Origin of the sequence: Glaciecola sp. XM2, from assembly GCF_018595715.1 — a bacterium.
GTDB lineage: Bacteria > Pseudomonadota > Gammaproteobacteria > Enterobacterales > Alteromonadaceae > Glaciecola.
Genome location: NZ_JAHEOJ010000020.1, coordinates 865,072 through 922,742, shown reverse-complemented (window position 1 = coordinate 922,742; position 57,671 = coordinate 865,072). Strand labels below are relative to the sequence as shown.

Genomic DNA, 57,671 nt, shown 5'->3' with positions numbered 1-57,671 from the left:
TGCGCGCAAAGCGCATCTGCTGTTGTTGGCGACAGTAATAACTTAGCTATTGCTTGCACAAGCATCGAAATTATTTTGCTTTCGCCTCTTATTTGTTTTTGCGCCTTAGGTCTTCAAGCTCGGCTTCAATCACCTCATCGCGTAAGTGAATGGGAAGCATTTGCTGGCGATACTCGCCATGAGGCGCACTTGTGCCTGCTTGGCGTGCTTCAATGTCGCAATGACGGGAATCTTCTATGGTTTCGATACAAATGGGTTGCGTTGTTTTAACTATCGCTCCATCTTCATAAATAGAAGCACAACCGCTGAGCGAAGCAACCATCACTACCAAAAGTAATCTCAATTTGTGTTTACTATGCATTTTTAACCACCGTTTATGTCACTAGCACACTTACATACTAGCTATGCACCATCTATCGCTAATAGCTTAACAATACTGTGTTGCAGTTCTGACGTAAAGCATCAGTTGCGACAAAATGCACACAATGAGAAAAGTGCAATTTTCTAGATTGAGCTATACCCAAACCAAATTGCGCATAGCGAGCTGGGAATCATTTTGAACAACCACCCATAAAGCTTTGAAATGAATATGCCACGCCTGTTGATTTTTAAAATAGATTCGCTACATTAGCCACACGATTTTAAGGCAGTTAGAGAGTGAAGATGCAGTGGTTAGCAAATTGGAGTCAAACGCGACAACCTTGGGCTATTGTGTGCTTGAGTGCCTTTGCACTTTTACTGGCAGCGCTGTATTTTCAGCATATTCAAGGTCATGCCCCTTGTGTAAAGTGTATCTATCAGCGTAGCGCTGTAATAGGCATTATGTTTGGTGCGCTTATTCCCTTGCTTTATCCGCACATATTGCTCAGAGGGCTTGGATTAATTATTTGGGGAACATCGGCAGTGTGGGGCCTACATACCGCACGTGAGCATTTATTGGTGATTTTTCCAGAAGGCTTTTTTGTACCGCCATGCCCATTTGTGCCAGAATTCCCAGCTTTTATGCCACTACACGAATGGCTCCCAGCGATTTTTGACGCCCCTGGTAGCTGTAACGATAATACTTGGCAGTTTTTAGGTATGGGCATGCCAGAATGGATGCAGGTAGTGTTTGCACTTTATTTGGTCGGTTGGCTAGTCGCCTTAGTTGCAAACCTAGCGTCTATCAGTCTATCTCTGAAAGCGGCCAAGTAACGATATAATCTTCAAACTCGTTGATATCAACGTTAGCCTCGCTAACCACTTTATTCCGCACGCTTATTCCTAACTCGTGCATCTTGGTTTTCTTACCTTTGTTTAGCAGCGGATGCCAAGATGCCAGCCCTTTCCCCTCATGCAAACGACGGTAGCTGCACGACGGTGGCATAAAAAAGATATGTTCTAAGTTCTCTTTTGTCAGGGTCACGCATTGAGGCACTAACTCGCTGCGCTTTTCATAAGATGTGCACGCACAGGTCTTTTGATTCAGTAAATGACAAGCAATATTGGTGTAGTGAATAGCGCCATCTTCACTGGGAACATCGGTAGACTCCATGCCCTCTTCAATGCTGTCATCTTCAATAAACTTATGTAAACAACAGCGCGCACAACCGTCACATATCGCTTCCCACTGCGCCTTATTCAATTCTTCCAAAGACGTTGTAAGCCAATACTGTGAGGACATAAGCGCGGCGGTGTAGGGTGATTTTTTCATACTCTAGGCCGCAACACGGGTTTTGATATTAAAATGTCCATGCAAATCTATGTCAATCATGTCATTTGCCTTTAGCGGGCCAACGCCTTTTGGTGTGCCTGTCAGGACAACATCACCTGGCATTAAGGTAAAACACTGACTGATATGAGAAAGGAGTTCTAATACGGGGGTAAGCATATGTTTTGAATCACCCTGCTGACGCAATTGTCCGTTCACCTTTAAACTGAACGAAAACGTCTGATTTTGGTAATCCAGCGGCATAAATGAGCTGATTGGGCAGCTACCATCAAATGCCTTGGCACGCTCCCACGGATGTCCTTGGGTCTTCAACTGGTTTTGTAACTCTCGCAGCGTCAAATCTAACGCCAAACCTAAACCACTAATGGCTGGTGCGCACTGCTCTGGCCGCGACTTATATAGAGGCTTACCTATCAAAAACGCTAGCTCAAGTTCGTTGTGACACTCGCCCCACTCAGTGGGAATAGTGATGGGTTGATGTAAATGAGCAAACGCCGTAGAGGGCTTCATAAACAATAATGGATTATCGTTTACTTGATTACCAAGTTCATGTACATGGTCGAGATAATTGCGGCCCACGCACACGGCTTTGCCAACGGGGTAACCTTGGGCATCCACTGTTTGGAGAGGCTGACCTTGCATATTGAGGTGCTGATAAGTATTGATCATGATATGTACGACTTCATTTTAATAGTTTAACGTCATTGAGCTTGGGCATTAAACGCTTTATCTATACGCTGTGCTAAATAGGCAACGGAGATGCCAAAATAATAACTGCGATTCCAACGCATTAAGGTATCAAAATTGTCATAAACAAGATAGACACGCCCCGCTTCACCGTCAGGTAAAATTAATGACGCTTTAATATCCACATTAGGTAAAGCTGTTTGGTCAAACTTCGTTACGCCTAAAGCCTGCCAATCTCGCAAGGTCTTTTTACGGTCACGGCTTAGACCCTCTAGCTGCGAAATGCGCTCCATGTTAAATGACTCGCTCAGCTTCACTTGACGCCCCCACGTGAAGTTGCCGTTCCATCCTTCTTGGCTAAGGTAATTGGCGATAGAGGCAAACACGTCCTCTTCAGTTTGCCATATATCTTTTTTACCATCACCGTTTGCGTCTACCGCATAGGTCAAAAACGACGTAGGCATGAATTGGCTTTGCCCCATTGCTCCAGCCCAACTGCCATTGAAGTTTTCTAAGGTCACGTGCCCTTGCTGGAGGATTTTTAGTGCGGCGAAAAACTGATTTTTAAACAAGGTCTCTCTTCGCCCTTCGTGGGCCAACGAAACGAGGGAGGACATGACCGGGTGGTTGCCTTGAATACGACCAAAATTACTTTCATTTCCCCAAAGAGCAACAATAAAGCGCGCTTGCACGTTGTATTGTTCACTTATCTTTTTTAACACGTCGTAATGTTCACGGTAGGCTTGAACGGCTTGCTCAACTTTCCAATCGGGCACGCGAGTCTCTAGGTAAGTGTCGAGGGTGAGTCTGCGTTCTGGTTGATTCCGATCCGCTTTCACAACGGCCTTACGCTCTACAATACTATCAAAGATAGGTGTTAAAAAGGCTTCACTGTAGCCTTTGCTTAGCGCTTCTTGTTTGAGGGCATCGCGATACTCATCAAAACTAAGTGCATCAGCCGCACCCGCTTGATACGCTGCAGCTAATGCAAACACAAATGCGACAGACTGAATGAATTTACGCATAGCTTACCTTTTCTGAGTCGTTGGGCTATCGCACCAGAGAAACGCACGCAGCTAAAAAGCGCACGTTCTTAGGGCTGGTTATTGTTGTTGAGATTGTTGCTGAAGGTGCATTTTAAGCAAACTGGCGGACGTAGGCGGCATCTGTAAATAAAACCCTTGCTCTTGAAGTTTGGCGACAAATTCTGACTTTGGAATTTGTGCAATATGTTCTCTTTTATCTACCGGCACCGACATCACGAACTGCGGGGTGCCAAACGCTTTTAACAATGCCTCCGGCACCTTAGAAAAATCGTCTTTGTTCGAAACATACAAGTAAGTATCGACTTTTTTTATAGACTTATATGCGGCGCAAAGCATGGTAAGTTCCTCCTTCACCAAATAACACACGTAATTTATCAATGAACACATCTTTGCGCCAGCCCGTTATTAGATCTGGCTGTAACCCTTGTAAGGTGGTTTCATCCTCTTCTACCCAAGCCCATTTCAAAAACTGTCCAATTTGCTTTTTTGACGCTATGGCAGCAATAGGAATATCCAGTGATTGACTGGCTTGCTCTGCGATGTCGCGAATATCAGCGCCCGCCTTTTTATACGCCTTGAATTCGATTAACCGCTTGGGTTTGCGCACATAAAGTGACTCATCGGCTTCTACTGCTTGCGTCACCAACTGGATAATTTCTTGGGCATACAGTCTCACCTGCTTAGGGTAAAGGCTGTTGAGCTTAAACAATGCGTTGTTGCTCTGCGGCAGCTTCATAGCAATTTCTAGCATTGCCGCTTCTTTTAATACAAAGTTTATGGCTATGTCTTTTTCGCGCGCCGTTTCAAGTCGCCATTTTGCAAGCAACTTAAGCGCGTACAAACTGCAAGGACCAAGCTTCCAATTGTTGGAAATGGTCAAATAGGCATATTCTGCAGGAAAAGGATGTGTCTTCTTCGCAATAAGGCACTCAGACTCTTTAGTCACGTACTCGGTCATACGCCGTTCATTGAGCTCTGAAGCGAGCTCATCGTAAATAGCCATTAGGTAGGTTACGTCGGCAGCAGCGTAGTCTAATTGCTTATGCGATAACGGGCGCGCTATCCAATCGGTTCTTGATTCACCTTTGTCTAAGGTAACGTCAAACAAGCTCTCGACCAAGTTAGCGTAGCCAATACTAGCGCCTTTATTAAGCAAACTTGCGGCAAATTGGGTATCAAATAAGGGCTGAGGCACCACGCCCAAATTGCTCCACAGTGCGTCAATGTCTTCTGAACAAGAATGCAATACTTTTGTGATACTTTGATTGGTCAAAATATCACAAAAACAGCTCAAATCATCTATCAATACAGGGTCAATTAGCGCTAGGGTTTCACCATCAAATACTTGCAATAAGCCAAGCTGAGGGTTGAGAGTGCGTGTGCGCACAAACTCGGTATCTAAGGTGATGATCGTAGCTTTTGAGAGTGTCTGGCAAAGCGCTTGCAAACCCTCAAGCGTCGTCACATATTCATATGACATTTCATGAAGGTTTTTAAGCGATTGTAGATTCAAAAATTAGTCCCGTAGCTCTCTGCGCAAGATTTTGCCAACGTTTGTCTTTGGCAACTCGTCGGTGAATGCGATAATTTTAGGTACTTTATAACCTGTTAGTAAGGTTTTGCAATGCTCCATTACCATTTCTTCGGTAAGAGAATCATCTTGCTTGACCACGAAAAGCTTCACCACCTCACCTGAGACCTCATGGGGAATGCCGATAGCAGCGGCTTCTAAGACGCCCTCGTGCATCGCAGCGACCTCTTCAATCTCATTAGGAAAAACGTTAAAGCCTGAGACTAAAATCATATCTTTTTTACGGTCAACAATATACAAATAACCTTGATGGTCTATTTTTGCGATGTCGCCTGTGGCCAACCATCCATCTTGTAATACTTCAGCGGTCGCTTCTTCTCGCCCTAAATATCCCAGCATAACTTGTGGGCCCTTAACAAATAGCTCTCCAGCTTCGTCGAACCCGAGTTCTTTGCCATCGTCATCGCAAATTTTAATATCGGTAGAGGGTAAAGGTAAGCCGATTGATCCTTTATATTCAGTAGCATTAAATGGGTTAACTGACACAACCGGTGAGCACTCGGTAAGGCCATAACCTTCAATGAGCACCTGACCTGTCACCTTTTGCCATTTTTCGGCAACAGGACGTTGTACCGCCATACCGCCACCTAAACCAAACTTAAAGTGAGAGAAATCTAGCGTGTCGAACCCTGGTGTATTTAATAATCCATTAAACAAGGTATTTACCCCTGTTAAAACGGCAAACGGATATTTACTGAGTTCTTTGACAAACGCAGGCATATCTCGCGGGTTGGTGATTAATAAATTCGGGCAGCCGTATTTCAAAAAGGTTAAACAGTTACTCGTTAGTGCAAAGATGTGATAAAGCGGTAACGCAGTAACCACCATATCTTTACCAGGCTCCACCGAGACCTCAAGAATACCGCTAACCTGCTCTAGGTTTGCAACCATGTTTCGATGGCTCAGCATAGCGCCTTTAGAAACCCCTGTAGTACCACCGGTATATTGTAAGAATGCAATATCACTGCCGTCCATTTCTGGTCGCACATATGCCGACTTTCTCTCACCAATAGAGAGGGCCTGCGCAAAGCTTACCGTATTTGTAAGCCCGTGCTCTGGCACCATTTTCTTGACGTACTTTACGACAAAGTTAACCAACCACTTTTTGGGAGATGGCAACATATCACCCAAGCCAGTGAGGATAACATTCTCAACAGGCGTGTCTTTAATGATGGCATCTAAGGTCGATGCAAAGTTCTCTACTATAACAATGGTTTTGACTTTCGCATCTGAAAGTTGGTGCTGTAATTCGCGGGGCGTATACAGTGGATTGACATTCACCACTGTCATGCCCGCTCTTAGCACGCCAAATAAAGCGATAGGGTACTGCAAAAGGTTTGGCATCATAATGGCGACAGCATCGCCCTTTTTCAGTCCTTTGTGTTGCAGGTAACTGGCAAATTGCAGAGACAACACATCAAGATCTTCGAAGGTGATTTTGTGCCCCATATTGATAAAGGCAGTCTTGTTGGCGTATTGACTCACTGCGCTTTCGAAAATATCAATTAAGGATGGGACTCTATCTGGATTAATTTCAGCGCTAATAGAAGGATCGTACTGATTCAACCAAACTTTTTCCACAACTACTGTCCTACTGACTAGTTGGCTAATTACCGCAACAAACCTGAGATTTGAATGGTAATACCAATATTAAAAATTAAGGTGCGTAATACTAAAGGACTATGCGATAAATTGGAATGAAAGAATCCCGAAAAGTGCGACAAATAAGGCTTTAATGGGTATTCATTACATTAATGATAAACTCAGCGACCTTATCGGGCGCTTGCATATGCACGTGATGGCCTCCCTTAAACTCAACCATATTGAAGTGTTTGAATATATTGCGTCTATGTTTGAGCATTCGCTTTATTTTGGTAAATCCACGATCACCTAACACCAGATTAAAAGTACATTGAATATTCTCGATAATATTCATCGCTTGATTAGGGGTCATCCTAATGGCCGATTGCGTGCGCAAGCGTTTGTCTGTGCGCCACTTCAATGCCCCGTCGTATTCCACAATGTTTCGAGACAAAATACGCAGTGCTTCACTGGCAGATAAATCACTCACTCGCATGCGTGCAGCCACCACATCCTCCATCGATTTTGGATGTTTAATCGGACCATTTGCTTTGTCGCGAGACGCCATACTCCCGCGCAATTGAGCAACGGTCGTAAACTCGGGCTCGGTTAGTGGCCCTAAACTCTCTATCACCACTAAATTTGCAACTTTGTTTGGATAAAGCGCACAGTAGATGCTAGATATAATTCCACCCAGTGAATGCCCTACTAAGGTCACGTTAGTGAAGTCATTACTTTCAATGAGACGATGTAGGTCGTAGACATAGTCGGTAAGATGATAATGCGCATCTTTACTGCGATGCGCCGATTTGCCATGCCCAGGTAAGTCTATGGCGATGCAATAATGATTTGCTAGGTGAGAAACCACATCATCAAAGCTGGCCGCATTATCTAAAAAGCCATGCACAAATAATATCGGAGAGGAATTTTGCTGCCCTGAGACCAGAGCAGCTATTTGACCGTCGAGGAAGTGAACCTCTTGTTGCGTCACCAAAACTGGCTATTGGTTGCTAATTTTGCGATCGCTAATCACCGGCGACGTTCTCCCACCAGCAGGCTCTGAGATATTAGGCCTGACCGCAGGTGAAGTTCTGCTTGAGCTAGGCTTAACCGTCGCTCCTTGTGAATGCCCTTCGTTGTGAGTAACGCGCACTCTTGAGCGAAATCCAGGTCCCCATGGATCAAACCATGGACTCCATGCATTGCGATAGAAAGGACTAATTAAGTATGGATTGCCATAAAACACATTGCCACGAAAGCCGCGAGCATAAAATGGCACGAACCCAATTTGGTCAACGTCTACTTCTGTGGTTTGTTTCCACATGTAATAACCTTGGGCATTTAATGTTGGATACGTATACTCTTGCTCGCCAATAATACCGGTTAGCGGCGCGGTTACCTCACCAACTACCGTAATGAGGCGGCCTTGAACAAACACAAGCGGGTCCACAAACCCCTCTACAACGGCTTTAAACCTGCCGGTACTCTCTTGTCCAATGCGAGGCTTACCAGTAGACGAGTCAGGGAAAAATACGACTTCAATCTCAGACACTTCTTTTTTATTCTCAACACCCACAATACGACCACCCCAACGCGCACTTTGGCCGGCAACGTTGCTCGCTTGTGGATCGTTCATAACAGTGTCAAATGGCACCAACACGTTCTCGTCAGTGACTTGAATCGGGTCAGGTACGACCGAGCATGCGCTTAGCGCTAGCAACATGAAACTAAGAGGAAGGAGTTTTTTCACAATATCACCTTTATATAACTTACTACTTATTAAGACTTACTATCAGGCGTTAAGTTCCTTGCCCTGTCTTGGCTAGGCGTAAATGTCCACGCCCATCAATTTGCTTACCGCCTCTCGTTTCATAGAAACTTCGATGGCTTCATATGCTTGCAGGCTTTTTTGGGCCTTGCCTGAAATATCAGCATAACTATTTGCGCGCGCAAAAATAGCCTCAGCATCTGACATGGCCTGCTTAGAGCCACTGCGCACCACGTAATTTGTATTTTCAGGCTTGTCTTGCTCGGTATTGTTCACCGGATGAGTTTGTGCCACACGCGCTTTAGGCGTGCCCGACTCAGGATTGACAAAAAGACCTTGATTAATCGTTGAAACGCTATCCATCGTTATTCTCGGTTAGGTAGTTTTTTCCAAGTCACAGTGTCGCGTACATAAACCGGTGCGATTGCTTCACAAGTAACTTGTTCGCCTTGTTCGTACTGCCATTTCGCCAACGCAAGCATGTATAAAGCATTAGGATAGTTTACCGCTAATGCAGATGATTGCAATTGCAGCCCTAATTCTTGCTGATATGCATGGAAACCTGTGCCTACATAGCTTTGCTCATCATAGCTTGAAAGCACATCTGACGTCAGGCTAGCCGGCGCTAAAACAGCCTCTTGTTTCGTTTGCATGGCAATACCGCTTTCATTAGCTTGATACTCACCAAAGTAGACCTCTTGCATGCGTGCGTCAATCAGCGCGAGGCTGCGAGTGATGCCAAACCGCTCTAGGTTTTCTTGTGCCATTGCCTGAAGTGTCGATACTTCTACCACTTCCAAGTCTGCACCAAGTGCCAGACCTTGTACTGTGCTGGCTGCAATTCTAACACCGGTAAAGCTGCCTGGACCTCGCCCATAAGCAAGTAAATCAATATCACTGAGGGTAAGGTTATTGCGGCTGAGCACCTCATCAATCATTGGTAAAATGCGTTGGCTATGTTGTTGAGGGCATAATTCAAAAATGCCGTCAGCACCTGCCTCAGTCAATAAACCGACGCTACATGCTTCGGTAGCGGTGTCGATTGCTAATATCTTCATATTGCTATTCTATTGCCTCTAAAAATTCACATACCTTATCTAGGGAGCGTGTTCTGCGCATAGGCGGCAGGCTTGCTATAAAGGTTTGGCCGTATTGTTTGGTTAATAATCGGTTGTCGCATATCACGAGCACGCCAGTATCACTTGAGTCGCGAATAAGACGTCCTGCGCCTTGTTTTAGCGCAATCACCGCTTGCGGTATTTGTATGCTTGCAAAAGCATTGCCACCTTTTGCTTTACAGTCTTTTATGCGTGCTTGCAGTAAAGGATCATCAGGTGAAGCAAAGGGAAGCTTATCTATCATAACGCACAGCAATGCGTCGCCTTTTACGTCGACGCCCTCCCAGAAAGAACCTGTCGCAAACAATGCACTTGATGGGATGTTTTTAAAATCCTCCAAAAGGCTACTTTTGGTGCTTTCGCCCTGCACGAGTATTTCGGTATCAATCATCTCTCTGACTTGTCTTGCAACTTCACGCATCATATGGTGACTGGTAAACAGTAAAAACGCCCTGCCTTTGGCGGCATCAATCAGGCGTATTGCGATTTTCACTAAATGCGTGGAGATGCTCCTTTCATGAGGCTCTGGTAGGTATCGTGGTACGCATAGCATAGCTTGATTTTGGTAGTCGAATGGCGAGTCCATTTCAATCACGTCAGCGTCGTTAAGCCCCATCTGATTTTGATAATGCTCAAACGAATTATCTACCGTCAATGTCGCTGAAGTAAACACCCACGCGGCGTTGCTCTTATATACAATTTTAGAAAATTTGTCGGCAATGCTTAAAGGTGTCATATGCAAGACAATATGACGGCGAGTCGTCTCATACCAAAAACTTACATCGGGCTTTTTGGTATCCATTAAGCGCGTAAAGGTTTGACACGATTCATGCAGCTTTTCTGCATATTGATCAATATCTTTATCGCGACCGCTGTGCACAGCTAACACGTCGAGTAATCGCTTTAGCTGCGTGTTGATCTGATCGAGCAAGCCGGTCAGGTTTTTCTGATCAATAGCCTCATCCCAATCGCCTCGTTTTGGCTCAATATCGAACTGCATTCTAAGGTCTGCAATAAATTGGCGTGCTTTCTCGCATAGGAGTTGAATTTGGTCTGCATCTTTTAAACTCACTCTTTGTTGCTTGCTAAGATCAGATAAAATATCGTCAAGCTGGCGACTCGAAATAGCTTCTCCAAAATATTCACTGGCAATATCAGGAATAAGATGAGCTTCATCAAACACAATTAAATCAACGTCGGGGATAAGTTCGCCAAAACCGCCTTCTTTTAATGATAAATCTGCAAAAAATAAGTGATGGTTGACCACAATCACATCGGCTTCCATAGCCTTTTTGCGCGCTTTCATTAAATAGCAGTCTTGATATTCTGAGCAGTCTTTGCCAAGACAGTTATCAACAGTAGAGGTAACTAAGGGAATCACTTTGGCGTTGTCTGGAAGAGAGGATAACTCGCCGATGTCACCCGTCGTGGTGTTAAGGCTCCACTTCTTAATGATACTGTATTCATTAAGGGTTTCTTTTTCCAAACGCATATGTTCGCCACCGTTTAGCTTTAAACGTTGCAAACATAAATAATTCGAGCGCCCTTTTAACAGCGCAGAATCTTGAGTTTTGTCGATAGCATTTTTAATAAGAGGCAAATCGCGGTTATATAATTGCTCTTGTAAGTTTTTCGTACCCGTTGAAATAATGACTTTTTTCTTTGAAAGTAGCGCGGGCACGAGATATGCGAATGTTTTGCCTGTGCCGGTACCTGCTTCAGCAATCAATGTTGTTTTATCGCCAATCGCTTGCTCAACGGCTTCTGATAATGCAACTTGTGCGTCCCTTACTTTGTAACCCGCTATGATTTCACTAAGTGGACCGTTATCTTGAAAAAAGTCCGTAACCGCTGTCATACGTCTATCCAATTAATATCGCTACTTAGCATAGCCAATACTGACGAAAAAACGCTCCAAGCACTTGTCATACTTAGAGCGTTTTACACATTTTATGTCTTTATCTAAAGAGCACTTTCTCTTTGTTAAACCAATGCACACAAAACGCAATAAGCGCACCGGCAATAATGACAGACGAACCAAAAATCGCAAACAGCTGCACATAGTCCATCGTGCCTTTGATAAGCTCTTTAATGGCCAAGGCAACGTTAGTCAGAGGCACCCACGCCCACACACCTTTGAGTTCAATACCAGGTATCACAGCCACAAGCACGGGCACGATAACCAAGAACACCAGTGGTGTCATATAACCCTGAGCTTCTTTGTAAGACCGTGCATAAATAGACAATGCCAATAAAATTGCCGCAAACATCGCCACAATAGGCACCAACATTAAGAACACGAGTAAGAAATCTAACAAGCCTATGGATGCCATAAAGTCAGATACCACTTTGATGGCCATCCCCTGCGAAAGCACAATACCCCAAATTGCCATACTGAGCACCGTCACCAAGGCTGATATCACGCCAGCAAAGGCAATCGTGAGGAACTTACCTAACACAATGTTTTGGCGACTAATCGGAGAAAGCAATAAGGTTTCTAGCGTTCCGCGCTCTTTTTCACCCGCGCCAATGTCGGCCGCTGGCAGCATCGCGCCTTGTAAACAAAGTAGGAATAAAAAGTAAGGGATCAGGCCGCCCACTTGCGCGCCGATACTCTCTCGCTCATCGGCAACGTTAACCTTTTCAATGACCATTGGATTAAGTAAGCCCGTTTGCTGATCTTCGTTCAAGCCTAAGCTCGCAAACGCAACTCTTTGATAAGTCGCCTCTAGTTCATCAATCACATCGCTAAGGCGCGACTGAACACTATTAAATTGCGCGTCGTTCAAGAATACTTTTATGGTAATTTGCCCAGTATTGATAATGTCACTACCAAAATTGCTTGGGATCTCAACAATAAAATCAACTTCACCGTCGCGAACCAGCGTCTTTTTTTGCTCATCATCAATCGGCTGTGTTTCTAAGCTTTGCAACGATAGGCTCTCTACCCCCGCTAACTTATCGACTAATTCTAAACCATAGTCTTGGCCAATAATCGCATAGTTTAGGGTTTTAGTTTGCGCCTCAGAGACTGCTTGCGACATGAAATAAGTCACACCGCCAAACAACAGCGGAAACACGACAATGGGCAGTGCCACCATAAAAAATAGCGTCTTTCGATCACGCAATAACTCGAGCAATTCTTTTTTAAATACTAACCACATTACGCAACTCCTTGCTTTAAACTAGCCATAAACGATGCATGTAGACCATCTGGCGATAATGCCTTAAAGCCTTCGAGGGTATCGTCAAATGTCGTTTCACCATAATCAATTACAGTAACCTTATCGCACAGTTCAGTGACTTCTTCTAAATGGTGAGTCGAAAAAATAACCGGAACTTGTTGCGACTTAAGATCTTTAATAAAATCGATAACCGTTTTTGCCGCCATGATGTCTAGACCAGTGGTAGGTTCGTCTAATACCACTACTTCAGGGCTGTGAATCACCGCTCGGGCGATGGAAGTTTTCTGCTTCATCCCTGTTGAATAGGTCTCGCTGCGTCTGTCTAAAAACGAGAGCATATCGAGTTTTTCACCAAGTGATTCAATGCGCTGATTAATATCTTTATCGTTCATACCGTTTAAGCGGCCAAAATAAGCAATGTTTTCGCGCCCAGTTAAGCGACCATAAAGACCGGTAGAGCCAGAGAGAAAACCTATCTTTTTGCGCGCACCCACGGGATCTTTTATTACGTCCGTATCGCCAATATACATGGTGCCAGCATCAGGCTGCAAAGCGGTAGATAGCAAGCGCAAGGTCGTGGTTTTACCTGCACCATTTGGACCAAGTAATCCAAGCACTTCGCCTTTTTCGCAGCGCAAGCTCACTTCTTTTACCGAATGGAAAAAGCGGCCTTCCAAGCGAGGATCCTTTTTATCTTGTTCGCTGAGTTTCTTGGGGTTTTCAACTCTAAATTTCTTTGCTAATCCTGAGATTGCAATCATATTTTGTTCCCTTTTATGATGTTGAGCTCGTAGTGTAAAAGATTACGCTGCAGTACGCACCCTCACAAACGGCCTGAATGTTAATTTAATTGTGACAATTAGTGACAAGCAGCGTCTAAGGGCGACAGGTAAGCAAAAGGAACGATTGTTTCATATTTAAAAAATGTTCATAATGACCGCTTACATTAAAAGAGTAGTAATTCATGCAAGAAACATCACAAGTAAGTGCATCTGTCACCAACCCATTTCAAGCCGTTACCGAAATTTTTTATCGCCCAAGAGCGGTTTTCGATACCATCGCGGTCAAAGATAATTGGTCATGGATACCTTTTTTCTTGGTTATCGCCATATCTATTGCGCCAGGTTACTTGTACTTTAGTACGGTTGATTTTGCGTGGTATGCCAATACAACCGCCATGATAGCACTTCCAGATGGCAGTCCAGCAGAACTTGAGGCTATCAGCAACACCATGGAACAAGGCTTTATGTCCATGACGACCATGATTTCCATTCCAATTGCGTTTGTCATCGTAACTGCCATTCTTGGCGGCTATTACACTTTATGCACTCGCAATGACGATAAAAGCGTACATGGTTATACCGATTGGTACGGCGCTATGTGGTGGATGTTAATGCCCACTCTCATCAGTTCTTTACTGGCATGCGTGTATTTGTCGCTACAAACCGCTGGGACGCCCATATCGCAAGCGGCAATGGCCCCGCTTTCACTGGCGTTTATTTTCGGCATCGAAATGACTGATCAGTGGTATGGATTGTTAGAGGCGATTCGCTTCGATTCATTATGGACCATTGCTCTTGGCGCAATTTGCTTAAACTCATGGACGAATTTCACCATGCGTAAATCGATCATTATTGCGGCCTTGCCAAGTGTTCTGATCTGGTCAATCACTTTGTTATTCGTGGTTTTATAAGCGCGGTTTCAAGGGCATAAAATAGTCGGCGTTGGCATAAAACGTAGCATCTTGCGCTTCGTTATGCCAGCCCGGAATACCCAGTAAAGGTAGGGGGCGCAATTGCCCCTTTTTTTCAAAGACACCCTCTTTAATTAACGCCTCAGATAGCGCTATGTCTATGCTAGGCAATGCCCCATTTATATCTTCAGCACACATTTTTGTAAGCGTTGGCATGTTCAATACGTAAGCCTTTGCCGTTAAACCAATAAAGGGTTGGCATAACATTTCTAGATTTGCATGACCAAAGTGCAATGGGATTATACGATTAAACCAGTCATCTCGCCGCGCTATAAATAAATTCGACCAATCATGAGCGCTCAGTGCTGCGTGAAGGTTGGGTGAATCGGTCAACAGTATCATTCCGCATTCATCGAAATGCGTCATTCTATCTCGTCTGGGCGTGCGACGTTGATGCCCTTTAGGCTCGATGTCTTGCCAATGCAACTGATTTAAAAGCCCTTTCGTACTTGGGTAAAGTATCCATATCAATCCATTAAAGTAGTCATGCCAACTGTTGTTACGAGTGGGTATCACTTTATCTTGATAAATGATCTGCTCGTAGTAGCGACTATCTTCCATGCTGTCTTGGTCGACAAAGCGATACGCGAGTGGCTGTTGCTGTTCGCAGGCAATGAAGTTAAGTAAATCTGCTGTTGTACCATGCTTATTCTCGACTATTTTAAACAAGTTCATCACTTGCTTAAAAGCATGCGAATTCGCGGTAAATGGTAGTGTTGTATGAATAACAAAATCCCTTATAATAGTGCGGTTAATAAGACCAACTATCGTGTTTTTTAAAAAATCACGCTGCACAGGTAAGACGTTCAAAGAGTCATGCGTAGCGAACACCTACATAATGCACTCATAACAATAATAACATCACAACGGAAATTTTATGACAATACGAAACACACTTAGCATGTTTGCCGCTTTAGCATGCGCAAGCACCTTAATGGCAGGATGCACCCCTGCCACACAAGAACAAACAACAGCAGAAGCACAACAAGCTCAAACGCCCACAGAGCAAAGTGCGGACAACTTCAAAGCCGTTTACGATGGTATTTCTACTGAACGCATCAAACAAGACATTATTACCCTAGCCTCTGACGAATTCGAGGGGCGCGCTCCAACAACCATTGGTGAAGTACTAACGCTTGCCATGCTCACCGACGAACTGCAAAAAGCAGGCTTACAGCCAGGGAACGGTGATAGTTTTCTTCAGCAAGTAGATTTAATGCAAATCACTGCATCTGATGATATGACGCTTAACATGGGAACCAGTAGTTTTGCCTATAAAGAAAATATGGTTGCCGGCTCAAAACGTGAGACTGATACCATCAGTGTCAATGATTCACCGATTGTATTTTTAGGTTATGGCGTCAATGCGCCTGAATATGATTGGAATGACTATGGCCAGATAGATGTGAAAGGTAAAACCGTTATTGTGTTAGTTAACGACCCAGGGTTTGCAGCACCTGATTCAGGGCTCTTCGATGGCTCTACCATGACTTACTACGGTCGCTGGTCTTATAAATATGAAGAGGCTAGTCGTCAGGGAGCTGAAGCGGTGTTCATCGTGCATGAAACGGCGCCAGCGTCTTATGGATGGTCGGTCGTTGCTAACAGCTGGAGCGGTCCTCAATATTCTCTGGTTAGCCCCGACCAAGGAGCAAGTCGCGTTGCCGTAGAAGGTTGGATATCCCGTGAAGCGGCTATTGAAGTGTTCGCCCAAGCGGGTCTGGATTTCGATGAAGAAAAACAAAAAGCACTCGAGGGGCCCTATGCTAAAGCGCTAGACATTAATGCGTCGGTAACCGTAAAAAACGAGTTTGAACAATCACACAGTTACAACGTCTTTGCCACCTTACCGGGCAGTGAAAAACCACAAGAGCACATTATTTATACCGCGCATTGGGACCACCTAGGAAAAGATGAGAGCAAAGATGGCGACCAAATCTATAATGGTGCACATGATAATGCCACCGGAACTGCTGCGATCCTCGAGATAGGAAGAGCCTTTGCTTCGCTAGATACAGCACCAAAACGTTCTATTAGCTTATTAATTGTCACGGCTGAAGAACAAGGCCTGCTAGGTTCAAAGTACTATGCAGAGAACCCTATCATCCCCCTAGATAAAACCGTTGCAAACATCAATATGGATGCGATGAATATTCTTGGAAAGACTAAAGATGTCGCTGTAGTAGGCATGGGCAAATCTACAATGGAAGATTTCTTGCTTGAAGCGGCTACTAATCAAGGCCGTGTGTTAAGCCAAGAAGAACGCCCTGAGGCAGGTATCTATTATCGCTCTGATCACTTTAGTTTCGCTAAATTTGGTGTACCCGCTTTATACGCCAAAGGCGGCAGCCAACCGATTGATGAAGAAACGGCTAATTACCGTAAGCGTATGAATGTTATTGTGACGGGCTGTTATCATCAGGTGTGTGACCAATACCGTGAAACGTGGAACTTAGAAGGCATTACCGAAGATACGCAGTTACTTTTCGAAGTAGGTTATGACGTTGCAAATGCTGAGGGCATGCCGCAGTGGAATCCTTCAAGTGAATTTCAGCGTCCATAGGTAATAAAGCCCTATTAAACGTTAAAAATGTTAGCAAAAGGTGAATATCGAAAGGTATTCACCTTTTTTATGAAAAAGATGCCGTCAAATAGCAATAATTACTTGCATTTCATGCTCATCATGGCACATTCAAAATGCAGATCACATAATAATAATAAAGGATTCACAAAACGTCCTGGGCTGCGAAACTTCCGACAGAAAATCCGACACAAATCACTAGCTGAACAGAGGCACCCCTATTTATGTGTGGTATATTCGGTATCCTTGATATCAAAACAGATGCAACAGAACTAAGGACAAAAGCCTTAGAACTCTCCAAATTATTGCGCCATCGCGGACCAGATTGGTCTGGCATTTGGCAAGACGAGCGCGCTATTCTTTGCCACGAGCGCTTAGCCATTGTAGACGTAGACACCGGCGCACAGCCGTTAGTAAGCGACACGGGCGAGCAAATCTTAGCGGTCAATGGCGAAATATATAATCACAAAGAACTTGCCCAAGCTAGCGTACCAAATTACGCATTTTCGACCCGTTCTGATTGCGAAGTCATTTTGCCGCTTTATCAACAAAAAGGCGTTGAGTTCATAGATGAACTCCAAGGTATGTTTGCCTTTGTTTTATACGATAAAAAAACCGGTAATTACCTGATTGCCCGCGATCACATCGGTATCATCCCTCTGTATACCGGTTTTGATGAGTTCGGCAACTTTTACGTCGCGTCAGAAATGAAAGCATTGGTTCCCATTTGCAAAACTGTACAAGAGTTTCCGCCGGGACACTATATGCTCAATGGTAAACTACAAAAGTATTACAAACGCGATTGGATGGATTACAACAACGTTAAAAATAACGAGACCAATCTTGAAGACCTAAAACATGCTTTTGAGAAGTCAGTTAAGTCGCATCTAATGTCAGATGTACCCTACGCAGTATTATTATCTGGTGGTTTAGATTCATCACTTGTATCAGCGGTTGCCGCTCGATATGTCGCCAAACGCGTTGAAGACGGTGACCAAAGCGATGCTTGGTGGCCTCGATTGCACAGCTTCGCAGTTGGGCTTGCAGGCGCGCCTGACCTGCTTGCAGCGCGCAAAGTAGCCGATATGATTGGTACCGTGCACCACGAAATTCACTTTACTATTCAAGAAGGCTTAGATGCCATTAGAGATGTGATTTACCATCTAGAAACCTTCGATACCACTACCATTCGTGCGGCAACACCTATGTACTTGATGACGCGGAAAATAAAAGCGATGGGCATTAAGATGGTACTATCGGGTGAAGGTGCCGATGAAATATTTGGTGGGTATTTGTACTTCCACAAAGCTCCTAATGACAAAGAGTTTCATGAGGAAACGGTGCGCAAGCTCGACCGCTTACATATGTTTGACTGCGCCAGAGCCAACAAAGCCACGTCTGCTTGGGGCGTTGAAGCCCGTGTTCCATTCCTTGATAAAGAATTTATGGATGTTGCTATGCGCCTCAATCCGAAAGATAAAATGTGTTTAGACGGACGCATGGAAAAATGGATTTTGCGCAAAGCCTTTGATGACGACTCGTACTTACCCGCAGAAGTATTATGGCGTCAAAAAGAACAGTTTGGCGATGGCGTAGGCTACTCATGGATTGACTCAATCCGTGAATTTGTTAACGAGCAAGTCACTGATCAACAATTAGAAACGGCACAATACCGCTTCCCAATTAATACGCCTGATACAAAAGAAGGGTACTTTTATCGCACCGTATTTGAGGACTTCTTCCCACAAGAAAGTGCCGCCAGATGCGTTCCTGGAGGCAAATCAATTGCTTGCAGTACGGTAGAAGCTCTAGAATGGGATGCGTCATTTAAAGAAATGGCAGACCCATCTGGTCGCTCGATGAAATCTATTCACAGCGGTGAATTTAAGGGCGAGTGATCGCCCTTTTTATTGAGGATTTCTCGCGCCAACTGGGTAATACCACAAACGCTCATCTGCGGTAGGTGTAAGTGGCGGTAGCAATGGATTGGCAAGCTGGAAGTATGATAGGCCGTTTAAGTCAAGACGCTCAATCGTGCCACCAAAATGTTCCATAAACAATGCATCGAAACTGCCGTCTTCAATCGCTCTGTGTAGCCCCGTCTCGACGAGTTTTGCTAAGGTTATATTGCGCTTGTTGAAGAAAAAGTACATCGCGCTTGGGTAGCGTACGGCGATACCTGGACGAAATGTTAAGGTGGTACTTGCTTGGCTTTCTGTTTCTCTTTCCACTTCAATCACCGAACGCGGGAAAAAATCCGCTTGTCGTGTTTTGATCATGTTCAAAGCCTCAGCATAATCGCGAGAGGTAACCACGTTAAAGCCGTTTGCCTGCAATATTTTTGTATCTGGCCACGCAATCCCCTGCACTGGCTCATATTCAAGTAAATCACTTAGTGAGTTGATATCAGCATTCACAAATCGGCTGTTTTTGGGGGCCACAAACATACGCCACCCTATTAAGCCCTTGGCAATGGGGATACGAACAGGAAGAAGATGCTCTTCGCGAGTGGTGTCGGTCATTGCCCATACCACATTAATTTCAAGGTTTTCTTCCAAGCGTTTAAGCGCTCGGGCTTGACGCATTGGTTTAGTAGAAGCTTTGAGTTCGTAGCGTACGCTTGTTTTATCTAGCGCCAATGCCAGTAATGCGAGCGGATAGTCATAGCGGATATCGTCCTCCAAGGCCTCTTGTGGATAGGTGATTACCCACACAGCAGAGTAAACTGGTCTGGCGAACATTAGCGAAAAAGCGATAAAAACAACACCGAAGGTTTTCACTTACTCCACTCCAATAAACTTATGTGTTTGTAACGATAAACGCCAGTTACGTTCAATACAAGTGGCAACTGCAAGTTGTGTGGCTCGCTTTTGCATACTAATCGGTTGTAGGTAGATAACCGGTAAGGTATCGAGATTAGCACTTGCCAATAAACTATCGAGTTCATCGATATGTTTCTGCATTGCAATGGGATGCTTTATTTCGTTTGCCCGCACTAGAGCGTCTTTTCGTACCTCAAAGCCACCTTTCATGTTGATTTTAGGCGATAGCGTCACCCATACATCTGGATGGCAGATAATTTCAAAGGTACCACTGGTCTCAATTTGCACGCTGTAGCCCTTTGCAATGGCAGCTGTGCTAAATTCGGTGAGGTCAAACATGCAGGGCTCACCGCCGGTCAAAACAATGTTTTTAGCGCGATAGCCCTGTTTTTCAAATAAGCGAAATATATCGTGTGTGTCACCGCTGAAATAATGCTCAGTATCGACGGTTTCTTGCATGATCACATCTTGCTCACGAACATTCTCAGGCTTGGTCTCCCAAGTATGTTTAGTATCGCACCATGGGCAGCCAACTGGACAGCCTTGCAGGCGTACAAAAATTGAGGGGACACCGGTAAATGCGCCTTCACCTTGTATCGATTCAAACACTTCATTGACCAATAAACGTGTCATATGCCTCTCTTTTATTATTTTACATTGGGATTTGCGAGCAGATAGCTTAAGATCTGCAAGTATACCCTAACTTTTATCAAGGTGATCATGACAGGCTCGCAAAATTCCAACACCAAAGGCAAAATTGTTGTTATCTACTCTGGCGGCATGGATTCTTATACCGTACTTAGACAAGCTGCGCTTGACGGCTACGAGGTGTATCCCGTTGCATTTAACTATGGTCAACGCCATAAGAAAGAATTAGATGTCGCACAAGCGGTGTGCGACAAATACGGCTATCCATTTCAACTTGTCGATGTGTCGAGCATTCTGCCCTTATTAAAAGGCTCAGCCCTTACCGATGATATCGACGTGCCAGAAGGCCATTACGCTGAGGCATCAATGCAACAGACCGTGGTGCCTAATCGCAATATGATTATGTTATCTATGGCGGTGGGTTATGCGGTGTCTATTGGCGCTGAGGCGGTTTATTTTGGTGCCCACTCTGGGGATCATGCCATCTACCCCGATTGTCGAACAGAATTTTTAGACGCCATGAATTCGGTGTGTCAAATCGCAAACTACGAAGCGGTGGATATTCGCGCACCGTTTATTGCACAAAACAAAATAGACATATTGCGCACTGGTCTTGCCTTAGGTTTAGACTACGGCGAGACATGGACGTGTTACAAAGGTTTGGAAAAAGCGTGCGGAAAGTGCGGGTCTTGCCAAGAGCGCTTGGAAGCGTTCGAACTCAACGGAGTGAAAGATCCAGTGGCGTATTTTTAACGCCACTGAATATCGTTATTTCTATTTTTGGCTCTCAGACACAAAGTATTCAATTTCTTTGATGCAGTAACGTAAAACAGGGTTTAAACGCGTATTTTTACCGTTCATGACAAACAAGTCGTGCTTAAACTCAAACATGCTTCCTCTGGCGATGGGCACAAGCCCGGTCGCAGCCCCCTGCTCTTTGGCAATATAGTCAGGCAATAAACCTACGTATTCGCCGGTCATGATCGCCGCCATACATACTTCAAACGAATCTGAAAAGGTTTGAATACTCAAGCGCTTGTCGTTAGAAATATAGTTAGAGGAAGATAGCCCCGAAATACCAATGGCGGGATAGTCTTCGATGTTCACATTGTCAGGCAGTGCATCCACATCTCTGAACTTAGCCAAAGGGTGCGTTGGCGCGCAATACAAGCGCCCTACCGACTGGATACCCACTGGGTGAAAGGTGACCGATTCGGGCTTGACCATGTCGTAGGTAGATAGCACCAAGTGGCACTCGCCAGACAACGCCACATGCTCCACTTCGTTATATAGGCGAGTTTGAATATTCACATGAATATCATCAAACTTCTTCATGGTACTTTTTACCGCTTTTGCTACGGCCAGTTGCATAGACGTGGCTAATCCAGACATTAATACAATGGTGATATGGCCCGAATAATCGTCGTGTAAGCTTTTTAAGTTGAAAACAAAGTTATCGAAGGCGTTAAAAATGCGCTTGGTCTCTTGGAAGACAACCTCACCTTCTTTGGTCATTTGAAACCCGCCTCTCCCGCGATGACACAGCACTAAATCTAGGCGTTCTTCGAGTTTCTTAATAGCGGCACTAATATTGGGGCGCTGCATACGTAATACCGGCTCAGCGGCTGTAAAGCCATTGCATGAGGCAACCGCGTAAAACACGCGCAATAATTTAATATCCGATTCCTGCAGACGATTAAGCATAGTCGTTCCTGTGTAACAAAATGGTGTATACCAAAGTGAAACGTGCATACGGTACATTAACCCGACACGTTAAACCTCTAAACATGTATTAGTTATCGTTTTGTATAACTAAAACTTTACACCTTTTGACATAATTGTACAAAATTAAGACAGTTTTACGACTTCAGCTCTCAGCGTTTCTACTTCATCACGTAATGATGCTGCTTTTTCAAATTCTAAATCTCGCGCATATTCAAACATGCTTTTCTCTAACTCTGATATCCTCGCCATCATGTCTGTGACCGAAAGGGCTTTTTGCGCTTTTTGCTTATCGGCAACCTTCTTGAGCCTCACTTTGCCCGATGCTGGGTGAGCCGAGCTATCACCAAGGTCCATAATGTCGGTAATGGGCTTGTTAAGCTGCTGCGGCACGATGTTGTTTGCTAAATTATGTTCACGCTGCTTGTTTCGGCGGCGGTCGGTTTCATCCATCGCCTTTTTCATGGAGTTGGTGATTCTGTCAGCATACAAGATAGCTCGGCCGTTAAGGTGTCGAGCCGCCCTACCAATGGTTTGGATCAAGGATTTTTCAGCGCGCAAGAAGCCTTCTTTATCGGCGTCAAGAATGGCAACGAGAGAGACCTCTGGCATATCCAAACCTTCTCTAAGAAGATTGATGCCCACTAGTACATCGAACTTACCAATGCGCAGATCGCGGATAATTTCAATACGCTCAACGGTATCGATGTCAGAATGTAGATAACGCACTTTGACACCATGTTCATTGAGGTATTCAGATAAATCCTCGGCCATTCGCTTTGTTAAGGTGGTTATCAAGACGCGCTCGTTCACCGCGACGCGCTTATGAATTTCAGACAGCACATCGTCTACCTGCGTCGCCACAGGCCTCACTTCAATTTCTGGGTCTAATAAGCCTGTTGGACGCACCACTTGCTCAATGATATCGCCGTCAGACTTTTCAAGCTCGTAATTACCGGGCGTTGCTGAGACGTATATGGTTTGTGGTGATATGTGCTCAAATTCCTCAAACTTAAGAGGTCGGTTATCGAGGGCAGATGGCAATCTAAAGCCATATTCGACTAAAGTTTCTTTGCGCGAACGGTCACCTTTATACATCGCTCCAATTTGCGATACGGTCACATGCGACTCATCAATAAACAGCAAACCATCTGCAGGGAAATAATCAATTAATGTTGGGGGCGGCTCGCCAGGCGCTCGCCCAGATAGATAACGCGAGTAATTTTCAATCCCCGAACAATATCCAAGCTCCAGCATCATCTCAATATCAAACTGCGTGCGCTGCGAAATACGCTGTTCTTCCAAAAGTTTATGATTATCTTTAAGATATTTTTGACGATCTTTTAGCTCAGCCTTGATGTGCTCAATCGCATCTACAATTTTTTCTCTAGGCGTCACGTAGTGCGTTTTAGGAAATACGGTGGTGCGAACCACATTCTTATCGACCACGCCGGTAAGTGGGTCGAATAGGCTGATTTGTTCTATTTCTTCGTCAAACAGCTGCACGCGTACCGCTTGCTTTTCAGAATCTGCCGGGAAAATATCAATAACATCCCCGCGCACTCTAAACGTGCCTCGTTCAAAAGCGATGTCGTTGCGTTTGTATTGAAGTTCTGCAAGGCGACGTAAAATGTCGCGTTGGTCCATCAAATCGCCCTTTCGCAAATGTAAGAGCATTTTCATGTAGCTTTTAGGGTCGCCCAATCCGTATATGGCCGATACAGATGCAATGATCACTACATCTCTTCGCTCCATTAACGCCTTGGTGGCAGACAAACGCATCTGCTCTATGTGGTCATTGATAGAGGCGTCTTTTTCAATAAAGGTATCGGTGCTTGGCACATAAGCTTCTGGTTGGTAATAATCGTAATATGAAACAAAGTACTCCACCGCGTTATTCGGGAAGAAGTCTTTCATCTCTCCATAAAGCTGGGCGGCGAGGGTTTTGTTATGTGCCAAAATAAGTGTTGGTCGCTGCACCCTTGATATGACATTGGCCATACTGAATGTTTTACCAGAACCCGTAACGCCTAATAGGGTTTGGCGCGCCAACCCACTATCAAGACCGTCAACTAATGCTTCAATTGCGGTTGGCTGGTCACCCGCTGGTGAATAAGATGAAACAAGGTCAAAACCTTTACTCATTAAGCAAGATATCCTTTTTGATAGTCTGTTCTTTTCGCTGAATTTGCGCGTTTACTTCTTTGGTGAACCAATAATAGGAGGCACCTGCGGTAAAGAAATTTGCCACAACGCATCCCCAGAACAAGCCCGTTAAACCGAAAAAATGGCTGCCTAAGTAGGCAATGGGCACATAGCACACAAACAAACGAATGACCGAAAGTACAAGCGCGGACATAGGTTTGTGCAAGGCATTTAACGACGAGTTCGTCAATATGATAATACCTTGTAGTCCATATCCTAATGGAACGATCAACAAAAACAATTGTATATATTGTGCAACACTTTCTTCTTTAGCAAAGACATTCGCAATTAGCCCCGAGCTTAGCGCGAGGATGACAAACATAAACAGCTGCCATCCCATGACAAATCGCAAACTGATTAAATATGCCTGTTTGATACGTTCAAATTGATTGGCACCAAAGTTCTGGCTAATAAACGGCGGTAACGACATCGATAACGCCAACACAATAATGCTTGCTAACGATTCAAGCCGGCTACCCACCCCCCAAGCGGCAACTGCTTCGGCACCATAGGTGGCTACCACAGCGGTGAGCACGCCGCCAGCTATAGGCGTTAACATATTTGCACCTGCTGCCGGAATCCCAATGCTAAGCACCCCTCTGGCAGCTTGCCTAAAGTCTTGCAGGTTGAGTAGGCGAGGCTCGATGAGCTGGCGTTTTACTGCCAACAAATACAAAATCCAAACAACACAAACGGCCCATGCGATGCATGTTGCTATGGCGGCGCCTTTGATACCAAACCCTTCGAAAGAGCCAAATCCAAAAATAAGAATGGGATCTAAAACGGCATTAATTGCTCCCCCGACCGCCATAATAATACTGGGCGTTTTAGTGTCTCCTGCAGCTCGCAATACACTGTTGCCGACCATGGGAATGGCCAGCAACACCCCTGATATTAGCCAGACCGACATGTAGTCACGAATAAATGGTAGCAACTCCTGTGTTGCGCCCATCGCGCTAAAAATAGGCGTGATAAACAAATACGCAATAATACAAAGGGCCCCCACCAAGATAACGCTGAGCATTAACGCACCGCTAGCAATGGCTTTTGCGTGCGTACTTTCACCGCTTCCCAGAAACTTACCGATAATAGCGGACGTACCGATGCCTAAACCAATATTCAAACTAATGATGGTAAACGTGACAGGAAAGGTAAAACTTATGGCGGCAAGCTCTTGCGTACCCAACAAGCTAACAAAAAATGTATCCACAAGGCTGAAGGTCATCAACATAACCATGCCAAGGATCATCGGGATCGTCATGTTTCGTAAAGTAGGCGCTATTTCGTCTTTTAATAAATTGCGCGGCACTGAGGGGGTTTGAACAGAAATGCTGTGTACCTCTAAAATAATCGATATTAAGAATGAGTTTATACACCCATCTGCTAACTATAGTGCAATGCATACTAATAAAGTATCAAATTTAATAAATAACCCATGAAAAAGGATTCTCCACAGCCCCCTTTTTTACAAGGCAACGATGTCATTAATATGACACATCGTGTTTGACATCCCACAGCACCATTGACGCTCAGGTATTGCTCGCAAAAGTAACGCACAGGGCAAAATTAGCAAAACAGAAATGTCGTGTTTGCAAGGCGCATTTTATGTAATAACAGTAACTCATTGTTTTTAATAGCTTTAAAAAAAATCGTCGGAAATATACATTTCTTTGTTGACATTTTATTGAAAACAGAACTTTTTATTCACAATTAATATCCACATAGTTATCCACAGAAATAGGGGATAAGTCGACGCGCCTTAATAATGACGCTTGCTTGCAGGCCCTTGTGATTTTTTTATGTAAGTTGTTACTAACCATGTAAAACCGATGGCAATATTACAGTTTTATGAATAGCTGTACATGGGTACAGTGATCAACTGGTATTTTAGTCTTTTTTTTTCTTTATAGTTATAAAAGCTAGACCTTTAGTTATAAATAGCAAAATCAAGGCTTAAGCCGTTTTGTCAAAATATCTGACTTTTACATTGACAATTTTGCATCTTTATAAACGTCTACCCGCGCTAATTAATATTAAAAAAGCGCAATTGTTTATTGACACGAAAGGTGATGCTCATTAATATGCGCATCCGTTAAAAGGCAGGTCCCCCTTAGCTCAGTTGGTTAGAGCGACGGACTGTTAATCCGCAGGTCCCCCGTTCGAGTCGGGGAGGGGGAGCCACTTTTAACAAGCAAAACAATCTAAAATTCCCCCTTAGCTCAGTTGGTTAGAGCGACGGACTGTTAATCCGCAGGTCCCCCGTTCGAGTCGGGGAGGGGGAGCCATTCTTCTTTTCTATAAAACTTCTTGTGCAATTACTTTGATTTGACCATCGTGTCGTGAACAATTTTTATACATACTAGATCCCAATCAATAACCACATAGATAACGTGTTGTTTAATGCCTCTGAAAAGGCGATAATTCAGCTAATACAATTTTCATATTATGCGCCACGTATCAAAGCTCTATCAAACTAGCTAGATATTAGTGTGTGCGACTTCATTAATCGCGAGCTTATAGCAATAATGACAGAAATATTTCTGCTGCTGTTGGGCACTGTATTGGTCAACAACTTCGTATTGGTCCAGTTTTTAGGATTGTGCCCTTTTATGGGTGTGTCTGGAAAGCTAGAGACCGCTATGGGGATGTCGATGGCAACCACCTTTGTTTTGACCGTAGCTTCAATGAGTAGCTACTTAGTTGAAACATACGTGCTAGTGCCCTTGGGTATCGAATATCTGCGAACCTTAAGTTTCATACTCGTGATTGCTGTAGTGGTGCAATTTACCGAAATGGTGGTGCGTAAGACAAGCCCTAGCTTATATCGCTTACTCGGCATATTCCTACCGCTCATTACCACTAACTGCGCAGTATTAGGTGTGGCGCTGTTAAATACCACTAAGCAGCATAATTTTGTTGAATCGATTATTTATGGTTTTGGCGCGGCGGTTGGCTTTTCTTTCGTGCTGATATTATTTTCGGCCATGCGCGAGCGCCTAGCCGCTGCCGATGTGCCCGCTCCGTTTAAAGGCGCGTCTATTGCCATGATCACAGCCGGCTTGATGTCATTAGCTTTTATGGGCTTCACAGGCTTAATCAAATGACGTTGACGCTCATCGCAATTTTAGTCGTGGTGTTAATCGCCCTAGTCTTTGGAGCCTTGCTAGGCTTTGCCTCTATCCGTTTTAAGGTAGAGAGTGACCCGTTAGTGGAACAAATTGATAACCTGCTACCGCAAACGCAATGTGGCCAATGCGGTTACCCTGGATGCCGTCCTTATGCAGAAGCCATTGCAAATGGTGATGAAATCAACAAATGCCCTCCTGGCGGCGAAGCAACGATTAAAGACCTATCCGAACTCATGGGCGTGGAAGCTAAGCCCCTAGACGCGGCCCACGGGGTGGAAGACGTTAAAAAAGTGGCGTTTATTCGAGAGGCCGAATGTATAGGCTGTACCAAATGCATCCAAGCGTGCCCAGTTGACGCCATTTTAGGGGCCGCTAAACAGATGCACACCGTCATTATTGACGAGTGCACAGGCTGTGACTTATGCGTAGACCCCTGCCCTGTAGATTGCATTGATATGGTCCCACTTCATGATAGTAGCGAAAATTGGCAGTGGAACTTCAAGCAAGTCTCCGTTGGCGATATTCCTTTAAGGCAGCTTTAAGCATGAAGATGTTTGCTGATTACGATCAAATTATGGAACGCATTTCGCTGCAAAACTTGTGGGATTTCCCTGGTGGCGTGCATCCGACACAAAAAAAGAGCCTATCGAATCAAACCGATATCCAGCGTATCGACTTACCTTCTGTTGTGCATATCCCCGTTAAACAACACATTGGTGTCAACGGCGAGCTAATTGTCAAAGAAGGCGATACGGTTAAAAAAGGACAGCCTTTAACCACCAGTGAAAACAGTTTTGCTGTCCCGGTTCATGCCTCCACCTCTGGCACGGTAGTGGCCATATCAGATCATGTTGCTGCCCATCCATCAGGGCTGTCTGAGTTAACGGTGACCATCGAATGCGATGGAAAAGACAGCGAGTATGAATATACTCCGATGTCTGATTATGCACAGCGCTCAAAGGGCGAGATTATTCAAGCAATTTGCGCTGCAGGCATAAGCGGCATGGGTGGTGCTGGTTTCCCAACTCATCTTAAAGCAAACAACGTTAAACCCATTGAGTTTCTGATCATCAATGGTATTGAATGTGAGCCATATATTACCTCTGACGACAGGTTAATGCGTGAACATGCGTGGCAAATTCGTCAGGGCATCGATATTTTATGTCATTTACTGCAGCCTAAGCAGGTACTTATTGCCATTGAAGACAACAAGCCAGAAGCCTTCGAGACAATGTCGATAGCCTGCCAGCAGGAAGATAACTATCACGTCGTGAAGGTTCCAACGAAGTACCCAGCAGGAGGTGAAAAGCAGCTTATTCAAGTGCTGACTTCAAGAGAAGTCCCCTCTGATGGCTTGCCTGTTGATATTGGTTGTTTGATGTATAACGTTGGTACCTGTTACGCCATTGCCGATGCGGTTATTGAAGGTAAGCCTTTGATTGAAAGGGTTGTGACGATAACCGGAGAAGCAGTAGATGCCCCTCAAAATGTGTGGGCACGCATTGGTACGCCCATAAAACATTTACTCGCACAGGCGCAGTATCACAGCGAAAAACAAAGCTATCCGCGCATCATCATGGGCGGTCCTATGATGGGCTTCACGCTTAGCTCGGTGCAAATCCCGGTAGTAAAAATCACTAATTGTATATTAGTGCCTGCTGCTAAGGAGCTTCCCTTAGTAGAAGATGAAAGAGCCTGCATTCGTTGCTCAGCCTGCGCTGACGCTTGCCCCGCCTCGTTGTTGCCCCAACAGATGTTTTGGCATAGCAAAGCGAAAGAGTATGAAAAGGCGCAAGAATATAACCTGTTTGACTGCATAGAATGCGGCGCATGTGCTTATGTTTGCCCCAGTGAAATTCCACTGGTGCACTACTATCGCAAAGCAAAGGCCGACATTCGCCAACAACAGCTTGAAAAAGAAAAGTCTGAAAAAGCACGCGTGCGATTTGAGGCGCGCAAAGACAGACTGCAGCGAGAAAAAGAAGCGCGAGAAGAAAAACACCGTCTTGCCGCAGAAGCAAGAAAGCAATCGTTAAACAAAGATGGCGGTGCAGCTAAAGATAAAATCGCGGCGGCACTAGCAAGAGCGAAAGCAAAAAAAGCAAAACAACAAGCACAATTAAAGGACAAGCCAAGCAGCGATGAGTAAACTCAGCGTAGGTAGTTCACCTCACCATCATAATCAACGCGACACAGGCGCGGTGATGCGTTTGGTCATGTATGCCTGCATCCCAGGTATTTTGATGCAAACCTGGTTCTTTGGCGTAGGAGTGTTGATACAAATTGCGCTGTGCATGGTTACAGCAGTAGTCACAGAAGCGCTGATAGTAGAGCTACGCAAAAAGAATACTGAACGCGTTATCAAAGACTCTAGCGCAGCCTTGGCTGGTCTGTTGCTAGGTATTAGTATTCCCCCCCTTGCCCCTTGGTGGATAGCAGTAATTGGCAGCTTTTTTGCCATCGCCTTGGTCAAACAAGTTTATGGTGGCTTGGGCTTTAATATGTTCAACCCGGCTATGGCGGCCTACATAATGTTACTGATCTCCTTTCCAGTGCAAATGACTGCATGGTTGCCGCCAGTAAGCTTAACCGAACAAAGCTTTACCTTCATCGATGCGCTCAATACTGTTTTTACTGGCTTTACGACCGATGGTTACAGCATAGAACAGCTTCGAGTAGGCTATGATGGGTTAAGCATGGCTACCCCCCTCGACCACCTCAAAACGCAACTGATTGAAGGTTATACGGTAGGTGAAGCACTCAGCTCGCCCATCATGTCAGGAAACTGGGGCTTAGGATGGACACCTGTAGCGTTAGCCTACCTAGCCGGCGGTTTGCTGTTATTAAAACTACGCGTGATTAATTGGCATATACCGGTAAGCATGATTGGTGCGGCAATGGCGACGTCTTTTGTTTTATTTGCCGCCGACAGCTCCGTATACGGCTCTCCTGCTTTCCATTTAATTAACGGGTCGTTAATTGTGGGGGCATTTTTTATCGCTACCGACCCGGTCTCAGCCGCAACCACTAATCGAGGGCGCTTAATATTCGGCGCTGCCATTGGTTTTTGGATAATTGTTATTCGCACTTGGGGTAATTACCCAGACGCAGTGGCCTTTGCTGTGGTACTGATGAATATGGCAGTTCCGCTTATTGATTACTATACCCGTCCTCGCACCTATGGGCACAAAGCAAAAACGTCCTCCATTCATAACAATGAGGAGCCATAATATGATGCAGTATGCGGGTAAAAACGGCCTTATTTTGGCGGGTTTTGCGCTAGTCACAACGGTGCTGATTGCCATCACCTTTTATGCAACTAAAGACAAAATTGAAGCCGCTAAAGAAAAGCAGCTTCTGTCAGTCCTCAATGAGCTTGTGCCTGAACAGCAGCATGACAACGAGCTACATACCGACTGCATTGTTGTGCCCGCAGACCCGCTACTTGGCAACAAAACGCAGCGTATTTTTAGAGTCAGGCAGGCAGGTGAAAATACCGGTGTCATCATCGAAACCACCGCGCCAGATGGCTACAGCGGCAACATCGATTTAGTGGTCGCCGTGGATAGACAACAAACCGTGTTAGGCGCTAGGGTTATTGCTCACAAAGAAACCCCTGGACTAGGTGACAAAATCGATTTGCGCGTGAGTGACTGGATATTATCGTTTGCAGGGGTGAAATACTCCCCAGAAACCGAAGAGCGCTGGCAGGTTAAAAAAGACGGCGGGCAGTTTGATCAGTTCACCGGCGCCACCATTACGCCGCGAGCGGTTGTAGCTGCGGTAAAAAATGCGGTCATTTACGCCCAGCAACAAAACCAAACACTGTTTGAACAAGCCAGTAACTGCGGCGCACCTAGCGACTTTGTAGAGGACAATGATGAATCACTATAAAGAACTTACCGTACAAGGCTTTTGGAAAAACAATCCTGCAGTTGTTCAGCTTCTAGGGTTATGTCCACTGCTTGCGGTCACCGGCACCGTTGTTAACGGTCTTGGCCTTGGCTTGGCAACGACGCTGGTGTTATTGGGGTCCAATATTACGGTGTCGTTAGTACGTAATTTTGTGCCAAATGAAATCCGTATTCCGATTTTTGTCATGGTGATTGCGACTTTTGTGACCATGGTAGAGCTGATTATGCACGCCTTTACCTTTGAGCTGTATTTAGCGTTAGGTATTTTTATCCCGTTAATTGTAACGAACTGCGCAATCATCGGTCGAGCAGAAGCATACGCCTCAAAAAACCCTGTGCACTTTGCTGCATTTGATGGCTTAGCGATGGGACTAGGCTTTACCATGATTTTAGTGGTGCTAGGCGGTATGCGCGAATTACTCGGTTTTGGTACCTTGTTTGACGGCGCAGAATTGTTATTAGGCGAATGGGCGACGTCACTTCGCATTGAGGTGTATACGACCGATGCGAACTTCTTGTTAGCGATACTGCCGCCTGGCGCATTTTTAGGCATGGGGCTGCTCATCGCCGCTAAAAATATTATTGACGATGTGATTGAAAAGCGCGCGCAGCAAAGCCAGCAAAAAGTCGTGCAGCGCGCTCGCGTGACAGGAACCGACCTATGAATAAACAAAAGCGTTACGAAATCCTGTCCCGCCTTCGTGAAAATAATCCCCACCCTACTACAGAATTAAACTATTCCAGTCCATTTGAGCTGCTAATTGCAGTCATACTATCGGCGCAAGCAACCGACGTAGGCGTAAACAAAGCAACCGATAAACTCTACCCTGTCGCCAATACCCCTGAGGCCATCTATGCATTAGGTCTAGATGGCATAAAAGACTATATCAAGACCATTGGCCTATTTAACTCTAAAGCCAAAAACGTCCTTGAAACATGTCGTATTCTCATCGAAAAACACAATAGTGAAGTGCCAGAAAACAGAGAAGCGCTAGAAGCGTTGCCAGGCGTTGGTCGCAAAACCGCTAACGTGGTATTAAACACTGCATTTGGCTGGCCCACCATTGCGGTAGACACGCACATATTCAGAGTTTCTAACCGCACTAAGTTAGCAATGGGCAAAAACGTCGACAAAGTTGAAGAAAAGCTTCTTAAGGTTGTACCAGCAGAGTTTAAAGTAGATGTGCACCACTGGTTAATACTCCACGGTCGCTACACCTGTATTGCGCGCAAACCACGCTGTGGTTCTTGTATTATCGAAGATTTATGTGAGTTTAAGGAAAAAACTGATTAGGTCAGTTCACAACAGCAGCTTTACGATACTCGTTTGGTGTACAACTTTCCTGCATTTTAAAGACACGATTAAAGGTTGCTAGTGATGAAAAGCCAGACTCCATACTTACCACTAAGATCGTCCAGTTTTTGCTGTTTTCTTCAACGAGTAAACGTTTTGCATGGGATAGGCGAAAGTGGTTAACAAAGCGATTAAAGTTATCGAAATCGGTCCTCTCTTTTAAAATCCTGCTAATTCTATACTCGGGCACACTGAGGGCATTAGCAATGTCCATCATTTTAAGCTCAGCTTGCAGGTATCGTTTATCGTCTTTCATAAGTGATTGCATTGAAGCTAACAACTCATCATCTGTATCACCTTCTCTCGATTGCGTATTTAATTCTAGTGCCGCTCTGTTTTGGTTTTGAAGCCACAACACAAATAGTATAGAAATCAACATGCCTGATGCAGCAATACTTCTTACTATGACAAATACCCATTGACTATTTTCGGGTGTCAGAGGAATACTTGGCACGATAACTCTGGTACTTATTACGGCGATGACCATAGTGCTAGCGATCACCCACTTTTGCGTTTGAACACTTTTGCTGCTCGATGAATAACTACGAATAATTTCCCAAAAGGCCAATACTAATACACCTGATGAGAGCAGACGCAGCATTTCGGTTAGCGAGCGCTTTAACCAAATAACGGTTTCATAGTCAATCCATTCCAGCGTGACGAAAATATCGATACTTCGGCTTAACAAAACAAGCAATGCGATGGTTCCGGCAAAAGCGTAATGAACCAACGAGAGCGGTTTTCCTTTTCGAAATAAACAGCGAGTCAAAAGCCAAAACACATTGCATGTGGCAAATGTGCCCAAAGCAATCAATTGTTGTTCTAAGGAAAAGTTGCCGGGCAGCAAATTGCTGGCTGCGAGCAAAAGCAAAGAAAAAGCTAAAATAGCGAAAAGAATGTGTTCAGCTCGCCGAGGTTTAAAGCAAGCAGCGGCTCCAATGCTTGCAATAGAAATAAACAATAACAAAATGTGGACGGAAGTGACCAATATACTTAACCAATCAAAAGCGCTAGATTCAATTGGGATAATATCGTTTTTTCATATGACTGCCTATCCCCCACTGGCTTTTGCTCCCCCCTTCTCTCACTAATTTTCTTTATTTCTTATCCTCAAATTCTGAATTTGACGAGTTTTAAAATCTTTAACACAGGAAAATAGCGACTCTCATCAAATCAATTGAAGTTAAGACAATGAAAGACGCCACAATACAAAACAACAAAAATCCAACATTGTTGGATACATTTACGCCTTTTATACAGAGCTGGTTTTCGGGCGCAATTAAGTGGTTGATCGCAGCCGTCCTAGCAGGACAATGGATGTTTGGGATTTATATTTTATTCCGATTCACCATGCCCTGGTTGCTAGGAGATCTTGATGAGTCGCAATTTACCTCGATGATCAGAGGATATGAAAATGGTGAAGTGTTCAATAATGGTGTCCTGTTATTGCATATTATTCCTGTAATGCTGATTAGCCTAAGTGCGACTTTTCAATTAGTGCCCTTCATTCGAAATCGATTTCCTAAGTTTCATCGATGGAACGGAAGATTATTTCTAGCGGTTGGTTTTTTTGGCGCTATCAGCGGCCTATATATGACATGGGGAATGGGTAGTCGCTTGAGTGAACTGGGGGCAATTGGCGTTACCATAAACGGTATCCTAATCCCTATTTTCGTTTATTACGCTTTGCGTACTGCTGTAAAACGAAACTTCTCGTTGCATCGCCGTTTTGCAGTTCATACATTTATTTTGATCAATGGCGTTTGGAGTCTTCGTTTGTACTTGATGGCTTGGTTCATGGTTAATCCAGGTGGACTTGGCAATACTAGATTGATCGATGGGCCTGCTGATATTGCCATTTCATTTGCCTCGTATTTACTACCCATGGCGGTTGCTGAGTTAGCATTTTGGGCAGAAAGACGCAGGTCATCACTAGCGACTTTCGTGGGAGCAATTGGAGTGACATTACTCGCTTTACTCACTACGTATGGAGTATACGCAGCAAGTACAATGATGTGGATACCCAGAATTAGTGCGGCATTTTAATATACTGTTTGAGAAAAATGAGATTCATATGAAAAATTCATACTTCACTCACGCTTAGACACCAAGCACTGGTTACATTTATGATGCACACTCAGAACAAAACGCGGCAAACGGCACAGCGTCTAAGCGCTCTTCACGAATGACTTCGTGACATTTTTCGCACTTACCGTATAGACCGCGCTCCAATTTTAGTAACGCCTTGTCTACTAGCACCAACTCTTCTTGGGCCTCATCTTTCAAATTTAACAGTACATCATCATTTCGTCGGTCGACCGCCTGATCAGAAAATTTCGGGCTGGTTTTGCGACTATGTAAATCTGCGTCAATTTTCGCTATACGGTTACTTAATTCATTTTGTAAAACAATTAGTTTTTCTTTGCTGTCACTCATCGCTTAGGTCCCGTTGTAAATGTTTTAACATATTATCAACAATTACCGTGCTTTATGCATTGACATGGGTCAATTGCAGCCGTCAAAATCCTGTGACGGCCACAACAGCGCAGTAAATCGCTTCAATTCTTCTACTCCTAAAATTGACTCCTGAAGGACAACTTCTAACTGAATGGGTTGGTGCACAAGTGCAAATGGCATGACAAGGTGGGCCAAAAATACAAAATGGCAGCTTAGCAACCGCGCTTGATGACTATACTTTTAATGGCGTAAATATACACGGCGTATTCCCCTCAGGTACAGCTTATTCAAAAAAACTCAGGGCGCCGCTTAATTACCTAAGGGAATATTTCTCAAGTCAAAACTAGATGAGCTTAAGCTAATACTGGCGCAAATTTTGCTTAAATTATGCATTAACTTTGCTTTAATTACGCCATATTGACTAATAAGAGAACAATGTTACCTCCATGCTAATTCGCATAATAGTTTTATGCCTGCTGTTTTTATCACATTTTAATACTTGGGCAACCGAGCTCAAGGGCAACTTGAATGTTGATAATACCTTTGAAGCCTACCTATCTACTGATGATAGTGTGCAGGGCGTACTGCTTGCGTCAGGTAATAACTGGCCAACCACCGAAACGTTTAACACTACTCTGCAACCCGGCGTAGATTATTATCTACATATTCGCGCAACGGATGTCGGTGGCGTAGCTGGATTTCTTGGTGAGTTTGACCTAACAGGAAGTGAGCATACATTTGCAAACGGTCTCAACACGCTGAGCACCAACCCGACTGACTGGCAGGTTAGCACGAGCGGTTGGAACAACTATGTGGGCGCCTCATCGTATGGCCAAAACGGTGTGTCTCCATGGGGCAATCGCCCGCTAGTGAATGGCAGTGCGCAATGGATTTGGTCTTCTGACAACAATAGCGACAACTTAAATTTCTTCACCACCAAAATTACGGCAACTCAGCTTTGTCAGTCTGGCGGCACATTTAATGCTGTTGCGTTGCAAATCGGTCCAGGAGGAAGCGATACGCAAGTCAATACAACCACCGAAGCGCAATCCATTTATCAAGCTTGGTTAGCTGCAGGCTCCCCAGAAACAGGCCTGATAGATAACAACACCTATAACATTGTGCAAAGCGGTCTGAGTACGGCTGACCGCATTGACTTTGGCGGCAATGAAAGGACGTTTTCAGGCACCCTTCCCTACCCCGGCTTTGGTGTAGTAGGTAATCAAAGTCAGTCACAGTTTTTAGTGCATGCAACGGCTACCATTGAGCTGAGCGCGGGCGACTACACTATGTATGTAGAAAGTGACGACGGCTTTAGCTTGGAGCTCAACACGATTGAAGGCGACAACGTCACTTTTAATAAATTTGGCGGTTCTAGCGCGGGGCAAAGTAACGAACTTCGCTTTGAGTTACCTACCGCTAATGCAAACACGGGTGGGTCATTTACCCTCACCCAAGACACCACCTTTGAAATAGAGACTATCTTCTTTGAACGCTCCGGTGGCGATTTTTTAGAGGTAAGCATCTCCAGCGGCATTCGCACTAGTCGCCCTCCCACAGATTATGAAATATTAAGCGATGGCGCGCTTAGCGGCAGTGTTAAGGTATTAGAATGCCCGCTACCGCCGCTTATCGCAGAGTTTCGTTTTGAAGAGAGCTTATGGGATGGCTCACCTAATGAAGTTATCGACAGCTCAGGCAATAATTATCATGGCAGTGTAGTGCGCAACAGCCTACAAGAAACGCAAACTCCGGCGCTTATGGGCAATCCTGGTACCTGTGCGTATGTCAGTCAATCAGCTGGTTCGATTCAGGTGCCGGGCTTACCGCTAGACACCACTACCACCGGAGTAAAGACGACCGTAACGTTTTGGATGAACTGGGATGGCACCGATAACGTCATGCCCATTGGTTGGAACATCCACGATATATGGATGTTTGACGGACAAATTGGGTTTAATAGCGGCAGCGGTGATCTGTATGGAATTCCAAGCACCGGACTGGCCAACACTTGGCATCATATTGCCGTAGAATTCACAAACGGTGATGTTGCGAGCAATAAAATGTTTATCAACGGGGTTGAACAATCTTTAAGTCAACTGCGCGCCACTCCCAACAATGCGCGGGCCTTTGTTGACTCGCAAATGCGAATCGGTGGTTGGTCAATTAACTCCGGCTACGACTTTTATGGCTTGATTGACGAAGTAAGAATATACGAAGGAGAACTAAACGCTTCTCAGGTACGCTCGATTATGAGGGAGCGACGCCCTTGCATCGAAGTGCCCGTTGTCCACCACTACGAAATACGCCATGACGGACAAGGCCTCACCTGTGAAAGTGAATCCATCACAGTACTAGCCTGCAGTAACGACGATTGCTCAAACGTTAGCGAGCAACAGGTTACCCTTGATATCTTAATTAACGGTGCCGTCAATAACACCGCAACCTTTACCGGCAGCACGAACGTCGATATCACCTATACGGTGCCAGAAACTGTTAGCATATCGGTGGCTAACGAAACCGTATTGGCCTCCGAGCCATTTGTTTGTGACAATGGTACAAGTAACTCCTGCAGCATGGTATTTACAGATGCTGGCTTTAGGTTTTTATATTCAAGCGCTAATCTCAGTAATATTCCCACACAAATTGCAGGGGATGTGTTTTCTGATTCCATCCAACTCCAAGCCGTTGAGAATAATAACGGCGTATGTGTAGGCCTATTTAACGGCAATCAAAGCGTTCGTTTAAGTCAAGAAAACGTGAATCCTGGCGGCACAGGCGGACTGAACTTTTCAGTAAACGGCAGTAACATTGCAAAGTACCCCGCTGGCACGGCAACCACACTAAACTTTTCAGCCAATAGCATCGCTACCATTGCTCTTCCTCGTTATGAGGATGCGGGGCAAATTCGCTTGCGCGCAGAATACGACGATGGCTCGATATCTGTTACAGGCGCCAGCCAACCATTTTGGGTACGCCCCGCACAATTGCACCTAGAAGCAAGCGCCACCGGAAACGCTTTGAATGGCGCAGATGCCACTTCGTTGCGGGTATATGCGGCGGGTGAAGCCTTTGATCTTAGCGTAACTGCGCTTAATTCAGCGGGAGTCACAACACCTAACTACACACCGGGCCAACTCCAATTTGCAGTCCAAAGAACCGCTCCCACTAGCGCTGGTAGCGTGGATGGACAATTGCACTATGCGCCTTCTGCGAGTATGAGCGCTTCACTTAGCGGGCTATTTCAGGATGTTTCGCTAAGCCCATTTTCATCAGGCGTTTCTGCTTATGGTGGCGCATTTTATTCAGAAGTAGGCCTTATTAGTTTAGATGCGCAAGACCGCAGTTATGGTAACGGGAGTATCATTGTGCCAGCGTCTGCCATTAATATCGGACGCTTTACGCCACATCACTTCACGCAGACGGTGGCAGACCAAGGCGTATTGACGGCTCAATGCACCGCTCAGTCGCAATTCACTGTATACACAGGTCAAACTTTAGAATCTAATACCAGCATAGGCGCGATATCCTATTTAACCGCGCCAACGCTTGCCATCACCGCTTTTAACAAGCAAGGACAAATCACGCAAAACTACCATGAAGACGTGCCAAATAGCGCCAACGATTTCATGCGTCTAAGTAATACCAACATCAGCATCACCCCACCCACCCAAGATAGCGCCACCTCTGGTATTGATGGAACTCGCTTGCCGGTATCGGCCATCATAAACACCGGCACGGTGAGCCAGAACGATTTGACTGCGTTACCCAATATCGTGGCGCTGCCTCGTGGCGTTGTGCACTATCAACTTTCAAATAGTGACCACTTTTTGTATCAACGCAGCGCCAATGCCAAAGTCGCCCCATTTACCTCTAGCTTAAATTTTGCCGTTGCCTCAATCACCGACGCTGATAATGTAAGTGCCATTAGCACGGTAAATGCAATGCCAACAGGCGTAAGCGTTCGCTTTGGCCGCTTGGTTTTAGAAAATAGTTTTGGACCTGAGACGTCCAATATACCCCAACTGATGCGCCTTGAGCACTTCAACGGTAATCGTTTTATCACCTCCCTTGATAATAGCTGCACCTCCTATGATGCCAGTGACATATCTTTAAGTAATATTTCCTTAGATCCAAGCTTCACATCGGTGCTAGGCAGTAGCGGAAATTTTGTATCAGGACAGTCTGGAGATATCTTCTATCAGGCACCAGGCTCAGGTAATCAAGGTGAGATGCAAGCCACCTATGATAGTTATGATTGGTTAAAATACGATTGGAATAATGATGGTGTGTTTGATGATAACCCCAGCGCCATTGTTACCTTTGGTGCATATCGTGGTGATGACCGCTTTTTACACTGGCGTGAGCAATTCTGACTCGTTGACATTAGCAAGCTGGAAAACTCCCCTCGCAGCCAAAGTTAAATGACGAGTGATATGACAGCGACAAGATTGAAAGCGCGGTGCACAAAAAATTACTCGATGGGATATTCGATATTAGTTAGCCCCTGTCATAAATGCGACATGTGGAACCCTTATTATCTGCGTCACAGATAGAAGATTAGTTCCAGTTCTATTCAGGGATTCATATATGCGCAGCAACGCTGTTTTTTCGATATTGCTCACCCTTATCATTTTATGGCTGAGCATATTTACATCTGCCTCAGCCGCTACTAACACAAACGACGCAATCACTATCATCGCGCACCGTGGCGCATCAGGCTTTTTGCCCGAGCATACAAAAGAGGGTGTCGTATTAAGTTTCATGCAGGGCGCGCATTTTATTGAGCAAGACCTTGTTGCCACCAAAGATAAGCAGTTAGTGGTCTTGCATGACATCTACCTTGAAAACGTGACCGATGTTGAAACCGTTTTTCCTGAGCGATCTAGAGAAGACGGACGCTACTATGCTATCGACTTCACACTTGAAGAATTGCGGTCGCTGAGGGTTCATGAGCGCGAAAACGCTGAAAAACAGCTGGTTTTCCCAGAGCGCTATCAGGGTAATGCACGCTTTAGCATTGCCACGCTTTCAGAACACATAGAGCTAATACAGCAACTCAATCAGGCTTTTGGGAAGCAGGTAGGATGGTATCCTGAATTAAAATCGCCGCAGTGGCATGCAGACCAAGGAATAGATATTACCGCATTGTTGGTTGAGCAATTAGAGCACCATGGTCTTAATCATGAAGGCGCGAATCTTTATGTTCAAAGCTTTGATCCAGCGGCACTCAAACGCCTTCGCTTTGAATTTAAATCAAAGGTAAAACTGATACAGCTGATTGCGCAAAATGAATGGAGCACTGCCAACGTTGATTATGACAAAATGCGTACACCCGAAGGTTTAAGCTTAGTATCAAGCTATGCAAATGGCATTGGCCCCTGGCTACCCCATGTAGTTGACTTATCCACTAGTGAGGTCACCCAGCTGGTAAGGGACGCAAAAGCTGCGGGCTTAAAAGTGCACGGTTACACGTTTAGAAGTGACGTTATTGAACAAACAACGGCCCCACACGAGGCTTTTGAAATCATTAAACAAAGCGGTATGCATGGCCTATTTACCGACCAGGTACTGCCGTTTATGTTTGACCAGGCATCGCATTAATGAATTTAAGCTATGCTTGATTCTTCGCTAAACGCACCACTACTCTGCGGTTCTTCGCGCGATCTAAGCGGGTATCGTTTGGCGATGTGTGACGCTTTTCACCATGGCCTGTTACTTCAATACGACTGGTATCGACACCAAGAGAGGTAAAGAAGTCTCGTATTTCATTTGCACGTCGAACAGATAACTGCTCATTCATATAAGAACCGCCGTAGCTATCGGTATAACCATCAAGCAGCACCAATTCTAACTCTAAGTCTTCTTTTAAGTATTCACCAATCATCTCAAGGCGACGTTTAGCATAGTTGGTCAGCTCGGTACTATTTTTCTTATATGCCAGGACAGTATAGGCAATATCTTCAAAGCTATATGGGAGAAGATTTGAAATGCAGCGACTAAAAGCGTAGTACTCTTCTTGAAACGCACTGGCATTAAGAGAAACAGCCACGCTATCGTTGCTGTTATTCCAGTCTTGATAATAAATCGTTGGCCAAAAGCCTTTCTCAAGCTCTGTTAGCATTTGCCACGCTGATGCAGATGGCAGGTCGCCATCGTACTGTTTACGCAAATCCATACGTGCAATTTCGCGTTTTGCCACACCAGGCATCCAACGCGGAGGCACAGAATATACGGTCGCCAAATCATAACGATTAGGCAAACGTAACATGTCCAAATTAAATTCCATGTTCAACTGTTTGGACGCTTCAGTGATAAATGAGGCGGTTCCGTAGCCGGGAATACCATGACTAAGTTCGCATTTTAGGCGAGTTTGTTGAGTAAGCGACCACTGAGAAGCGTTTACGTCTACTTGGTAATGACGCATATTTGCAAAGCCTAGTGTAGTGATGCTTAACAGACTCAAACCAACAAGGAATTTAATCATGGAAATCTCCAATTATTGTTACTGGTTTTATCGACTTTTTCAGCAAAAGGTTTAGCCCTGCAGGTCGTTCTTGGGCATACTATGACAAAGAAATTGTTATCAAGGTTATTATGAGCCACATTGGCACCAGTCTAGCGGAGCGATTCCGCGGTTATTTTCCCGTTGTTATTGATGTTGAGACCGCTGGGTTTAATGCGCAAACAGACGCAATATTGGAAATTGCAGCGGTGACTTTGCGTATCAATGCTGACGGTTTGATGGAGCCGCAGACTATTTTTCATGAGCACGTAGCCCCGTTTGAAGGTGCTAATATCGAAAAAGCGGCCATTGAGTTTAACGGTATTGACCCTTTTTGTGCGCTAAGAGGCGCCATTGATGAGGCGTCGGTGTTTAAAGAGTTATGCAAGCATGTAAGAAAGGCGCAAAAGGAAGCCGATTGTCAGCGCAGCGTTATTGTTGCGCACAACGCCACATTTGACCAGAGCTTTGTTAATGCAGCATTGGCTCGACATAACATCAAGCGCACGCCATTTCATCCCTTTGTGTCTTTTGATACCACTACCCTAGCGGCATTATGCCTTGGGCAGACTGTATTAGTAAAAGCATGCGAAGCGGCGCAAATTGAGTTTAAGCAATCTGAAGCACATAGCGCATTATACGACACACAAAAGACCGCAGAACTATTTTGTTGGATGGTTAACCGATACCAAGCGCTCGGTGGCTGGCCTCTCCCTGCACCAAGTAACGATGAAATTGATACTGATCAAAAATAATACAAATTAATGTTGCGTTTAATCTAAATAGCAATTATTATCATTTGCAATGAGATTGAATGAGGTCAACTATGTTTGTTTGTTTATGCCACGGTATTACCGATAAGCAAATTACGCAAGCCGTTACAGAGCACGGCATTGGTAACATGCGCGAGCTTAAAAGACGTTTGGGCGTTGGCTCTCAATGTGGCAGCTGTATTGACATGGCTGCATCGATTATCGACCAAACCATTGTTGACGAGTCTTTATTCAAAGACGTCGGGTGAACATATTAAACATATAAAAAAGGCGGACTGCATTACACAGTCCGCCTTTTTTGTTGCTCAACATTAAGCTTCGCCAGTATTACCCGCCGCTTCCTTAATCAAGGTTTGCAACTCACCTTGCTGGAACATCTCCATAATAATGTCACAGCCACCAATTAGCTCGCCCTTCACCCACAGTTGAGGAAAAGTTGGCCAGTCGGCATATTTTGGCAACTCAGCACGGATGTCTGGGTTTTGTAGGATATCCACATAAGCAAACTGCTCACCACATGACATCAACGCTTGCGTTGCTTGTGCGGAAAATCCGCAGTTAGGTAATTTGGGGCTACCCTTCATGTACAGTAAAATCGGGTTTTCACTGATTTGTTCTTTGATTTTATCGATTGTTTCCATGCTTCTTACACCTAGTAGTTCAATGCGTATAGAGTATGGGCTAGCCACTTTAATATCAAGCATTGCCAATGCATTTATTTACATCAAAAATAAGTGTGATCTTCTTTGGTCGGAAATACGAATTAAGAGACATAATATTAAAAGATTTTCTGATAAAGAGGTTTAAATCCTCAGCTTCGCCCTTACCTTATTCACAACTTAATACCCTCATTGATAAAAATGGAGAGCACAAATGGCTTTTGAATTACCCGCACTACCTTATGAAAAAAATGCCCTAGAACCACATATTTCGGCTGAAACCCTTGAGTTTCATTATGGCAAGCACCACGCAACTTACGTGACTAAGCTTAATGGTTTAATTGAAGGCACTGATTTTGCTGAAAAGTCACTTGAAGAAATTGTGAAAAACAGTGACGGTGGCGTTTTCAACAATGCCGCTCAAATCTGGAATCACACTTTTTATTGGCACAGCCTAAGCCCAAATGGTGGCGGTGAGCCAACTGGCGCTTTAGCAGACGCAATCAATGCAAAGTGGGGCTCTTTTGCAGAGTTCAAATCAGCATTTAACGACAAAGCAGTGAACAACTTTGGCTCGAGCTGGACATGGTTAGTAAAGACCGCTGACGGTTCGCTTGATATTGTTAATACAAGTAATGCTGGTACACCAATTACTGACGACCTCACGCCGCTACTAACAGTAGACTTGTGGGAACATGCATATTACATCGATTATCGTAACGTGCGTCCTAACTACCTAGAAGGTTTTTGGGCACTCGCTAACTGGGAATTTGCATCAAGCAACTTCGCAGCATAAGCAAGCAGTTTAAAAAAAACCCGGCATTGCCGGGTTTTTTAATGTCTGCATTTTCACTTAATAACGGGCCTCGTTAGAGCAAAGTGCCCTAACGATTATGGCTTAATGCTATAGCCCTAACTCAGTAGGGATTTTAGGTGATTGCGTTGGGCGAACTGGCGTAAACGTTTCTAATTCTTCCAACATATGCGCGATACCGCGGTCAAGCTGGGCATCTTTGCCTTTGTTGACATCACCTGGCATCAGTTTCACTTCAATATCAGGGGCAATACCCGTATTTTCGGCAAGCCACTCATTATTAGCATCAAAGATTCGAATAAACGGCACGCTCATTTGGCCTCCATCTATAAATGAAGGGTTATGCGAAATACCTATTAACCCGCCCCACGTGCGCGTACCAATAAGTTTACCAATTCCCTCATGCTTAAACGCATAAGGCAAAAAGTCGCCGCCAGAGCCCGCATCTTGGTCAATTAGCATCACTTTTGGCCCATCAAGCGCACCCACGGGAGAACCGTAGACTTTGCCGTCTCTGTCTTTAAAGCCTGCTAGGTAAGTGCTTGATAATACATCGGTAATGTAATTCGCAATTTGACCGCCGCCATTTGAACGTTCGTCAATAATGACGGCTTTTTTGTCTAGCTGCGAGAAGAACATGCGGTTAAAAAACGTAAAGCCGGCGTCTGCAGTATTGGGCACATACACATAACCTACTTGGCCATCGCTTTGTTCATCGACATATTTGCGGTTTCCTTCAATCCATGACCACAAGCGCGCTTGAAATTCGGAATTGGTAGGCACAACGGTCACTTCTTTTGCATTTCTACCGCGCGGGTTATCGCTTACAAGTAACGTGACTTGTTTGCCCGCTGTATTTTCAAACGCCGCAAAAAAGTTATCGTTTTCAGCAAAGCGTTTGCCGTTTACCGCTAAGATATAATCACCTTCATTGATATCCACACCGGGTATACCTAACGGGGCATCTAGGAAGGGGTTCCAATTTTCACCCGTATATATTTTAGCGAGGCGAAACGCACTGTCTTCAAATGATATATCCGCGCCAAGCAATCCCACGTTGACTCGCTCTGGCTGATACATATCACCGCCATAGGCACGATTGTGTCCTACTTGCAGTTCAGCAATCATTTCCACAATTAACTTGTTTAGATCGCCGCGCGTACCAACATGATCAAGCAATGGTCTGTACTGTTTATACACCTCTTGCATATCAAGTCCGTGCATGTTTTCAGCATAGAAGTAGTCGACTTGCATGCGCCATGTATCTTCAAAGATTTGCGCCCACTCTTTTGCTGGATCGATGCGCAATTTCATTTCAGAGGTATTCAGAGGTTTAGGCTCAAGCTTCGCCCCTACTTCTGCGGTTTGATATTGCCCATTACTTGAAGCAAATAACATGGTTTTTGCATCGTGACTTATCACAAATGCAGTTACGTCATCGGCAATTTGACTTGCTTTTTTCTCTTCCATATCAAAACGCATTAAAGTGCTCTTATCAGCAATTTGCCCAGAAGGCGCAAAGCCTGAACCTGGCTGGGGATTTTCAATGAAATAGAGTGCGCCGTCATGACCAGCGCGCAAGCTAGAGTAGTTTTTCTCCGCGACCGGTAAGGCGACAATTCGCTGCATTATCCCATCAAGGTCGATTCTGGTGCTTTCTTCAGATTCTGTCTCGTCATCCTCTTTTGCAGCGGCGTCGGTTAAAACCTCTTCATCAGACTTGGGTAATAACGGAGATTTTCCTTCTGACGATAAAACTGCAGCGTATAGTGCCGTCCGATAAGGCCTGTCTTGCTGAGACATATCGATAGAGGCAACCGATGGGCCGCGGTTAGTAGAGGCTGAGAAGTATAAATATTCACCATCTACTGAAAACGCAGGTTGTCCGGCATCGCTCATACCATCGGTAATAGCGGTGGCTTTCTGAGAATCAAAGTTATAAAGATACAATACTTGGTTATTACTTGGGCCTAGCAGCGAATAAGCTATCCATTTACCATCAGGTGAAACCGATATTTGTTGTGAACCTTCTACAAAACCTTTACGCATAGGATCGGTGCCGATGATGTAAGAGCGCTCTTTATCTAAATCAAAATACTTCAGATTTAAATGGCTGTCGCGATACACCACTTTTGTATCATTGTCTGCAAATGTGACAAGATCAAAATAATTGGTTTGTACGTCTGTCAAAGCAAAGGTCTGGTCTTGTTCATTACCAAACTGATCGCTTAGCACCAAACGGTATGCGCCAGATGCGTCAGACAAATAAGCAAGCTTACTGCCGTCTGCCGACCATATCGCTGTCATTTCTCTCACGCCATCGCTTTGCGACACGTTGCGAGTCGTGCCATCTTTAAGAGGCACGGTAAACACCTCCCCTCTTGCGGTAACGGCTGCTCTCTTGCCGGTAGGAGAAAGTGATACAAATTGAACATTACGAGAAACGTCTTTCCATGCCACTCTTCGCTGAGGTAAGTCAGGCGCGATGCTAATCGGTAAGGTTTGTGTCTGCTTGGTGCGTGTGTCGTGCATCAAGATTTCGCCACCGGCTTCAAAGATGATTTCGCCGCCGTGGGCGTTAGCGCTTAGAATATCCCAAGGCTTGGTATCGAGCACAAAATTAACGTCGCCTGACGTACCGTACTGATGAATAGCAACGGAGCCATCACGATCAGATAAGAAATATACATCATCACCTACCCACATAGGCTCAAAGTCATTGCTATTGGTTTTGGGTACTTCACTAGTTTCGTGGGTTTTGGTGTTGTAAATCCACACTGGTGGTGACGTACCACCTCTGTGCTGACGCCAACCGCTTGCACCGCGATGCGCCTTATGAAACGGACGATATGCGACGGTTTCACCGTCAGCGGCCCATACTGGGTCAACAGCGCGAGCTTCCATGATTTTGCTAGCATGGCCACCTTCAACGCTGATTTCAAACATTTGTGGAGAGCGATTATGGTTTACCTCACGCATACTGGTAAACACCACACGCTCACCATCGTTAGACCATCCCTCAACCATATCGCTGCCAGGATGATAGGTCAGACGCTTCGCTGTGCCGCCATCGACCGAAATGACATATACATCGTTGTTGCCGCCATAATTAGCGGTAAATGCAATATGCTGTCCGTCTGGAGAGAAGTGCGGGCGCATTTGCACCTCATTATCACTGACCAAGCGCTTAGGTTGCTTGCCATCGCGGTCAGCTAGCCAGAGGTCTTGAGCATAAATGAAGGTGATATGGGTATCGGAGAGGTCGGGTTGTTCAAGCATTTTTGTCGTGTTTGCAAACGCATACGAACTTCCTAACAAAAACGGCAAGCATAAGCCTAAAAGCCGTGAGGTCTTTTTCATGATGTCACTTCCTGTTTTTCAGATTTTATTATTGTTTATTGCCGCTACTTGTATGTTCTCCACATCGAACGAACAAAGCGTCAAGACGTTATCATTATTTTAACTAAATGTATCTACTCTAGTTGCGCTAACGCCACGCTAGTTCCAAACCTGATGATAGATGGCGACCATCTCCTCAATGCTTGGAGTGACGGGATTATTGCTTGGTGATCCCGAATCAAGCGCCTGTTGAGCCATGATAGGCGCCACCTCAAAATAACGGGCTTTATCGATACCATAATCTTTTGGCGAGGGCACCTCAAGTTGTACATTTAGCTCGCTTAAAAACGAAAGCAACTTTTGGTTGGATACCGTATCGTTGTCATTCATCTTAGCAACCTGCATTGCTCGAGCGCATTGGGCATAACGCGCCGGTGCGCTTTCGATAGAAAATGCGGTTACCTGAGGCAAAAGCATCGCGTTCGAGAGGCCATGGGGTACATGAAAAAACGCACCAATGGGCCGACTCATACCATGTACCAATGCAACTGAGGCATTTGAAAACGCACAGCCTGCTAACATTGAACCTAACATCATCGCCTCACGTGCTTTCTCGTTAGCGCCGTTGCGATATACCGTTAGCAAATTAGGCGCAATCAAACGCAGTGCAGCTAAGGCTTGTGTATCACTATAAGGGTTCGCTTTGCGACTTACATAGGCCTCAATAGCATGAGTCATGGCGTCAACACCAGTATCGGCAGTGGTGCGAGGGGGAAGCGACAAGGTCAGTTTGTAATCTACCAAGGCTGCAGCCGGCATGAACCCACTTCCTACACATAACATTTTTTCGTCGGTTTGCTCGTTGGTAATGATGGTAAATTTTGTCATTTCAGAGCCAGTGCCGGCGGTCGTTGGAATAGCAATAATTGGCATGGACGGCTCGTTAACGATACGAGGAAAACGGTAGTCTTGCATTTTGCCGCCATACTTCGCCAGTATCCCAATCGCTTTTGCACTGTCAATTGGGCTCCCACCGCCAATCGCAATAAGGCAGTCTACATTTTCATTCTTCGCTAGGGAGACGCCATCAAGTAAAGATGCAATTGTCGGCTCTGGCACAGTATCTTCATAAATAGTTGCGCGAATACCACTTTGCTTCAGATCGTCCACTAGCACTTTTACATATCCCAATTTCACCATCATGCTATCGGTCACTATCATGGGGTGCTGGCAATGAAACGATTGCAGTACCTCAACAATTTTACGACTGGCATCTGCCCCGATTTGCAGTATTGGCGGTAAAAGTATTTGTGTGGACATATTGATCTCGCGTTTAAAAGTATCAGGGATAAAGAACGTCTGGCAAACAAGAGATTAACTTGATGTTAATCAATAAAAACAACCCATTTACGCCAGAAGTATAATAACGCTCACCCCTTCAAATGCACTAATGTTAACAGACAGTTAAACAAAAGGTGCGCAATAATGTCATATCAATCTGAATACAACCGCTCAATTGAGCAACCAGAAGCTTTCTGGGGAGAAAAAGCAAAAGAACTTGCATGGTTTGAAGCACCTACTAATGTGCTCTGTGAAGACGAGAACGGCATAAAAAGATGGTTTGCTGATGCAAAAATGAATACCTGCTATATGGCATTAGATGCGCATGTAAAAGCTGGTCGAGGCGAGCAAACTGCACTGATTTTTGATTCTCCTGTTACCAACACAAAACGACAGCTCACATATTTTGAGCTCCTTGACCAAGTCTCGCGTTTTGCTGGCGTGCTGCAAGCGCAAGGGGTCCAGAAAGGCGACCGCGTAGTTATTTACATGCCAATGATTACCGAAGCAGTTATTGCCATGTTAGCCGTCGCCCGTTTAGGCGCAATTCATTCGGTTGTATTTGGCGGCTTTTCTGCCCACGAGCTCGCAGTGCGCATTGATGATGCCACGCCGAGCGTATTGGTAACCGCATCTTGTGGCATTGAAGTGAGTCGCGTTATCGAATATAAGCCCATGGTGGATGAGGCCATCGTGATGGCTTCTCATAAGGTAGATAAAGTCATATTGCTGCAACGCGAACAGTGCCCAGCAAATATGCTAGATGAACGAGATATTGATTGGCAAGAAGCCATGCAAAGCGCACCTTCCGTAGATTGCGTATCGGTCAGGGGCTGTGACCCACTTTACATACTCTATACCTCTGGCACTACAGGCAAGCCAAAAGGCGTGGTAAGAGACAACGCTTCGCATGCCGTCGCCTTAAAGTACTCAATGAGCGCAGTGTATAACATGGCGCCAGGCGACGTATTTTGGGCAGCGTCTGACGTGGGTTGGGTGGTTGGTCACTCTTACATTGTATATGCGCCTTTACTGCACGGTTGCACAACCGTAGTTTATGAGGGCAAGCCTGTGCGCACACCTGACGCGGGTGCGTTCTGGCGAGTGATTGAAGAATATAATGTCAATGCGATATTCGCCGCGCCCACAGCCTTTAGAGCAATACGCAAAGAAGACCCAGAGGCCGAATTGGTTGCTAACTACAACCTAGACTGTTTGCGCACCATCTTTATGGCTGGTGAGCGCCTTGACCCTCCCACCTATGAATGGACGACAGAAAAAACCGGCAAGCCGGTAATTGACCACTGGTGGCAAACTGAAACTGGTTGGGCGATAGCAGCTAACCTCACGGGCATTGAAACACTGCCAGTAAAAGCTGGCTCCTCTACCAAACCTGTACCAGGCTTTAACGTGCAAATCTTAGACGGTAACGGCGAACCTGTTGGTCCTAACGTGCAAGGCGCCATTGCCATCAAACTCCCCTTACCACCAAGTTGCCTAGCCACCGTATGGGGTGACTTTGATAGATTTGAAGAAGGTTATCTTAAAGAGTTCCCAGGTTATTATAGCTCTGGTGATGGTGGATACATCGATGAAGATGGATACTTGTTTGTTATGGGACGCACCGATGATGTGATCAACGTGGCCGGACATCGACTCTCCACCGGAGAAATGGAAGAGGTCCTCGCCGCTCACGCCGATGTAGCTGAGTGCAGTGTAATTGGTGTTCACGATAGCTTAAAAGGACAAGTACCCATTGGGCTTGCGCTGCTTAAAGACGGTTCAGTGATAACCGAACAAGATTTACAAACGCAGTTAGTTGGCATGGTAAGAAAAGAGATTGGCGCGGTGGCGTGCTTGCGTCAAACTATCGTTGTGCCTCGCTTGCCGAAAACTCGCTCAGGGAAGATTTTACGCAAACTGCTCAGACAGATTGCAGATAATCAGGAGTTTACGGTACCCTCCACCATAGACGACCCTGCTAGCGTAGATGAGATTAAAGAAATCATGTCAAAAAACGGACTGATTAAATCTTGATATAGTCAGCAAAACCTATGAGCAGTAAATTTCTCACAAAAAAGTCAGCCACAATGGGCTGACTTTTTTGTAAGCAGCTTCAATTCAAATAGCTGCGGCTCTGATTAGTTAAGCGTATCTAATTTGGCTTGCAAAAACTTTGCAAGTTCCAACATACCAAAGGTTTGCGCTACCGCCTCTGCATCGGAGTTGTAGTTTGTGTTGGTGTTAACATCGTATGCATAACTAGTGCCCTGCTCATCTTGTATAGCCTCAATACCCGCTACTTGCACATTATTAGCGGCCAAAAACGCCTCGTACTTGTCAATGAATGCCGGGTGATAATCCTGCAAAATTTCAAACTTAGCGCCTTTACCAGCCGCATTGTCATTGCTCGGTCCGTCGGTGGGGCAAAACATATCTTCAATTGAACACGCGTCCGCAGGGCATAGCTCAAAACCCTCTGATGTATTGACTTTGACGCCGTACAAAAACTTTCCACCAATGAATTCATGTCGAATAATATATGGTTCAGGCGCTTCTATGTATTGCTGTACGAGCGTAATTCCATCCACAGGAGCATCAAAATCTGAACTATCAAGATAATTTTGTAAGGACTCGATAGAGTGAAAAAGGTGAACGCCTTGTCCTTTCCCTGCACGATTATGCTTAGTAATGAACGATGGCATATTTAGCGCTTTAGCCGCATCCATAATATTTTGTTTGCCCACTGCAGCAAGCGTCTTTGGTGTACTGATATCCGCTAAGTTTAAGGCCATATACTGATTCACCTTGCTCACTTCTAAGCGCAGCGCTCGAGAACCATTGATAACCAAGCGCCCATGTCGCTCAAGCCAAGCCAGCACTGCCTCGCCATACTCTGGCGCAAACCGGTGGTCTCTTGTATGAGATGACGCGCTCAGACGATTATAAAAAACACCTTGTGGTGGTTCACTGCTCAAATCAAGCATGCCCTCATCGAGATGCCACAGCTCATAGGGTAAATTCAGCTCTTCTAGGCGATTTTGTAAGTGCACTGTCCACTCGTTATTCTCGTGAAGGACATAAATCTTCTTCATTATTGGCTATCTCTGTAGTTAGGAGTTGGTGTGTGAATAAACATGAACGATAAATAACGTATTATCATCAGTAAAGTTCAAATTTAATCGACTATTTGCATTCTAAGAGTATTAAGCAGACATTCGCCAGCTAGGTTTTTAGGGGTTGTAATGGGCTAGGCAAAGTCGCGTTAGTATCATGTAACTTGGCAGTTGCACAAAATGATGTGTAACACAGATGTGCGATTCAATAGTCATCATCTCTTGCCGCTACCATTATTGAGATTCATTTTCTTCTTGCGTTGAAATTTTACGCCGTAAACGCATCCGAGTGATTTTTAAAATAGGCAAAACGACTGCAAATACAATATAAAAAAAGCTAGCCGCTTTCGTCCAAAAAACCCCTGTTGTAGACAGTGCGATTGCAACAGACCCTAAGGGAACAGATGCATTCACTAGCCACAATAATGCCGTTGTTTTAGTATCAAATTTTTCAAGCATAGTCAGACCGATTTCATCGGCTAACCTCAGCGCGTGCCAGTTAAGTGCGCAAATGATCGCGGAGAGCATACTAAAAGCTAGTCCGAATATAACAAGCAAGCCGCTGAAATCTTCGACCGACGACAGCGCAAACACCGCACCGGAATCAAAGTCAGGTATAAAATTAAAAGCGCCTGCGTAAATTGCTTTTAGAGGATAAACGAAAATCAGTACTACTAAGATAAGCAGAAGCGATAAAAACGTCGACAGGCCGTCGTCTAATCCAAAACGTCTACTCCAAATATGATGCGCGTACCAAAAGAAAACGATATTCGCAAAACACATTGTAAAAGACGGTACTTGTTGCAGGGCATTTACGAAGTCTTGATAATTATTGGGAATGTTGTCACCACCCCCAATCACAAGCAGTGTAACAGCAAAGGCGAAAGCCGCATCGACGAAGGTTTCGATCCGAGTCATTTCTGCACCTCGGATTTTGAAACCATCTTTGGTACGCGAAATGGTCATTTTTCAATAACTCGCTGAGCGAGCATCACAACTCCGGCGTTAATATGAAGTTTATGAAAAAGAGCATAGTGAAACAATCTCTTCATTTTAGAGTTACCTTTTCAAGGGCATCAGCATGCCCGCAGCTTTGTTGGCTTAAATAAGTATAAGAGAAATGAAAACTATATACTACCAGTCGTCAAAACGGGCGTTGGTCCCTAAGCTCACAGCTGGCAATGCCAATAACACAGCAAATAACCATTTACGCTTTTGCTGTCGCATTTTTATGCGGCAATGCCAACAAAATAAGCGATGCGATAAACGCCATGGCAGCAGAGAACATAAAGCTCACATAAGCCCCCTCCCCCTGACGCCAGAGAAGGCCGGCAATATAGCTGCCGCTTGCACCGCCAACACCAAAGGCAATACTCACATATAGCGCTTGTGCTCGGCTTTGAAATGCTCTTGGAAAGGTTACCTGTAAATAGTACACAGATGCTGCGTGCGTTAGGCCAAAGCTTAATGCGTGAATGACCTGGGTAAATACAATTATTGCGGTGAACTGCGGAAACAAGGCAAGGAGCAGCCAACGAAGCGCGGTTGCCAAAATACTGATCACCAACAACGCTTTGACCCCAAACTGCTTAATTAAGCGCGTCGCATAAATAAATACAATGACCTCAGCGGCGACGCCTAAGCCAATAAACACCCCTGTTTGCATACCCGAATAATCGAGCGCTCGCATGTACAATGCAAAAAAGTTGTAAAAACTACCAAAACTGACCTGCAATAGGGTATTGCCTAACAAAAACACGATAAAGCCCAAACGCCATATGTTACGAGACATAAGCGATGGGATTACCTCAGGCTCAGCGTGATCTATAACCTTACTGTTAATGCACAACGTACTGATAAACAGCCCAAAGAGCGTTATCATCGCGGCATATACGACAACCTCAGGCGGGAATACATCTAACAACCAGCCTACTACTACAGTGCATACAATGAAGCCGATGCTGCCCCAGAGCCTTACTGCACCATAACCGCCTTTACTGAGCTTAGTGGCGCTGACTGTGATGACCTCTAATTGCGGCAATACCGCGGTCCAAAACATCATCATGATGGCAAATGCGAAGGTCATGCCCCAGAAGCTATCGACATACAAGATGCTGACAAAGGTTATAAAGGAAAGTAAACAACCTAGGCGCAGAATTTCTCCAGCTTGACCCGTGCGGTCCGCAAAGTTTGCCCAAAGATTGGGGCCAACGATACGCAGGAGCGCAACAACCGCTAACAGCGTACCAATTTGTGCAGAGTCTAAAGAGCGCGCATCAAGAAAAACACCAACGTAGGGTACAAAGACGCCCAACTGGCCGAAGTAAAAAAAGTAAATAACCGCCAGTAGTAAGCGGTTACTGGGTTCGCTTATCTGCGATGTGTTGCGATCAGCGAACCAAGTAAGCCTCATTAGCGCTTAACGCTGGGCCGGAATGACAGGAGTGGGTGATTGCACGTTCGCATTTTGTGCGCGATGACGCAGTAAATGGTCCATCAACACCAAGGCTAGCATCGCTTCGGCGATTGGTACCGCACGAATGCCAACACAAGGGTCATGACGACCTTTTGTGATAATTTCAGCAGGGTTACCATTTACATCAATGGTTTCACCTGAGATAGAAATACTAGAGGTTGGCTTTAAGGCCATATGCACTAAAATTTCTTGGCCGGTTGAAATGCCGCCAAGCACGCCACCACTATGATTGGTGTAGAAACCTTCTGGCGACATCTGATCGCGATGATCCGTGCCCTTTTGAGTGACTACATCAAAGCCGTCTCCAATCTCAACGCCTTTCACCGCATTAATCCCCATCATGGCATGGGCTATTTCAGCGTCTAAACGGTCGAAAACGGGCTCACCTAGGCCAACAGGTACATTCGTAGCAGACACGCTCACTTTGGCACCAATGGAGTTGCCTTCTTTTTTCAGGTCGCGCATGTAAGTATCAAGCGCTTCAAGCTTAGATGCGTCGGGACAGAAGAAGGGATTGGTATTCGTCACGCTGTGGTCAACTGTATCAATCGCAATGGGGCCTAATTGAGAAATATATCCTCTAACTTCCACACCATACATTTCTTTCAGGTACTTTTTAGCAATACCACCAGCAGCCACGCGCACGGCCGTCTCACGAGCTGAAGAACGCCCGCCCCCGCGATAATCACGGTCGCCGAATTTTTGTTGATACGTATAATCGGCATGCCCAGGACGAAATGTATCTTTAATTTTAGAATAGTCTTGGCTGCGTTGGTCGGTATTATTAATTAACAAACCGATGCTTGTACCGGTGGTTTTTCCTTCAAACACACCCGATAGGATTTTTACTTCATCCTCTTCTCTGCGAGCTGTGGTATAGCGAGATGTGCCAGGCTTACGACGGTCTAAATCGCCCTGCATATCTTCTTCACAAAGCGCCATCCCCGGGGGACAGCCGTCGACTACGCCACCAATAGCAGGACCGTGGCTTTCACCAAAGGTAGTGACTGTAAATAATTTTCCAAACGTGTTTCCTGACATCCTACTCGCTACTCCAAATCGTCCAATATGTCTTGTTGTGCAATCAACTGTGCTTTACTGATTGCAAAAATGCCACTGCCGCCCTTTTTCAACTCACACCAAGTGACTTCAAGATCACCAAAGCGATCAGCAAAATTTACCTCACTATTGCCTACTTCAACAAATAGCCAACCATCGTCTTGCAAATGTTCCACCGCCTGCATCATAATTTGCATGGTGAGATCTAATCCGTCGTTGCCAGATGCTAATGCATGCTCAGGTTCATGGTGATACTCGGACGGTAAATCGCCCATGTCTTGCGCATCTACATAAGGCGGGTTAGCAATAATCAAATCGTATTTTTGCCCTGCTAGACTTTCAAACAAGTCAGACTGTATTGGGTAAACACGCTCTTCTAACTGATAGTCACCAATGTTAATCGCTGCAACCTCAAGGGCGTGCATATCGATATCCACAGCATCAATCACGGCATCCTCAAAGTGTTGGGCTAAGGCAATGGCAATACAGGCGCTACCGGTGCACATATCGAGCACGTTAGCTGGCGCAAAGTGTCCATCGACAAAAGGTGTAAAACCATTTTCAATAAGCTCCGCAAATGGAGAGCGTGGAATTAACACTCGCTCATCAACGTAAAACGGCATTTGAGCAAACCACGACACATTGCTGATGTAAGGCAACGGCTTTGCCTCGCGGGTTCGTAATTGGAGCCAACTTGCGATTTTGCTTCGCTCTTCTTGCAACAGTGTCGTTGGGTAGAGCAGCTGTTTTTGCTCTGGGCTCATAAGCAAGGGTAAATCAAGCGCGAGAAACACAAGGTGCTCACACTCATCCCATAGATTGTTCGTGCCATGCCCTAAAAAGATATTATGACGGGCGCACTCGCTCATACTAAAGCGGATCCAGTCTGCAATAGTGGTTAAGTCATCTATGTTTTGAAACTCAATGTTTGAATGTATGGATTCTGATTGCATCAACTTTGTTAGATGATTGGTTTTGTCATGGGTGGGTAGAAAATCCATTTTTAAAAGATGTAAACTATCTCTTTAAACACAGCAACCATGATTTAACCGCGTATTTATGGCAGTATAATACGCATAAATGAATCGAATTTCGCTGGTAAATTAACAAGATGACTAAAAAAGTAGATGAAAACGATGAAAGCCAGTCGTTTTCTGCATTATTCAGTGATGCAAAGCCTATTCAACACCAGCAGTACATTCAAGATCCGAAAGAAAAACGGGCGTTAAACCGCAGGCCTATGGCTCAACAAAAAAAGGCAGTAAAGCAGCGCGCGGCGAGCTTTGAGTTCTCAGACGGATTTGAAGCGTATTTTGATCCGCACAAAGCATTAAAATACGTCAAAGAAAACACTGAACAGGCTGCACAAGGCGTAAAGCGTCTGCGCAGAGGGGAAATTGTACCGGAGCTGATTTTAGATTTGCATGGTTTGAACAGCGCTCAAAGTAAGTTAGAGCTTGCGGCCGCCATAGATGAAGCAACGCACAAACACTATGAATGCATCAATGTGATTCATGGTGTGAGTGGCGGTGTGTTAAAACAAAAAGTGCCAAACTATTTAGTTCAGCACCCTCGAGTATTAGGGTTTCACCAAGCTCCCCTAGAATGGGGTGGCAATGGTGCCCTGCTTGTTCTTATCGACATACCACGAGACGGCAAACTCTAGCGCTCGCCAACGCCGCCTCAAATGCAATATCTAACGTGTTACTTATCGTCTTGAACGTTATGAATGAACAAGTACACATAATACGCACAAATTGCACATACTACGCCTATACCTAATAGTGAACCCCATGCGACGGGATCTGAAAGTAAAAGATCTAACATAATGTTTCCTGCCCTGTTTAATGATTTCGAGGCTATTTTTACAAACTGGGCAATAAATGATCTGATCAAGATCAATATTATTTTGTGAAGTCGTAGTGCTTGAGTTTATTTATTAATCTAGATCAAGTTTTCGGTGGATGAGTACACTCAAACGGAACATTTGGCATCTTGTAAGCAGTTATATTTGGGCGCTTAGATTAAGTAAACAAGCGTAAGAACCAACCCTTACTTAGGTCTTCCTCACAACCTCTAAGCTGCGCAGCGTAGCGCAGTGAGCGCTCATCGACTTTGTCTGCGACGCTTATTAACCACTGTTTTTTACGGTATGTTTTTCGCTGATAACCACCCCAACCCTCATGGTAATTAAGGTATTGAGCGCGAGCATCCCACTTAGAAACGCCATTGATTTGCTGACTTTTACTAATGAACCAACCCATAAAGTCTATGGCATCATCGAAATCATCTCTGTCGGCGAAGCTATTTCCCGTTTC

At 45.0% G+C, this 57,671-nt stretch carries 53 protein-coding genes and 2 tRNA genes (1 of these 55 running past the window's edge); 22 read left to right on the top strand and 33 right to left on the bottom strand.

The genetic code is table 11. The annotated features are described in order from the left end of the window. Window positions 1–88 precede the first annotated feature (88 nt). Window positions 89–361, bottom strand: coding sequence for a hypothetical protein (locus KJ365_RS08700; protein WP_214451209.1), 273 nt, complete (start codon window positions 359–361; stop codon window positions 89–91). Between the two features lie 302 nt (window positions 362–663). Between KJ365_RS08700 and dsbB the strand changes: the two genes are divergently transcribed. After that, window positions 664–1,194, top strand: coding sequence for a disulfide bond formation protein DsbB (gene dsbB, locus KJ365_RS08695; RefSeq protein WP_214451208.1), 531 nt, complete (start codon window positions 664–666; stop codon window positions 1,192–1,194). On the opposite strand, the gene KJ365_RS08690 is transcribed toward dsbB, so the two are convergent. From KJ365_RS08690 to KJ365_RS08630, 13 genes are all read right to left on the bottom strand, one after another. Next, complete coding sequence (locus tag KJ365_RS08690; RefSeq protein ID WP_214451339.1) at window positions 1,166–1,663, bottom strand: YcgN family cysteine cluster protein; 498 nt, start codon at window positions 1,661–1,663, stop codon at window positions 1,166–1,168. The genes dsbB and KJ365_RS08690 overlap by 29 nt on opposite strands. A gap of 33 nt (window positions 1,664–1,696) precedes the next feature. After that, window positions 1,697–2,380, bottom strand: coding sequence for a fumarylacetoacetate hydrolase family protein (locus KJ365_RS08685; protein WP_284731260.1), 684 nt, complete (start codon window positions 2,378–2,380; stop codon window positions 1,697–1,699). Window positions 2,381–2,412: 32 nt separating this feature from the next. Continuing rightward, on the bottom strand, window positions 2,413–3,423 hold the full coding sequence (locus tag KJ365_RS08680) for a lytic murein transglycosylase (RefSeq protein ID WP_214451207.1): 1,011 nt from the start codon (window positions 3,421–3,423) through the stop codon (window positions 2,413–2,415). 78 nt (window positions 3,424–3,501) lie between these two features. Continuing rightward, window positions 3,502–3,780: a YcgL domain-containing protein gene (locus KJ365_RS08675; protein ID WP_214451206.1), complete on the bottom strand. Its 279-nt coding sequence runs from the start codon at window positions 3,778–3,780 to the stop codon at window positions 3,502–3,504. Further along, complete coding sequence (rnd, locus tag KJ365_RS08670) at window positions 3,761–4,957, bottom strand: ribonuclease D (protein ID WP_250884080.1); 1,197 nt, start codon at window positions 4,955–4,957, stop codon at window positions 3,761–3,763. The genes KJ365_RS08675 and rnd overlap by 20 nt, the downstream gene beginning before the upstream one ends. A gap of 3 nt (window positions 4,958–4,960) precedes the next feature. Next, window positions 4,961–6,616, bottom strand: a complete 1,656-nt coding sequence (gene fadD, locus KJ365_RS08665) for a long-chain-fatty-acid--CoA ligase FadD (RefSeq protein ID WP_214451205.1) — start codon at window positions 6,614–6,616, stop codon at window positions 4,961–4,963. A gap of 151 nt (window positions 6,617–6,767) precedes the next feature. Further along, entirely contained in the window at window positions 6,768–7,607 is an 840-nt protein-coding gene (locus KJ365_RS08660) for an alpha/beta hydrolase (protein WP_352109346.1), read from the bottom strand. Window positions 7,608–7,616: 9 nt separating this feature from the next. Beyond that, complete coding sequence (locus tag KJ365_RS08655; protein ID WP_214451203.1) at window positions 7,617–8,366, bottom strand: Slp family lipoprotein; 750 nt, start codon at window positions 8,364–8,366, stop codon at window positions 7,617–7,619. Between the two features lie 72 nt (window positions 8,367–8,438). After that, window positions 8,439–8,747 carry a hypothetical protein gene (locus KJ365_RS08650; RefSeq protein WP_214451202.1) on the bottom strand — a complete coding sequence of 103 codons (309 nt, stop codon included), beginning with the start codon at window positions 8,745–8,747 and terminating at the stop codon, window positions 8,439–8,441. 2 nt (window positions 8,748–8,749) lie between these two features. Beyond that, a complete protein-coding gene (gene tsaB / locus KJ365_RS08645; protein ID WP_214451201.1) occupies window positions 8,750–9,442 on the bottom strand; it encodes a tRNA (adenosine(37)-N6)-threonylcarbamoyltransferase complex dimerization subunit type 1 TsaB in 693 nt (230 codons plus the stop codon). Window positions 9,443–9,446: 4 nt separating this feature from the next. After that, window positions 9,447–11,360, bottom strand: coding sequence for a DNA repair helicase YoaA (gene yoaA, locus KJ365_RS08640; RefSeq protein ID WP_214451200.1), 1,914 nt, complete (start codon window positions 11,358–11,360; stop codon window positions 9,447–9,449). 100 nt (window positions 11,361–11,460) lie between these two features. After that, window positions 11,461–12,666 (bottom strand): ABC transporter permease, encoded by a 1,206-nt coding sequence (locus KJ365_RS08635; RefSeq protein WP_214451199.1) that lies wholly within the window; start codon window positions 12,664–12,666, stop codon window positions 11,461–11,463. Further along, window positions 12,666–13,448, bottom strand: coding sequence for an ABC transporter ATP-binding protein (locus KJ365_RS08630; protein WP_214451198.1), 783 nt, complete (start codon window positions 13,446–13,448; stop codon window positions 12,666–12,668). The genes KJ365_RS08635 and KJ365_RS08630 overlap by 1 nt, the downstream gene beginning before the upstream one ends. A 203-nt stretch (window positions 13,449–13,651) precedes the next feature. Here KJ365_RS08630 and KJ365_RS08625 point away from each other — a divergent pair, with 203 nt between their 5' ends. Continuing rightward, window positions 13,652–14,380 (top strand): YIP1 family protein, encoded by a 729-nt coding sequence (locus KJ365_RS08625; RefSeq protein WP_214451197.1) that lies wholly within the window; start codon window positions 13,652–13,654, stop codon window positions 14,378–14,380. On the opposite strand, the gene KJ365_RS08620 is transcribed toward KJ365_RS08625, so the two are convergent. Continuing rightward, complete coding sequence (locus tag KJ365_RS08620) at window positions 14,375–15,109, bottom strand: DUF3025 domain-containing protein (RefSeq protein WP_214451196.1); 735 nt, start codon at window positions 15,107–15,109, stop codon at window positions 14,375–14,377. The genes KJ365_RS08625 and KJ365_RS08620 overlap by 6 nt on opposite strands. A 208-nt stretch (window positions 15,110–15,317) precedes the next feature. Between KJ365_RS08620 and KJ365_RS08615 the strand changes: the two genes are divergently transcribed. Together KJ365_RS08615 and asnB are read left to right on the top strand one after the other, a co-directional pair. Continuing rightward, entirely contained in the window at window positions 15,318–17,003 is a 1,686-nt protein-coding gene (locus KJ365_RS08615; protein WP_214451195.1) for a M28 family metallopeptidase, read from the top strand. Window positions 17,004–17,245: 242 nt separating this feature from the next. After that, a complete protein-coding gene (asnB, locus tag KJ365_RS08610) occupies window positions 17,246–18,919 on the top strand; it encodes an asparagine synthase B (RefSeq protein WP_214451194.1) in 1,674 nt (557 codons plus the stop codon). 9 nt (window positions 18,920–18,928) lie between these two features. Here asnB and KJ365_RS08605 read toward each other — a convergent pair whose 3' ends face one another. Next, window positions 18,929–19,801, bottom strand: a complete 873-nt coding sequence (locus tag KJ365_RS08605; protein ID WP_352109344.1) for a transporter substrate-binding domain-containing protein — start codon at window positions 19,799–19,801, stop codon at window positions 18,929–18,931. After that, window positions 19,802–20,476 carry a 7-carboxy-7-deazaguanine synthase QueE gene (queE, locus tag KJ365_RS08600; RefSeq protein ID WP_214451193.1) on the bottom strand — a complete coding sequence of 225 codons (675 nt, stop codon included), beginning with the start codon at window positions 20,474–20,476 and terminating at the stop codon, window positions 19,802–19,804. Between the two features lie 87 nt (window positions 20,477–20,563). Between queE and queC the strand changes: the two genes are divergently transcribed. Further along, complete coding sequence (gene queC, locus KJ365_RS08595) at window positions 20,564–21,244, top strand: 7-cyano-7-deazaguanine synthase QueC (RefSeq protein WP_214451192.1); 681 nt, start codon at window positions 20,564–20,566, stop codon at window positions 21,242–21,244. Between the two features lie 21 nt (window positions 21,245–21,265). Here the strand turns inward: queC and KJ365_RS08590 are convergent, their stop codons facing one another. The 3 genes from KJ365_RS08590 to KJ365_RS08580 all read right to left on the bottom strand — a co-directional run bounded on the left by KJ365_RS08590 (window position 21,266) and on the right by KJ365_RS08580 (window position 25,679). Further along, entirely contained in the window at window positions 21,266–22,195 is a 930-nt protein-coding gene (locus tag KJ365_RS08590; RefSeq protein WP_214451191.1) for a LysR family transcriptional regulator, read from the bottom strand. Window positions 22,196–22,339: 144 nt separating this feature from the next. After that, a complete protein-coding gene (gene uvrB / locus KJ365_RS08585; protein ID WP_214451190.1) occupies window positions 22,340–24,358 on the bottom strand; it encodes an excinuclease ABC subunit UvrB in 2,019 nt (672 codons plus the stop codon). Beyond that, a complete protein-coding gene (locus KJ365_RS08580; RefSeq protein WP_250884079.1) occupies window positions 24,351–25,679 on the bottom strand; it encodes an MATE family efflux transporter in 1,329 nt (442 codons plus the stop codon). Before KJ365_RS08580 ends, uvrB begins: the two co-directional genes overlap by 8 nt. A gap of 843 nt (window positions 25,680–26,522) precedes the next feature. Between KJ365_RS08580 and KJ365_RS08575 the strand changes: the two genes are divergently transcribed. From KJ365_RS08575 to nth, 9 genes are all read left to right on the top strand, one after another. Beyond that, window positions 26,523–26,599, top strand: a tRNA-Asn gene (locus KJ365_RS08575). A 27-nt stretch (window positions 26,600–26,626) separates the two neighbouring features. Continuing rightward, window positions 26,627–26,703 (top strand) — tRNA-Asn (locus KJ365_RS08570). A 240-nt stretch (window positions 26,704–26,943) separates the two neighbouring features. Continuing rightward, window positions 26,944–27,522: an electron transport complex subunit RsxA gene (rsxA, locus tag KJ365_RS08565; RefSeq protein ID WP_214451189.1), complete on the top strand. Its 579-nt coding sequence runs from the start codon at window positions 26,944–26,946 to the stop codon at window positions 27,520–27,522. Further along, window positions 27,519–28,088, top strand: a complete 570-nt coding sequence (gene rsxB, locus KJ365_RS08560; RefSeq protein WP_214451188.1) for an electron transport complex subunit RsxB — start codon at window positions 27,519–27,521, stop codon at window positions 28,086–28,088. The genes rsxA and rsxB overlap by 4 nt, the downstream gene beginning before the upstream one ends. 2 nt (window positions 28,089–28,090) lie before the next feature. Next, the gene (gene rsxC, locus KJ365_RS08555; RefSeq protein WP_214451187.1) at window positions 28,091–29,695 is read left to right on the top strand and encodes an electron transport complex subunit RsxC; all 1,605 of its coding nucleotides are present in this window, start codon (window positions 28,091–28,093) and stop codon (window positions 29,693–29,695) included. Continuing rightward, window positions 29,688–30,776 (top strand): electron transport complex subunit RsxD, encoded by a 1,089-nt coding sequence (gene rsxD, locus KJ365_RS08550; protein WP_214451186.1) that lies wholly within the window; start codon window positions 29,688–29,690, stop codon window positions 30,774–30,776. The genes rsxC and rsxD overlap by 8 nt, the downstream gene beginning before the upstream one ends. A gap of 1 nt (window position 30,777) precedes the next feature. Then, on the top strand, window positions 30,778–31,440 hold the full coding sequence (gene rsxG / locus KJ365_RS08545) for an electron transport complex subunit RsxG (protein ID WP_250884078.1): 663 nt from the start codon (window positions 30,778–30,780) through the stop codon (window positions 31,438–31,440). Beyond that, window positions 31,427–32,125, top strand: coding sequence for an electron transport complex subunit E (locus tag KJ365_RS08540; RefSeq protein ID WP_214451185.1), 699 nt, complete (start codon window positions 31,427–31,429; stop codon window positions 32,123–32,125). Before rsxG ends, KJ365_RS08540 begins: the two co-directional genes overlap by 14 nt. Continuing rightward, complete coding sequence (gene nth / locus KJ365_RS08535; RefSeq protein WP_214451184.1) at window positions 32,122–32,754, top strand: endonuclease III; 633 nt, start codon at window positions 32,122–32,124, stop codon at window positions 32,752–32,754. Before KJ365_RS08540 ends, nth begins: the two co-directional genes overlap by 4 nt. A 1-nt stretch (window position 32,755) precedes the next feature. On the opposite strand, the gene KJ365_RS08530 is transcribed toward nth, so the two are convergent. Further along, window positions 32,756–33,544 carry a helix-turn-helix domain-containing protein gene (locus tag KJ365_RS08530; protein ID WP_214451183.1) on the bottom strand — a complete coding sequence of 263 codons (789 nt, stop codon included), beginning with the start codon at window positions 33,542–33,544 and terminating at the stop codon, window positions 32,756–32,758. A 461-nt stretch (window positions 33,545–34,005) separates the two neighbouring features. Here KJ365_RS08530 and KJ365_RS08525 point away from each other — a divergent pair, with 461 nt between their 5' ends. After that, window positions 34,006–34,860 (top strand): DUF2306 domain-containing protein, encoded by an 855-nt coding sequence (locus tag KJ365_RS08525; protein WP_214451182.1) that lies wholly within the window; start codon window positions 34,006–34,008, stop codon window positions 34,858–34,860. A gap of 78 nt (window positions 34,861–34,938) precedes the next feature. On the opposite strand, the gene KJ365_RS08520 is transcribed toward KJ365_RS08525, so the two are convergent. Beyond that, window positions 34,939–35,250 carry a TraR/DksA family transcriptional regulator gene (locus tag KJ365_RS08520; RefSeq protein ID WP_214451181.1) on the bottom strand — a complete coding sequence of 104 codons (312 nt, stop codon included), beginning with the start codon at window positions 35,248–35,250 and terminating at the stop codon, window positions 34,939–34,941. A gap of 545 nt (window positions 35,251–35,795) precedes the next feature. On the opposite strand from KJ365_RS08520, the gene KJ365_RS08515 reads away from it, so the two are divergent. Further along, the gene (locus KJ365_RS08515) at window positions 35,796–39,647 is read left to right on the top strand and encodes a DUF6701 domain-containing protein (protein WP_250884077.1); all 3,852 of its coding nucleotides are present in this window, start codon (window positions 35,796–35,798) and stop codon (window positions 39,645–39,647) included. 214 nt (window positions 39,648–39,861) lie between these two features. Beyond that, complete coding sequence (gene glpQ / locus KJ365_RS08510; RefSeq protein ID WP_214451179.1) at window positions 39,862–40,875, top strand: glycerophosphodiester phosphodiesterase; 1,014 nt, start codon at window positions 39,862–39,864, stop codon at window positions 40,873–40,875. Window positions 40,876–40,885: 10 nt separating this feature from the next. On the opposite strand, the gene KJ365_RS08505 is transcribed toward glpQ, so the two are convergent. Then, window positions 40,886–41,758: a flagellar protein MotY gene (locus tag KJ365_RS08505; protein WP_214451178.1), complete on the bottom strand. Its 873-nt coding sequence runs from the start codon at window positions 41,756–41,758 to the stop codon at window positions 40,886–40,888. 110 nt (window positions 41,759–41,868) lie between these two features. Here KJ365_RS08505 and rnt point away from each other — a divergent pair, with 110 nt between their 5' ends. Then, window positions 41,869–42,531 carry a ribonuclease T gene (gene rnt / locus KJ365_RS08500; RefSeq protein WP_214451177.1) on the top strand — a complete coding sequence of 221 codons (663 nt, stop codon included), beginning with the start codon at window positions 41,869–41,871 and terminating at the stop codon, window positions 42,529–42,531. A 71-nt stretch (window positions 42,532–42,602) separates the two neighbouring features. After that, window positions 42,603–42,797, top strand: coding sequence for a bacterioferritin-associated ferredoxin (locus tag KJ365_RS08495; protein ID WP_214451176.1), 195 nt, complete (start codon window positions 42,603–42,605; stop codon window positions 42,795–42,797). Window positions 42,798–42,860: 63 nt separating this feature from the next. Here the strand turns inward: KJ365_RS08495 and KJ365_RS08490 are convergent, their stop codons facing one another. Further along, entirely contained in the window at window positions 42,861–43,190 is a 330-nt protein-coding gene (locus KJ365_RS08490; RefSeq protein ID WP_214451334.1) for a Grx4 family monothiol glutaredoxin, read from the bottom strand. A gap of 232 nt (window positions 43,191–43,422) precedes the next feature. Here KJ365_RS08490 and sodB point away from each other — a divergent pair, with 232 nt between their 5' ends. Continuing rightward, window positions 43,423–44,004 (top strand): superoxide dismutase [Fe], encoded by a 582-nt coding sequence (gene sodB, locus KJ365_RS08485; protein WP_214451175.1) that lies wholly within the window; start codon window positions 43,423–43,425, stop codon window positions 44,002–44,004. 108 nt (window positions 44,005–44,112) lie between these two features. On the opposite strand, the gene KJ365_RS08480 is transcribed toward sodB, so the two are convergent. Together KJ365_RS08480 and KJ365_RS08475 are read right to left on the bottom strand one after the other, a co-directional pair. Then, window positions 44,113–47,382, bottom strand: coding sequence for a S41 family peptidase (locus KJ365_RS08480; protein WP_214451174.1), 3,270 nt, complete (start codon window positions 47,380–47,382; stop codon window positions 44,113–44,115). Window positions 47,383–47,520: 138 nt separating this feature from the next. Next, a complete protein-coding gene (locus tag KJ365_RS08475; RefSeq protein ID WP_214451173.1) occupies window positions 47,521–48,681 on the bottom strand; it encodes an iron-containing alcohol dehydrogenase in 1,161 nt (386 codons plus the stop codon). A gap of 72 nt (window positions 48,682–48,753) precedes the next feature. On the opposite strand from KJ365_RS08475, the gene KJ365_RS08470 reads away from it, so the two are divergent. Further along, window positions 48,754–50,739 (top strand): propionyl-CoA synthetase, encoded by a 1,986-nt coding sequence (locus tag KJ365_RS08470; RefSeq protein WP_352109355.1) that lies wholly within the window; start codon window positions 48,754–48,756, stop codon window positions 50,737–50,739. Window positions 50,740–50,843: 104 nt separating this feature from the next. Here the strand turns inward: KJ365_RS08470 and KJ365_RS08465 are convergent, their stop codons facing one another. The 5 genes from KJ365_RS08465 to prmB form a co-directional block, all read right to left on the bottom strand. Continuing rightward, complete coding sequence (locus KJ365_RS08465; RefSeq protein WP_214451171.1) at window positions 50,844–51,797, bottom strand: ATP-grasp domain-containing protein; 954 nt, start codon at window positions 51,795–51,797, stop codon at window positions 50,844–50,846. Between the two features lie 255 nt (window positions 51,798–52,052). Continuing rightward, window positions 52,053–52,736, bottom strand: coding sequence for a TMEM175 family protein (locus KJ365_RS08460; protein ID WP_214451170.1), 684 nt, complete (start codon window positions 52,734–52,736; stop codon window positions 52,053–52,055). Window positions 52,737–53,025: 289 nt separating this feature from the next. After that, window positions 53,026–54,231, bottom strand: coding sequence for an MFS transporter (locus tag KJ365_RS08455; RefSeq protein WP_214451169.1), 1,206 nt, complete (start codon window positions 54,229–54,231; stop codon window positions 53,026–53,028). Window positions 54,232–54,237: 6 nt separating this feature from the next. Next, entirely contained in the window at window positions 54,238–55,335 is a 1,098-nt protein-coding gene (aroC, locus tag KJ365_RS08450) for a chorismate synthase (RefSeq protein ID WP_214451168.1), read from the bottom strand. 8 nt (window positions 55,336–55,343) lie between these two features. Continuing rightward, window positions 55,344–56,306, bottom strand: coding sequence for a 50S ribosomal protein L3 N(5)-glutamine methyltransferase (prmB, locus tag KJ365_RS08445; RefSeq protein WP_214451167.1), 963 nt, complete (start codon window positions 56,304–56,306; stop codon window positions 55,344–55,346). A gap of 158 nt (window positions 56,307–56,464) precedes the next feature. Between prmB and smrB the strand changes: the two genes are divergently transcribed. Continuing rightward, window positions 56,465–57,019: an endonuclease SmrB gene (smrB, locus tag KJ365_RS08440; protein ID WP_214451166.1), complete on the top strand. Its 555-nt coding sequence runs from the start codon at window positions 56,465–56,467 to the stop codon at window positions 57,017–57,019. Window positions 57,020–57,057: 38 nt separating this feature from the next. Here smrB and KJ365_RS08435 read toward each other — a convergent pair whose 3' ends face one another. Further along, on the bottom strand, window positions 57,058–57,180 hold the full coding sequence (locus tag KJ365_RS08435; RefSeq protein ID WP_214451165.1) for a DUF3149 domain-containing protein: 123 nt from the start codon (window positions 57,178–57,180) through the stop codon (window positions 57,058–57,060). Window positions 57,181–57,377: 197 nt separating this feature from the next. Next, on the bottom strand, window positions 57,378–57,671 hold the end of the coding sequence (locus tag KJ365_RS08430) for a transglycosylase SLT domain-containing protein (RefSeq protein WP_214451333.1). The gene runs 312 nt beyond the window's last position; only the last 294 of its 606 coding nucleotides appear in the window; the start codon falls outside the window, past its right edge — the gene reads right to left on this strand; it ends in the stop codon at window positions 57,378–57,380.

What these genes read in the sequence shown, in the direction of transcription:
- KJ365_RS08455 (WP_214451169.1), bottom strand. Translation starts at nt 54,231, where the DNA reads ATGAGGCTTACTTGGTTCGCTGATCGCAACACATCGCAGATAAGCGAA.
- tsaB (WP_214451201.1), bottom strand. Translation starts at nt 9,442, where the DNA reads ATGAAGATATTAGCAATCGACACCGCTACCGAAGCATGTAGCGTCGGT.
- KJ365_RS08490 (WP_214451334.1), bottom strand. Translation starts at nt 43,190, where the DNA reads ATGGAAACAATCGATAAAATCAAAGAACAAATCAGTGAAAACCCGATT.
- asnB (WP_214451194.1), top strand. Translation starts at nt 17,246, where the DNA reads ATGTGTGGTATATTCGGTATCCTTGATATCAAAACAGATGCAACAGAA.
- KJ365_RS08590 (WP_214451191.1), bottom strand. Translation starts at nt 22,195, where the DNA reads ATGCTTAATCGTCTGCAGGAATCGGATATTAAATTATTGCGCGTGTTT.
- rsxG (WP_250884078.1), top strand. Translation starts at nt 30,778, where the DNA reads ATGATGCAGTATGCGGGTAAAAACGGCCTTATTTTGGCGGGTTTTGCG.
- KJ365_RS08630 (WP_214451198.1), bottom strand. Translation starts at nt 13,448, where the DNA reads ATGATTGCAATCTCAGGATTAGCAAAGAAATTTAGAGTTGAAAACCCC.
- rsxD (WP_214451186.1), top strand. Translation starts at nt 29,688, where the DNA reads ATGAGTAAACTCAGCGTAGGTAGTTCACCTCACCATCATAATCAACGC.
- KJ365_RS08650 (WP_214451202.1), bottom strand. Translation starts at nt 8,747, where the DNA reads ATGGATAGCGTTTCAACGATTAATCAAGGTCTTTTTGTCAATCCTGAG.
- KJ365_RS08540 (WP_214451185.1), top strand. Translation starts at nt 31,427, where the DNA reads ATGAATCACTATAAAGAACTTACCGTACAAGGCTTTTGGAAAAACAAT.
- KJ365_RS08435 (WP_214451165.1), bottom strand. Translation starts at nt 57,180, where the DNA reads ATGTTAGATCTTTTACTTTCAGATCCCGTCGCATGGGGTTCACTATTA.
- nth (WP_214451184.1), top strand. Translation starts at nt 32,122, where the DNA reads ATGAATAAACAAAAGCGTTACGAAATCCTGTCCCGCCTTCGTGAAAAT.
- sodB (WP_214451175.1), top strand. Translation starts at nt 43,423, where the DNA reads ATGGCTTTTGAATTACCCGCACTACCTTATGAAAAAAATGCCCTAGAA.
- aroC (WP_214451168.1), bottom strand. Translation starts at nt 55,335, where the DNA reads ATGTCAGGAAACACGTTTGGAAAATTATTTACAGTCACTACCTTTGGT.
- rsxB (WP_214451188.1), top strand. Translation starts at nt 27,519, where the DNA reads ATGACGTTGACGCTCATCGCAATTTTAGTCGTGGTGTTAATCGCCCTA.
- glpQ (WP_214451179.1), top strand. Translation starts at nt 39,862, where the DNA reads ATGCGCAGCAACGCTGTTTTTTCGATATTGCTCACCCTTATCATTTTA.
- uvrB (WP_214451190.1), bottom strand. Translation starts at nt 24,358, where the DNA reads ATGAGTAAAGGTTTTGACCTTGTTTCATCTTATTCACCAGCGGGTGAC.
- KJ365_RS08475 (WP_214451173.1), bottom strand. Translation starts at nt 48,681, where the DNA reads ATGTCCACACAAATACTTTTACCGCCAATACTGCAAATCGGGGCAGAT.
- KJ365_RS08700 (WP_214451209.1), bottom strand. Translation starts at nt 361, where the DNA reads ATGCATAGTAAACACAAATTGAGATTACTTTTGGTAGTGATGGTTGCT.
- KJ365_RS08615 (WP_214451195.1), top strand. Translation starts at nt 15,318, where the DNA reads ATGACAATACGAAACACACTTAGCATGTTTGCCGCTTTAGCATGCGCA.
- KJ365_RS08685 (WP_284731260.1), bottom strand. Translation starts at nt 2,380, where the DNA reads ATGATCAATACTTATCAGCACCTCAATATGCAAGGTCAGCCTCTCCAA.
- prmB (WP_214451167.1), bottom strand. Translation starts at nt 56,306, where the DNA reads ATGCAATCAGAATCCATACATTCAAACATTGAGTTTCAAAACATAGAT.
- KJ365_RS08580 (WP_250884079.1), bottom strand. Translation starts at nt 25,679, where the DNA reads ATGACGATCCCGATGATCCTTGGCATGGTTATGTTGATGACCTTCAGC.
- rnt (WP_214451177.1), top strand. Translation starts at nt 41,869, where the DNA reads ATGAGCCACATTGGCACCAGTCTAGCGGAGCGATTCCGCGGTTATTTT.
- rsxC (WP_214451187.1), top strand. Translation starts at nt 28,091, where the DNA reads ATGAAGATGTTTGCTGATTACGATCAAATTATGGAACGCATTTCGCTG.
- KJ365_RS08480 (WP_214451174.1), bottom strand. Translation starts at nt 47,382, where the DNA reads ATGAAAAAGACCTCACGGCTTTTAGGCTTATGCTTGCCGTTTTTGTTA.
- queE (WP_214451193.1), bottom strand. Translation starts at nt 20,476, where the DNA reads ATGACACGTTTATTGGTCAATGAAGTGTTTGAATCGATACAAGGTGAA.
- KJ365_RS08495 (WP_214451176.1), top strand. Translation starts at nt 42,603, where the DNA reads ATGTTTGTTTGTTTATGCCACGGTATTACCGATAAGCAAATTACGCAA.
- KJ365_RS08680 (WP_214451207.1), bottom strand. Translation starts at nt 3,423, where the DNA reads ATGCGTAAATTCATTCAGTCTGTCGCATTTGTGTTTGCATTAGCTGCA.
- KJ365_RS08625 (WP_214451197.1), top strand. Translation starts at nt 13,652, where the DNA reads ATGCAAGAAACATCACAAGTAAGTGCATCTGTCACCAACCCATTTCAA.
- KJ365_RS08505 (WP_214451178.1), bottom strand. Translation starts at nt 41,758, where the DNA reads ATGATTAAATTCCTTGTTGGTTTGAGTCTGTTAAGCATCACTACACTA.
- smrB (WP_214451166.1), top strand. Translation starts at nt 56,465, where the DNA reads ATGACTAAAAAAGTAGATGAAAACGATGAAAGCCAGTCGTTTTCTGCA.
- rsxA (WP_214451189.1), top strand. Translation starts at nt 26,944, where the DNA reads ATGACAGAAATATTTCTGCTGCTGTTGGGCACTGTATTGGTCAACAAC.
- yoaA (WP_214451200.1), bottom strand. Translation starts at nt 11,360, where the DNA reads ATGACAGCGGTTACGGACTTTTTTCAAGATAACGGTCCACTTAGTGAA.
- KJ365_RS08460 (WP_214451170.1), bottom strand. Translation starts at nt 52,736, where the DNA reads ATGACTCGGATCGAAACCTTCGTCGATGCGGCTTTCGCCTTTGCTGTT.
- dsbB (WP_214451208.1), top strand. Translation starts at nt 664, where the DNA reads ATGCAGTGGTTAGCAAATTGGAGTCAAACGCGACAACCTTGGGCTATT.
- KJ365_RS08635 (WP_214451199.1), bottom strand. Translation starts at nt 12,666, where the DNA reads ATGTGGTTAGTATTTAAAAAAGAATTGCTCGAGTTATTGCGTGATCGA.
- KJ365_RS08690 (WP_214451339.1), bottom strand. Translation starts at nt 1,663, where the DNA reads ATGTCCTCACAGTATTGGCTTACAACGTCTTTGGAAGAATTGAATAAG.
- KJ365_RS08520 (WP_214451181.1), bottom strand. Translation starts at nt 35,250, where the DNA reads ATGAGTGACAGCAAAGAAAAACTAATTGTTTTACAAAATGAATTAAGT.
- KJ365_RS08465 (WP_214451171.1), bottom strand. Translation starts at nt 51,797, where the DNA reads ATGAAGAAGATTTATGTCCTTCACGAGAATAACGAGTGGACAGTGCAC.
- queC (WP_214451192.1), top strand. Translation starts at nt 20,564, where the DNA reads ATGACAGGCTCGCAAAATTCCAACACCAAAGGCAAAATTGTTGTTATC.
- KJ365_RS08525 (WP_214451182.1), top strand. Translation starts at nt 34,006, where the DNA reads ATGAAAGACGCCACAATACAAAACAACAAAAATCCAACATTGTTGGAT.
- KJ365_RS08675 (WP_214451206.1), bottom strand. Translation starts at nt 3,780, where the DNA reads ATGCTTTGCGCCGCATATAAGTCTATAAAAAAAGTCGATACTTACTTG.